Genomic DNA, 57,671 nt, shown 5'->3' with positions numbered 1-57,671 from the left:
ACGCTCTTTAATTTCGTTAGTAATGTGAGGAATAACCTGAACTGTTCCTCCTAGGTATTCACCACGACGCTCTTTTTGAAGAACTGAAGAGTAAATTTTACCTGTTGTTACGTTGCTGTATTTGTTTAAGTTGATGTCGATGAAACGCTCATAGTGACCAAGGTCTAAGTCAGTTTCTGCACCATCATCTGTTACGAATACCTCACCGTGTTGGTATGGGCTCATAGTCCCTGGGTCTACGTTAATGTATGGATCAAACTTTTGAATCGTTACGTTTAAACCACGATTTTTTAAAAGTCTTCCTAGAGATGCTGCTGTAATACCTTTTCCTAAAGACGATACTACACCGCCTGTTACAAAAATATACTTAGTCATGAAAAAGCTCCCTCCTATTTTGCTGTTATATAATCACCGTTGCAAAGCGCAACGTATGTAGATAACACTGTATCCATCTTATTGTTAGACTCTTTTTATTTTCTAAACAAAAAACAAAAAAGAAAATTGCTCCCCTCATCACAAAAAGTAATAAGTAGGGAGCAATTTTCTTTTATATTTACACTTTAAAAGTATTATCGTCCTTTTTTAAAGAGCCCAAAAATGATTCTACATGGACGATAATGAAAAGTCAAGAACTACAGTTCTTCCTCTTCTTCTTCTTCAGTTTCATCGTACTCAAGTTCTTCTTCGGCGAAGTCATCGTCATCATCTTCATCTAAATCATCAAGATCTTCGTCATCTCCGTCTTCTTCTTCAAGAACCTTGTCCAAATCTTCTACCTCTTCTTCTTCATTTCCGTCTGCATCGTCGAAGTCTTCATCTTCTTCAATGTAGTCGTCAAAACCGTCTTCTTCAACTTTACGTTTCTTCTTCGGTTTTGGTTGAGGCAAGATTTCTTCATCAATTTGCTCATATGGGTACCAGCTGCGTAGCCCCCAACGATTTTCTCCTAAATTAATGAAACGTCCATCGATGTTTAAATCTGTATAAAATTGTGCGAGTTTCGCATTAACTTGCTCTTGAGATAGTCCCAGCACTTGAGCGATTTCTTGAACCAACTCGTTGAATGTCGTTGCTTGTCTTTTATCCCCTAAAACGCTATGTACAACTTCAATCATTGAACATTCTTTTAGCTCTTCTGGTGAATATTGCTTAAAATTCACTTATGCGGCACTTCCTTTCTTCAAATATAACCTTATATATAACGGTCTGCTTAAAAAAATCCATACTATTCATTATAAACAAAAGTCGCACAAATATGCTACAAAAAAAACGGGAAACTTTAATATGGTAATAAAATTATAATTTGTCTATTCCTTATTTCGGAAACATATGCGCTCCTTGCAGTACATACCTAATTTGCATTTCTGTATATTCTTCAAGCGTATACAGTTTTTGCAGGGCCCAACGTCTAAACCCCCACATTTGTCCTTGTATGAAAATGTTATGTGCAAGAAGCTGTATCTCTTTTTTATTTAATGTAAATGTCCCATTTTCTGTACACTGCTCTAAAATATTCTCAAACATCCCGACCATTTGAAATTCTTTTTCTAATACGTACGGGAGTGATTCTTTCGGTAAAAAACGTACCTCTTGATACATTATTAATACTTCTTCCTGCAATTCGTCCATCACTTTAAAGTAATTCGTTATTGCTATCTTTAAACTTTCTATACTCCCTTTTTCTGTACACACTACTTCCTCTAATCTTTCTTTTACATGCTCATAAATACTATCACAAACTAAATATAAAACATCATCTTTTGTACGAATGTACTCATAAAGTGTTCCAATACTAAACCCAGCCGCCTTCGCAATCTCTCTCGTTGTTGTACGTGGGAACCCTTTTTGCTTAAACAATTGCACCGCACCTTTAATCATTTGTTCACGTCTTAACGCAACTAATTTTTCATCTTTCACGGACGCATGTACATTATGTTTAACCATTCCCTTCACCTCTCTCTATTATTTTTTGGAAGGAAAAAGCGTAGGAAAATACCTACGCTTTCGTTCCTACTTCGTTAACATACGAGAAATTACAAGCCTTTGAATCTCTTGTGTTCCCTCATATATTTGTGTAATCTTTGCATCGCGCATATAACGCTCTACTGGATAATCTTTCGTATAACCGTAACCACCAAATACTTGTACTGCTTCAGTCGTCACCTTCATCGCTGTATCGCCTGCAAATACTTTTGACATCGCTGACTCTTTCCCGTACGGAAGCCCTTCCGATTCAAGCCAAGCCGCTTGGTATGTTAGAAGACGCGCCGCCTCCACATCCGTTGCCATATCTGCAAGTTTAAAGCCAATTCCTTGCTGCGCCGCAATTGGTTTCCCAAACTGATGACGCTCCCTTGCATATTCTACAGAAGCATCTAAAGCCCCTTGCGCAATACCGACTGCTTGCGCGGCAATACCATTACGGCCGCCATCTAATGTTTGCATCGCAACTTTAAATCCTTGGCCCTCTTCCCCTAGTAGATTCTCTACAGGAATACGGCAATCTTCAAACATAATTTCAGTTGTTGGTGAAGAGCGAATCCCTAACTTACTTTCCTTCTTCCCAACTGAAAATCCTGGTGTATCACTTTCCACAATAAACGCGCTCGTACCACGCTGCTTCGATTCAGGATCAGTTAACGCAAAAACAACATAAATATCAGCAATACCGCCATTTGTAATAAAGATTTTCGATCCATTTAAAATGTAATGGTCTCCATCTCGTTTCGCAGTTGTCTTCATTCCGCCAGCATCCGAACCAGAACTCGGCTCTGTTAAGCCGTATGCACCAATTTTCTTCCCTTCAGCCATCGGTCTTAAAAACTTTTGCTTTTGTTCTTCCGTTCCGAATTTAAAAATTGGCCAACCAGCAAGTGAAGTATGTGCAGACAGCGTTACACCTGTTGAAGCACAAACACGAGATAATTCTTCGATAGCAATTACATACGCTAAGTAATCGCTTCCAATTCCGCCGTATTCTTCAGGCCACGGAATGCCGGTTAAACCAAGCTCTGCCATTTGATCAAATAGCGCGCGATCAAATCTCTCTTCTTCATCACGCTCAGCTGCCGTCGGTGCTACTTCGTTCTTAGCAAAATCCCGAACCATTTTTCTTATCATTTCATGTTCTTCTGATAGTTTAAAATGCATGCCCGTCTCCCCCTAGTTCTTTTATAAAGCTCTGCTAATAACGAGTTTTTGTATTTCACTCGTTCCTTCATATATTTGCGTGATTTTCGCATCACGGAAAAATCGTTCTACTGGATAGTCTTTCGTATAACCGTAACCACCAAATACTTGCACCGCTTCAATCGCAACTTCGACAGCCGTCTTAGAAGCGAATAACTTCGCAATAGAAGCCTCTTTACCGCATGGTAATCCTTGCGCTCTTAGCGATGCTGCTCTGTATACAAGTAATCGCGATGCTTCTACACTAGTTGCCATATCTGCAAGTTTGAATCCGATTCCTTGTTGCGCCGCAATTGGCTTTCCGAATTGCTCACGTTCTTTCGCATAATCAATTGCACATGCAAGCGCTGCTTCCGCAATTCCTAAAGCCTGTGCACCAATTCCAATTCGTCCAACATCTAAATTCGCCATCGCTACCTTAAATCCTTGTCCTTCTTCACCAAGTAAATTCTCAGCCGGCACTTTCATATCTTCGAACGTAAGTTGTACTGTGCGAGAACCAAGAAGTCCCATTTTGTGCTCATCTTTTCCAATAATTAAGCCCGGTGTATCTTTCTCTACTATAAATGCAGAAATCCCACTTTTTCCTGCCTCTGGATTTGTAGAAGCGAATACAATGTATGTACTTGCTTCACCGCCATTTGTAATAAATACTTTCGATCCATTAATAATGTAGTGATCGTCTTTCTTTACAGCTCTTGATTTCAAACTCCCTGCATCTGACCCTGCATTTGGTTCTGTTAATGCAAATGCACCTAAATACTCACCAGTCGCTAGTTTAGAAACATATTTCTGCTTCTGGTCTTCTGTTCCGAAGTATAAAATCGGATTCATTCCAACTGACGTATGTACAGCTAAAATTACACCAACCGTTGCACTTACCTTTGAAATTTCCTCGATTGCTAAAATGTAAGAAATAAAATCCATTTCTGCCCCGCCATATTTTGCAGGCGCTGGAATACCCATTAGTCCAAGCTCACCCATCTTTTGCAAAATCCCTTTCGGGAACACCCCTTGTTCCATACTAGGAACAAAGGGAGCTATTTCCTTCTGCGCAAAATCTCGAACCATTTTCCTCATCATTTGTTGCTCTTCAGTAAAATGAAAATTCATGTACTTCGCCTCCATTTGCTATATATCTTTTTAACAATTTGGTAAGACCACTATTTTAATAAAGGGAGGATTTTATTCGTAAACGTAGAAACCACGACCCGTTTTACGTCCTAACCATCCTGCATTCACATACTTGCGTAATAATGGACATGGGCGATATTTACTATCACCTAAGCCTTCATGCAACACTTCCATAATGTATAAACATGTATCTAAACCGATAAAATCAGCGAGCGTTAAAGGCCCCATCGGATGATTCATACCGAGTTTCATTACTTCATCAATCGCTTCTTTTGTCGCTACACCTTCATATAACGTATAGATCGCTTCGTTAATCATCGGCAATAAAATACGGTTCGATACAAACCCTGGGAAATCATTTACTTCAACTGGTACTTTCCCGATTTTCTTCGTAATATCCTCAATCGTTTCATATACCGCATCATCTGTAGCCAAACCACGAATAATCTCAACAAGCTTCATAACCGGAACCGGATTCATAAAGTGCATACCGATTACTTTCTCCGGACGTTTCGTTACCGCTGCAATTTCTGTAATTGGTAGAGATGACGTATTCGTCGCTAAAATTGCGTGTTCTGGAGCAATTTCATCTAGATTTGCAAAGATTTTCTTTTTAATATCCATTTTCTCAACAGCTGCTTCAATAATAAGATCCGTTTCCTTCACACAATCTAAATCAAGCGTTACTGTAAGGCGATTTAGCGTTGCTTCCTTCTCTTCTTCCTTCATGCGTCCTTTTTCTACTTGGCGCGCTAAGTTTTTCGTAATAATAGCCAATCCTCTGTCTAATTGCTCTTGTTTTAAATCTTGTACCTTCACATCATATCCTGCCATTGCACATACTTGCGCAATTCCCGATCCCATTTGTCCCGCACCAATTACAACTATTTTTTGTACACCCATTCTTTCTTCCCCCTTAATATAAATTGTTAATACATCAAAAATTACCTACACGTAAATTAACGAACTTCAATCATAATTGCATCACCTTGACCGCCACCGCTACAAATCGAAGCAATTCCAATTCCGCCGCCGCGCTGCTTCAGTGCGTGGATAAGTGTAACGATAATACGTGCTCCACTTGCTCCAATTGGATGTCCCATTGCCACTGCGCCGCCATTTACATTCAATTTGTCTGGGTCAATTCCTGCAATCTCTGTACTTGCAATTGCTACCGCTGCAAATGCTTCATTAATCTCGAATAAATCGATATCTTCAATTGTCTTGCCTGTTTTTTTCAACAATTCGTTAATTGCATAGCCTGGCGTTCTTGGGAAATCTTTAGACTCCACTGCAATTGCTGTATGTGCCAAAATTGTTGCTAATGGCTTTCTTCCTTCTTGCTTTGCTCTGTCTTCGCTCATTAGTACAAGTGCAGCACCACCATCATTTAGTCCTGGCGCATTACCCGCTGTCACTGCTGACGTCTTATCAAATACAGGTTTTAATTTCGCTAATTTTTCAATCGTTGTATCCGCGCGTGGCGCCTCATCCTTTGCAACGACAATAGGATCGCCTTTTCTTTGCGGAATCGTTACTGGCACAATTTCCTCTTCAAAACGTCCTTCTTTATGTGCTGACACCGCACGTTGATGACTACGATATGCCCATTCATCTTGCGCTTCGCGAGAGATCCCATCTTCCTTCGCAACTTCTCCACCATAAACACCCATGTGTATACCTGAAAATGCGCATGTTAAACCGTCAGCAACGTTTAAATCGATTACTTCGTTGTTGCCCATTCTGTATCCCCATCTTGCTCCGCGTAAAATGTAAGGACTGTTACTCATCGACTCCATACCACCAGCTACAATAAGTGATTGGTCGCCAGTACGAATAATTTGATCCGCTAACGTAACCGCACGAAGCCCTGATGCACAAACTTTATTCACTGTTTCCGTCTGCACTTCCCAAGGGATTCCAGCAGCCCTCGCAGCTTGGCGTGATGGAATTTGTCCCTGTCCACCTTGAATAACTGTTCCGAATATAACTTCTTCCACATCATTAGCAGAAACGTTTGCTCTTTCAAGCGCTGCTTTAATTGCAATTCCCCCAAGTTCTGTTGCTTTTACGTCTTTTAAAGATCCTCCAAATTTCCCAACCGGTGTTCTTGCAGCACTTAAAATAACTGTTTTACTCATATCTATTTCCCCCATCTCTTTTTTTAGAACCGAGCGCTCGCTCGGTATTGTTACGTTGAGAAGAGGTGCAATGATTGCACCTCTCTCTAAAGTTGTATTCATGCTTGCAGATTACATCGCTTCTTTCTTCTGTCCGATAACAGAGCGTTCTAAAATCTCTGTTACATCAAGAGTTTGAACCTTCTCTTCTACTTCTTTCGCTTTCGTCCCATCACTAATCATCGTTAAGCAATATGGACAACCTGTACCAATAATGGATGGCTCTACAGCTAGTGCTTGTTCTGTACGAGCAACGTTAATACGTGAACCTGCTGTCTCTTCCATCCACATTAGGCCACCACCTGCGCCACAACACATTCCTGTTTCACGGTTTCGTGCCATTTCTACAAGATTCACACCAGGAATTGCTTTCAAAATGTCGCGCGGTGCTTCGTATACTTCGTTGTATCTTCCTAAATAACAGGAATCATGGTACGTAACTGTTTCCTCAATTGCGTGAACAGGTTTTAAGCGTCCTTCTTTCACCCACTGAGCTAACAATTCTGTATGATGATAGACTTCTGCTTGCAAGCCAAAGTCTGGATACTCATTTTTAAATGTGTTATAAGCGTGAGGATCAATCGTAACGATTTTCTTCACTCCTGCTTTTTCAAATTCCTCGATATTCTTTGTCGCCATCTCTTGGAAGACAAATTCATTTCCAAGACGTCGCGGCGTATCTCCAGAATTCTTTTCTTTATTACCAAGTATCGCGAATGAAATGCCTGCTTCGTTCATTAACTTCGCAAATGATATTGCAATCTTCTGACTACGATTATCATATGATCCCATTGAACCAACCCAGAATAAATATTCAAATTCCTCGCCAGCTTTCGATTTTTCTTTTACAGTTGGAACCGTTACTTCATCATCACCTTGGCGCCAAGTTTCACGCTCTTTACGGTTCAGTCCCCACGGATTCCCTTGACGCTCGATATTCGTCATCGCGCGCTGCGCTTCCGCGTCCATCTTTCCTTCTGTTAAAACGAGGTAGCGGCGTAAATCAATAATTTTGTCAACATGCTCATTCATAACCGGACACTGGTCTTCACAGTTACGGCACGTTGTACAAGCCCAAATCTCTTCCTCCGTAATAACATCTCCGATTAAACTCGGATCGTAAGCTAGCGTTGTAGCCGCTGATTCTTGTTGTCCTTTTCCAGCTGCCATCATTGCTAACTGATTTCCTTGCGTATTATTAAAAGCAACTACTGGAACCCACGGTGCTTTTGATGTCACTGCTGCTCCTTTATCAGTTAAATGATCGCGAAGTTTTAAAATTAAATCCATCGGCGATAACATTTTCCCTGTTCCTGTTGCTGGGCACATATTTGTACAGCGACCACACTCTACGCAAGCGTATAAATCAATAAGCTGATTTTGTCTAAAATCTTCAATTTTACCAACACCAAATGTTTCTTGCGTTTCATCTTCAAAGTCAATCTTTTCAAGTTTCCCTGGATTTGAAAGACGACCGAAGAAAACGTTTGCTGGTCCCGCAATTAAATGCGCGTGTTTTGATTGTGGAACATACACTAAAAATGTTAACAAAATTAGTAGATGCACCCACCAAGAGAAATAGAACACAGAAATGGCTACGGTTTCATTTATTCCCGAGAAAACGTAAGCGATCGCAGAAGCGATTGGTTCACTCCATGAAAGTTCCTCGCCGTGCCATATAATTCCCATCCCATTACCGAGTAGCACAGAAACCATTAAGCCACCAATAAAGATAAGAACAAGACCTGATTTGAAATTACGTTTTAAACGAACTAGCTTCTCAACATAACGTCTATGAAAAGCCCAAAAGACTGCAATTAAAATAACAAGTGTGACAATTTCCTGGAAGAATGTAAATGCAGGGTATAGTGGTCCAAGTGGAAGATGTGATCCTGGTGCGAGTCCTTTCCAAACGAAGTCAATTGCTCCAAATTGGACAAGAATAAATCCGTAAAAGAACATAACGTGAATAATGCCGCTCTTCTTATCTTTCAGCAGCTTTTTCTGACCGAAAACATTGACCTTAAGGAGATCCCAACGCTCTTTAAAACGACGGTCAAATTCAATTTTTTTTCCTAACTGTATGTAGGCCATCCTCGTTCGTATAAGATACACAAACAAATATCCCGCATAAGCAATAACAGCAATGGCAGCCAGCCAATTCATGATCAGTAAACTATTCATTTTTATGCTACCCCTCTCTTTGTAAGCTCTCTTTCTTTTTTAGAATCTTCAAAAACATATAATTTTCTGAATCTTTTCCCCTATCTTCATTATATAATGAGTGAGCATTCAGTCAACAGTTTTTTGTTATACAACAACATATTTTTTCATAAAGCTGTTTATTTCGGTGAAACTATAAAGTGAAACTTTAATCAGTAAAGAGCTGTTTATTCCCTACTGATTATTAGCCTCACCAATCAGGCTTTACCGAGCAACCAGCAAAATGAAGGTGAAAAAAATGCAAAGGAGGGAATTCACTTATGTTCTTCTTATCTCTCTTGTTACTATGCGTTACTCTTTGGATCACAATTGACCTTTTATATGGGAGAATTCTTCATTTAAAGCGTGTGCGCTCTCGTACTTTCCCTTTACGTCAAAGTCATTTTCACCTTTATACATACGGGCAAGATTTATATGATGCTTTATTTACTGATATACAACAAGCTAGGCACCATGTGCACGTTTTGTTCTTCATTGTAAAAAACGATAAAATCAGTCGTGAATTTTTAAAGTTACTTATCGATAGGGCACGGGAAGGAATTGAAGTAAGACTTTTACTCGATCGATTGGGAAGCCATCATTTATCAAACGAGGCAATTCATTCCTTACAAAAACACGGCGTCTCTTTTTCATTTTGTCATAAAGTGAAATTTCCGTTCCTTTTCTTTTCTGCAAATCAAAGAAATCATAGAAAAATTACAGTTATTGACGGGGAAATTGGTTATATTGGTGGATTTAATATTGGAGAAGAATATTTAGGGCATAATCAAAAATTAGGATTATGGCGCGATTATCATTTACGTCTTACAGGCGAAGGTGTACAAGATTTACAAAAACAATTTTTACATGACTGGTTTGATGATACAAACCAAAACTTATTGGATACTTCTCTTTATTTTCCGAAACTGCAACCTGGTACCATCCAACATCAATTTATTCCGACCGATGGGGCATATCTACAACATACTTTTTTACACTTAATTGAAAATACGAAAGATGAACTCTTTATCGGTACACCATATTTCATTCCTGGGAAAAAAATTATGAACGCATTATTAAAAGCACGAAAACGTGGGGTTCAAATCACGATTCTCGTTCCAGAAAAAGCTGATCATGCCCTTGTTCGAGAAGCAAAATTTCCATATTGCCGAAAGTTAATACAAGCTGGGTGCAATATTTACGCATTTCAACAAGGTTTTTTTCACGCTAAAGTTATTATAGCGGACGATTATATTTGTGATATCGGAACTGCAAACTTTGATATGAGAAGTTTATATATTAATCATGAAATCAACTGCATTTTATATGATAAACATTTTATACAAATAGTAAAAAATAAATTCCATGAAGATCTAAAAAATGCATCCTTACTTTCCTTTAAAGATGTTAGCCCGCATTCCCTTATTGATAGGGGAAAAGAATGGATAGGAACGATATTTGCTTTCTTCTTATAGGAAAGATAATGAGTAAAAAGAGGTGTATCACATATGATTATGCGGTTTGGATATGTCTCACATGCAATGGCACTGTGGGACTGTTCTCCTGCCAAAACGATGACATTTACAAGCTTTCAAAAGCTCAGCAAACAAGAACGAGAAGATAAATTATACGATGTTACAAGGCAGAATCTTGAGCATACAATACGTATTCTTCATTACAATATAGCGCATGAAATTCCGTTATATCGTTTATCCTCTTCCATCGTCCCACTTGCAACACATCCCGAAGTCGAGTTTGATTATATCGGGGCATTTAAACCGCTTTGGCGTAAAATTGGGGCATTAATTAAAGAACACAATTTACGAGTAAGTTTTCATCCAAATCAATTTACGCTATTCACAAGCGACAAGCCACATATTACAACTAACGCGATTACAGATATGACCTATCATTATAAAGTATTAGATGCAATAGGAATTGCAGATTCTTCCTATATTAATATCCATGTAGGTGGTGCCTATGGAAATAAAGAACAAGCGGTTGGGCGTTTCCATGAAAATATAAAAAAACTTCCTACACATATAAAAAAGCAAATGACGCTTGAAAACGATGATAAAACATATACAACTGCTGAAACTTTATCGATTTGCCAAAAAGAAAAGATCCCATTCGTATTCGATTATCATCATCACATAGCAAACCTTTGCGAGGAACCGCTAGAATTGTTACTTCCTGCAATTTTTGAAACTTGGTCACATACAAATATCCCTCCTAAAGTTCACATTTCCTCCCCTAAATCAAAAAAAGAATTTAGGGCCCATGCTGAATATATTGATTTAGAGTTTATTAAGCCTTTCTTACAAATTGCAAAAAAAATCAATCATAATTTCGATATTATGATTGAAAGTAAACAGAAAGATTTAGCAATGCTGCAATTCATACATGAATTATCCTCTATAAGAGGAATAAAAAGAATAAATGGCTCAACATTACAATGGTAAATTGTAATGTTGAGCTATTTTTTTCAAAAAAAGTAATTTTTTTAGTAAAAAACACCCTATTTTATATGCTATGATTGGAATTAGCATTTTCCACCTGTGATTCAACTTTATTGAAATGGAGTCATAATATGATTAATCAAAAAAAATATGTATACTTTGTCACGATGTATATAACTATATTTTCCCTTTGGATATTTCTTATCCCTAAGGACTTGAATATAAAAGAAATCGGAATTCTCTTCTTATTTTGTTTTGCTGCACTCTTTTCTTGCTATTGCTTATATAAAGCTATTAAGAAAATGAAGCGTAGCGATAAATTATTTTGGGTTTTATTACTATGCACTTGCATATGCGGACTAACTATGGAAATAACTTTATTTCTTCATTCACTTTCTATATATGATCAAGTCATATTCTCATATAAGGCACTACCTTTTTTCATCATACAATATATTTTGCTCTTTTCTGGGTTTGCTATCAAATTTATAAAATATTACTCTATTAGAGGCCTTGCTCAATTTTCATTCGATAGCATCTTTATTGTTATTATGAATATTTATTTTACCTTAACTTTTATTTTGGACCTTTCAAGCTTTCGCATGCTAACGACAGATCACTGGGTTTTAATTGGATACTTTATTGCACAAGCATTAGTAATTTATGCCGTTATTAGCCTATATAGACGAGAACAATATTCTGCTAGCAGAATTTCATTAATTATCGGCTTTACTATCATACTTTTGTACGGATATATACATCTGTTTCAATTAAACACAGGGATGAAAACTTCTTCTGAAGTCTCTTACTTAATACATACTGCTTCAATTTTATTAATTGGTTTATCGTCCATACTATACATATTGGATAAACCAATGCAGCATGAAACGAAAACAAAGTATTATCGCTTTGACTACGTACGTTTTATATTACCTTATTTCAGTATAATCATTACATTTTCCTTCATTCTTATTCAACCTTGGAATGATAAGTTCATGTTAATCGGTCTAGTATTATCACTCATCTTATTATTCCTACGACAACTTTATATGTGGAAGGATAATCGAGCATTAATCGATACATACGAACAGTTGACTACACAACTAGAAGGCAAAGTAGAAGAAGGTGCATCTGCGTTATCAAAGAGTGAACAACGCTATAAATCTTTATTCGAGGATCATCCTGATGCCGTTTTCTCTTTAAATATGAATGGTATTTTCCAGCAATCTAATACAGCTTGTGAAAGCCTATTTACTGCCTACTATTGTGAAGTAGAAAGCTATGCTCTTCTACACTTTATTGACTCAAAAGACCATGATCTACTAAAGAAAGCTTTACAAATAACAACAGAAGGTAGACCACAAACTTTAGAAGTTCGCACGAAAGAAAAAGAAGGCTATTACTATTACCTTCACATTACACTTATCCCTACTTTCATAAACAAAGAAGTTGTTGGGATGTTCGGCATAGCACGTGATATTACAACTTTATATGAAAAGCAAAAACAAGTAGAACATTTAGCCTTTCATGATGCGCTTACTGGGTTACCAAATCGTCGAAAGTTTGAAAAAGATTTAAAAAACATTTTAAATACAGCTCAAACTAGCGCAAATGATGTTGCCGTCATGTTCCTTGATTTAGATCGATTCAAAAAAATTAACGATAGACTTGGACACGATGTCGGAGATCTATTATTAATTGAAGTAGCGAAAAGATTACGCAGTTGCTTACGTTCAAAAGATGTCGTCGCTCGTCAAGGTGGAGATGAGTTTACAATTCTATTGCCAGATATGTACTCAGAAAAAAGTGCGGCTTTTATAGCTGAACAGATTTTAACTATTTTAAACAAACCATTCTTCATTAAAGATGAAGAACTATCTATTACACCGAGTATCGGAATTGCCATGTATCCTGATTATGGAACCGATGTTACTGAATTAATGAAAAATGCTGATATGGCTATGTATCGAGCAAAAGCAAATGGAAAAAATAGATTTGTTTTCTTCTCAAAAGAAATGAGTATCGCCCAAAATGAGATCCAATTCTTAGAAGGCGAGCTTGCAAAAGCATTACAACAAAATGAATTTTTCCTTGAATACCAGCCACAAGTAAATACAACAACAAAACAAATTATCGGTTTTGAAGCATTAATTCGTTGGAAGCACCCAAAACTCGGCATCGTGTCCCCTGCCCAATTCATTCCTCTAGCGGAGGAAACTGGATTTATTATTGAACTTGGAAATTGGATTTTACGTACTGCTTGCTTAGAGGCAAAGAGATGGCATAATCAAGGTTTTTCTCACCTGAAAGTTGGTGTAAATTTATCTGTTGTTCAATTTAATCATGCAGATTTAATCCCTACTATTTCAAAGGTGTTAGAAGAAACCGAACTAAAATCAGAAGCACTAGATATCGAAATTACAGAAAGTATCGCCATTAATCAAAATCAATCTGTAGTTGCAAAACTAGAACAGCTTCAAAATCTCGGTATTCAAATTTCAATCGATGACTTTGGAACTGGTTATAGTTCTTTAGCTTATTTAACAAAATACCCAATTAACACATTAAAAATTGCTCGAGAGTTTATTTGTGGAATTACAAATAGCCCTTTAGAGGAAGCGATTATCTCCTCCATCATTACACTATCTAAAGAACTAAATTTAGAAGTTATTGCGGAAGGTGTAGAGACCGAAGAACAATGGAAGTTTTTATATGAACAAAACTGTGACCACATTCAAGGATTCTTTATTAGCAAACCTGTTTCTAGTAAAGATGTTTGGAGGTTACTCCACAAAAAAACAACCGTCTAAGTGACGGTTGTTTTTTAATGTTCAAATGGTAAATCTGAAGCTAATTGTATCTCTTGATCATTATGAGAAATTACTTGGCTTTTCTCTAAAGCTGTATCTGTTAATGAAATACCCCATGCCATTGCTAACGTTAATAGACTACCAATAAGTAATTTTTTCATATTCCATCACCCACATTGTTTTCTTATAATATATCATGAAAATTTATCCACCATTTATGCAATTACACATACCCACTTTTTGGAAATACCATCTTGTAAATGCAACTTACGAAATATACCACTATACATATTTCAAATTATTTTAGTTTAAGTACTTCTTTTTTTTTAATAAGGTTTCTTTGTACGAGTGTAAATCTAATAGATCAAAGAAGAAAGACGCTTTTTTATACACTTCTTTAATATCATCTGATGAACACTCTAATTTCTCAAGGCACTCGCCTTTTTGATAATACAATTGACCGATTAATTCCATACTTCCCATATAACGAGAAGATTCAATCGCTTCATTTACTTGGTACAATGCCTCTTCAAACTGATCACTCAAATATAAGGCTTTTGCATAATTGTATCGAACTTTAACTGTGAATGCTTCATCATTATGTAGCGATTCTAATTGTTCTAAAATAGCTCGAAATGAAGTTATTGCCCTATCTAATTGATTATTTTCCGCACAAATACTTGCAATAGAATTTTCAATATACAAATTTTGAAATACATCTATCCCTCCGTATGATTGATGTACAATTTTTTTTAACTCTAAAATGCAATATTCAAAATTAATTTTCTGTAAAACGTATGCAGATAAATAATAATACCAAAGAAGAAACTGATTAAATTCTGGATGAAATTTTTCTTTTTTTAGTTCATTTGAAATAATGCTATAAATTTCAGCATATTGTTTCTTCTTACTCAACATTTGAATTTTATCTTTAAATAACTTTTTTCTTTCAATATCAGAATAAATAAGTACTTCATAAAAGTGAATAATAGGAACCTGTAATTTCGCTGCGATCCCCTGCAATATATCCATACTTGGGTATACCGCGCCCGATTCAATTCGACTCACTTCCGATTGATGACATATGTTCTCGGATAACTGTTTTTGTGTTAATCCCCTCATTACCCTAATCTTCTTAATTTCATTTCCTAATTTTTCTGCGTGCATACTTACTCACCATCCCATTATAACAATCTAATTTGTTAAGTTGTCATACCACTACAATAATGTGAATTCGACAATTTTTGATATGAAATAATGCATAATATATATAAAATTCGGCAAATTTTTCATACAATCCATTTTACATACAATAATAGATTAGTAGTTTTATAGATACATTATAGGAACTTTGCCCGTGCTTTCGTTACATTCGATCTTCTTTATCCTTTATCAGCAGAAGCTATTCACACCCAAGAACTAGATAGAAATGAAGTAAAAGTTGAAATTGCTCAGCCTAGTTTAACAATTTAAAAATTAACACAACCTCAAAATGATACGAAAAAATATAGCGAAAAAGTATTTAAAGGAGTGAAATAGACGAGGCTAAATCTCAACAAGAGTAACTGACAACTGAAATGAATGTAGATTCTCGACCTACAAATAAAGAAACAAAAGAAATCAAACCGAAGTGCGCCTTGCACAAACTTACAAAAACTATAAAGTATATAGTCAAGATTTCATTGTAAAAGTAGATAAAAATGGAGTAATTACAACTGTTAGTGGAAAAGTTGTCCAAAATTCAGACCAACAACCTAATCTAACTATAACAAATTTTTTGTCGAAAAATGAAGTAAAATCTGCATTACGTACTACACTTCAAATTCCAAACGATTCAACTGAGACCGAATTGTCTAGTGAAACGCTTGTTTATAAGAAAAAAGAAGTTTACCACTCATAGGTAAACTTCTTTTCATATCCATCCCTTTTCTTCCGCAATTGTAATTGCCTCAATTCTATTTTTCGCATCGAGCTTCGTTAATACTTCAGAAATGTAATTACGTACTGTTCCAGGTGAAAGATAAAGTGCTTTCGCAATTTCATTTGCCGTCTTTCCTTCTTTCGCAAGTAACAATACTTCTTTTTCACGATCTGATAACGGGTTTTGCTCCTGCCATAAGCCGAACATTAAATCTTGAGAAATCTCTCGCTTTCCTTTCATTACATTACGAATCGATGCAGCTAAATCTTCACTTGGGCTATCTTTTAATAAATATCCGTGCACGCCAGCTTTCATAGCTCGTTCAAAATATCCAGGTCGTGCAAATGTTGTTAAAATCATTACCTTACATGCTGATTTTTCTTTCTTTAACATCTCTGCAACATCTAATCCGCTTTGAATTGGCATTTCAATATCCATGATGCTTACATCAGGCTGTAGCGATTCGATTAATTTTAGCGCCTCTTCCCCATTCGCAGCTTGCCCAATTACTTCAATATCATCTTCTAGATCAAGTAAGGCCCCTAATGCACCACGAAGCATCCGCTGATCTTCTGCAATAATAATTCGAATCATGCCCTCACCTCATCTTTTCCTGTTCGAATAACAACTGGAACTTTTACTGTTAATAGTGTCCCTGGATTGATTGTACCGAGTTCAACAAACCCATCAATAAGAGCGATGCGCTCTTTCATACCACGAATGCCATTCCCATCGTGGCCTTGATCTGCTAAACCGATTCCGTTATCTTCTACTTTCAAGATCAGCTCACCTTGGGATTCTAATACAGAGACTGTACACTTTGTCGCCTTACTATGTTTTACAACATTCGTCACAGCTTCCCGTAAACACATTCCTAAAATATTTTGTTCAATAGGTGATAACGAACTCGAACTTGCTTCCTGTTTTACTTCTAATTCGATATTAGCCGCTTGTAAGATCGTCCTTATTTGCTCGATCTCTTCTTCTACTGTAATCATACGCATATCCGAAATTAATTCTCTTAGCTGCTTTAATGCCGTGCGAGATGTTTGTGTAATTTCCTTTGCTTCCACACTTGCGCGCTCCGGATTTTTTACAATTAACTTCTCCACGAGCTGACTTTTTAAAGTAATGAGTGACAACGTATGTCCTAACGTATCATGAAGATCCCTTGCAATTCGCTGCCTTTCTTCACGTTTTACTAAGTCTTTAATTTGTTCGTTTGCCTCGTTTAATTGATTTCTTAACATCTTTTTTTGATTAAAGTTGCGCATACCGAAAGGCGCAACAAGCATCAAAATAAGCATCGGGACAGTATTTATAAAGCTTGTAAATGAAAAACCCGCACCATATACAAATGTTATAAGCGTTACAACTAATAAGCCCAATAATATACGGAATATTTTTTTCGTAGGTGCGAATGCTATGGCATTTGATGTGAAAAAACATAAAAAAATAAGATACGGACTATAAAAAAAGCTAAATACCAAGGCTATAACCAGTTGCAAACAAGCCCACATTGCGAACACTTTTGTAACAAAATACAACTGCCGGTATGCTAATACAAAAAGAATTAGCATGCCAGCCCCAAACATTAACCTTGAGCCCTCCTCTTGTACAATTGCATAAATCGGAAACGCTAAATACACAAGCCACATATACGGGAAGAAACCCATATGTTTCGGAAAAATCTCAATCCTCTTCTTCTCTATCATTTATACCGCTTCCTGTCTTTTTCTTATATATATTGATACTACAACAAATATAAGGAAATAACCTCCTAATACCGCGATATTTTCCCAACCAACTGATTTCCCAGCTACAATATCCCATGCACCACTTCCGAAATGATATGTTGGTGTCCATTCACCAATCGTTCTTAATATTTTCGGGAATACTTCGATCGGCATCCATAGACCACCAAGAATGGCTAAACACATATTTAAAATATTTGCTAATCCTGCTGCCGCATCCGCCTTCTTAATAGAACCTATTACTGTTCCTAACGCTAAAAATGGTGTTACACCTAACAACAACCACAATCCAGCACCAATCCATTGCCCTACTGTTAACTCAACATGATTAATTAATATTCCTGCGATAAAGATAACTAAGATTGAAAAAGCATTCACTACCGTTTGAGCGATGATTTTGGCCGTTATATATGCCCCCTCTGGAAGTGGTGTAATTTTCAACAAATGTGTCCACCCTTGCCCCTTTTCCTGAGAAATCCTTACACCGAAACTAAAAAGTGCCGTCCCTACAATACTGAACGTCGCCATTGAGATTAAATAATGTGCTTTCCACGCATCTCCGTTTTGTGGCACTTGAATAACATTAGTGAAAATGTAGTAAAACATAACTGGCATTAGTAATGAGAAAAAGATAAACAATTTATTACGAAACGTACGTAAAATTTCTATTTTGCATTGCATCCATAAAGCTCTCATGCGATTTCCTCCTCCTGATTTGCGACAAACTGTTCAAATGCTTCATCAAGACTTCCACGTTCAACTGAAACATCTGTTACAGGTAAGTTCTTTTGATAAATCGCTTTTAAAGTTGCATCTGTATCTTCAGTTGTTAAAGTGAAGTGCCCATCGTTTGACTGTACTTCTGTTACGTTTGGTAATTCTTTTAGTAATTTTGCAGGAATACTTTCCTTCGAATAAAACTTGATTGTTTTTCGCGAAATCGTCGCCTTCATCTCATCTGGTGTACCATCTGCGATAATCTTTCCATTCGCAAACAATAAAATACGATTCGCCAATGCATCCGCTTCTTCTAAATAGTGCGTCGTTAAAATAATTGTTTTCCCTTCACTTGCTAACTTTCGAATTGTTTCCCAAAACGTTCTTCGAGACGTAATATCCATTCTAACTGTCGGCTCATCTAAAAATAACAAATCAGGATTTCCTGCAAGTGCGAGTGCAAAGTTTAACCTTCTTTTTTGCCCACCTGATAATTTCTCACATCTTTGCTTTCGCTCCGATTCTAAATTTGATAACTGTAGTAACGTTTCCTTCGCTACCGGATTCGTATAATAACTACGGAATAACTCAATTGCCTCTTCCACTGTAATACTATCAATGACACTTACTTCTTGTAGCATCGCACCGAGGCTATTACGAACATCTCTATGCTTGGGGCTCTTTCCAAATATAGAAACAGTTTCTTCCGTCGGATCCTTTAATCCAAGCATCATCGACATCGTCGTCGTTTTCCCTGCACCGTTTGGTCCAAGTAGTGCTACGATTTCTCCTTTATTCACATGAAATGAAACGTTATTTACTGCCTTTTTATATTTAAATGTTTTAGAAACACCATTTACTTCTATAATCTTTTCCATCTCTCCACCCCCGCTGTTTCTTATATTTACATTGTACGTGTTGGAAAACTTAGGAAACAGTATGATGCGTCATGACATCGATATGACAATTGTCATGTATTCCTTATGAGAGGAATCAGCCCACACACCGCAAGCGAGTAGCAGGACGAAAATAAACATGATACAATCGGGTAAGATATATATTCGAGGAAGGACAGTGGTTTTCATGATTATTCGTAATGAACAAGATTTAGAAGGCTTACGAAAAATCGGCCGCATCGTTGCGCTTGCACGTGAAGAAATGAAAAAAGAAGCGAAGCCAGGTATGACAACGAAAGAGCTTGATTTGATCGGTAAAAAAGTATTAGATGAGCATGGTGCTATTTCTGCACCTGAAAAAGAATATGATTTCCCAGGTGTAACTTGTATTAGTGTAAACGAAGAAGTTGCTCACGGTATTCCAGGGGATCGCGTATTAAAAGAAGGCGACTTAGTAAATGTCGACGTATCTGCTGCACTTGATGGCTATTATGCAGATACAGGTATTTCATTTGTACTTGGAGAAGATGAAGCAAAAGAAAAGCTTTGCCAAGCAGCTGTTGATGCATTTTGGGCAGCAATGAAAAAGGTGAAAGCTGGTTCAAAACAAAACCAAATTGGTCGTGCTGTTTCAAACTTTGCACATAAAAATGGATACAATGTGATTCAAAACTTAACTGGTCACGGTATTGGTCTTAGCTTACATGAAGCACCAAACCACATTTTAAGCTACTTCGATCCAATGGATAATGCGCTTCTAAAAGACGGTCTTGTTATCGCTGTAGAACCATTCATTTCTATGAAAGCTGATCACATTATCGAGCGTGGTGACGATGGTTGGACATTCGTTACACCTGATAAAAGCCTTGTTGCACAATGCGAACATACAGTTGTCGTAACACGCGGCGAACCGATAATCTTAACAGAAATATAAAAAAGAACCGCTTCTTAATAGGAAGCGGTTCTTTTTTATGTACTTTTTTGAAAAGAAGCAATACGGTTGAACTCTTTTTCATTTACGTATATAATTTTTAACGAAGGTTATTGATGATTATCTCTCATAAAAGATGATCAAGGGAGTACCTTCTTTTTTTATTTAATAGCATCGATTAAAGTAATGCGTTCTATTTATTATAAAACGCTGTCTTCGCTTTAATCTACGAATTGTATACTCTGTTAGACAGTACATATTTTCTTCATCCTGACCAAATTCAAGCTACATTTTATTACTACCTCAATACGATTTTTTACAATAGGATACATTATTTTGGTTAGCGTGTATCGTAAAACGTACCTTTATAACGATTCTTTGCACATTGCAAGAATACAAATCATTATAAAATAGTTTAAGCTTTTCACTGCATATTTTTTGTATGTACCTATTTTATAAAGAACCACGTAACAAGTCGCACCCTATAAAGGTCTGATATCATTCCTTATCAGTATTTTATTCGACATTTTTTGTCGAAACTTGTATATTCATTCCCTATATTATTAGAATATACATTTTGTTTTACGTTACAAAGCATCGAATATGAATACTTTCCCTAAAGAGTATACGTAGTAAAGGAGGCATTACGTAAATCACATTGATCCATGATAAACAATCTCTTCACAAAGCATTTTTATGCAATAGAAGGATTCATAAAGGAGGCACAATGAAAAAACTTTTCAATATATGTTTAATTGTATTCGTACTATTTTCACAGCTTGCTAGTTTTCCATACAATCAAGTAAAAGCGGAAACATTAACAGGCAATTCATTATTTGACACTGTTGAAATGAAAGATGCAACGAATCATATTATTGACGAAGCATTAAATCCTAAAAACTTAATACAAGTAGGATCAACCATTCACCTAGAATATGCTTGGTCAATAAAAGATCATCAAACAGACTCAGCAGTGCTCCAAATACCTAACGCATTAAAAGTTCAAAATAATCAACAAGGCAATCTGATGGCAGATCAGCAAATTATTGGTCAATATTTTGTTACAGCAAACGATAACAAAATGAAACTAGTATTTAACGATCAAGTAAAAGATTTCAAAGGTGCTAGCGGAAAAATCAATTTTGATACAGTATTCAATCCTGATTTAAAACCTGGTGCAAAATCTGTTCAGCTCTCGTTCCCTCTAGGTACAACAGCTAAGTCTATTTCAATTCCCGTTCAAGTAGATAGCCCTGCTTCACCTACTACGAATAAGGACACTGCAGAACAACCTACGGATGAGCAAAAGAACGGCGACGCTCAGCAACCTGTGGATGAACAAAAGAACGGTGACGCTCAGCAACCTGTGGATAAGCAAAAGAACGGTGACGCTCAGCAACCTGTGGATGAGCAAAAGAATGGTGATGCTCAGCAACCTGCGGATGAGCAAAAGAATGGCGATGCTCAGCAACCTGTGGATGAACAAAAGAACGGTGATGCTCAGCAACCTGTGGATGAACAAAAAAATGGTGGTGCAGAGCAACCTACGAAAAATCCTGGTGATAACACAACAGAACGACCTGTTGAGAATCCGGATCCATCACCTAAGCAAATTACAGAAAATATTTTAACAGGTGTCACATTAACGGATAAAGACGGTAAGCCATTTAATGATACGGATAATCGTCCAAATCCAAATTCTATTACCCAAATCGATTTTACATGGGAAGTCTTGAAATCGCTGAACGTCAAAGAAGGTGATTACTTTACTTTCCAACTCCCAGAATACTTTATTGTCCACAATACCATTACACAAGATTTAATAGATGGAAAAGGGCATACGATTGGATCATTCGTTGTTACGCCTGATGGCAAAGTAACGATGACTTTTAACGAGTATGTTGAAGATCATCCTGATATAGCTGGACATTTAAACATTCGTACGGAGTTTAATGAAGTAAAAATTACAGGGACTACAGAAAAACAAATCCCATTCCCTATTAAAGAAAAAGAGGTTGTTATTGAACTTGATTTCAAACCTAAAGTAACAAACTCTATAAATAAAAAAGGTGTGCCTGACAGACCGATTAATACGAATCAAATTAATTGGAAAGTAGAAATGAACAAGACGAAAGATAAGCTTACAAATGCCGTCTTTCAAGATGACATTCCAAAAGGAACAAGCCTAAATGAAGATTCTATTAAGGTTTATTATTTAGAAGTAGATATTAACGGGAATACAACTCGTGGTGCAGAAGTTCCTAAAGAAGAATATGAACTTACTTCATCCTCTGATAAATTAAATATCGCTTTTAAAAATGAAACGAGTAAAGCATATGAAATTGAATATGCGACAAAGATTACAGATGAAAGTGTTACAAGTTTCAAAAACAACGCAAAAGTATCCAGCAAGAACCAAAAAGATGTATCTGCAAATGCAACTGTAACTGTTTCACGCGGTACCCATCTAGAAAAAACTAGCAAGTACAACCCAAAAACACAAACAATCGAATGGACGATCACTTATAACGGTGACCAAAAAAAGATCAAAAAAGAGGCTGCTCTTTTAAAAGATATTCTAGATAAGAATCATAAAGTTGATCGAAGTTCTATTGTTGTAAAAAATGCTTCTTATAATGATAGTGGGCAAATTGTCACTGGTGACGATGCTACAAACTTCACAATAAAAGGAACGACTGAGGGATTTGATTTACAGTTTACTACTGATATTGATAGTGCCTATGTGATTACTTACACATCAAAGGCCGCGAGTGATGTCATCACAGATGGAGAAATCGAAAATAAAATTATCGCAGATGGTGGTTCAAGTAAAACAGATAAAGTTACATTACAACAACAAAACATCATCAAGAAACATAATAAAAATGCAGGCGATACAGATTACAATGCGAAAACAACCAAATGGACAATTATTGTAAATGATAACAATTACGTGTTAAACGATGCTGTTATCAAGGATACATTTGACTTTGGTGGTCTAACGTTACAGGAAAATAGTTTCAAGATTACTGACGGATCAAATGAACTTAAATTAGGACATGACTACACACTTCATGTAACTGATAAAGGATTCGAAGTGAAACTAGCTGGTATTTACAAGTCTAATATGGATAAAACTTTAACTATCACATACACAACAGACTTTAATTACGAGAATCTATCCAAAGAGAAGGATAATAAATCATTCAAAAATACAGCAAATCTATCATGGATAGACATAAATGATAAAAAGAAAAATAGTTCATCCGACGATACATTTGATCCTGATTACTACACAAAAGGAAACGGATTTAAATACGGCTCTTACAATGCCCAAACGAAAGAAATTAAATGGGACATAGGGTTTAACTATAATAATATGAAGATTAAGGACCCTTCTATCGTTGACGTATTAAAAAATAATCAAAAACTTATACCAGGCTCCATTGAGGTTTACCATATGGAATTAACCGGTGGTGCGCATGGATTTAAAGTAGGTACACCCGTTTCACCTGACGATTATACGATAGAAAATCCAACAAAAGATAACAACAATACATTAACGATTCATTTTAAAAACGAAATTAATTCTGCTTATTATGTTAGCTTTAAAACTTCACTCGCAGGCGAACAAATTAATAAGCGCTATGATAATTATGCTGATTTAAAAGATGGATCGAAAACTGTTACTACTGTTCATGGTGCATTTGAAATCACAAATGGCGGTAGCGGGGTTATGAAAAAAGCAAAACAAAATGACAAGTACATTGATTGGAGCGTTTCTATTAACCCTAGTCAATCAACTATTGAAAATGCAGTCGTAACAGATGAACCGACAGACAATCAAATGCTTGATGAAAAGTCCTTCCACCTATACCCGACAACAGTAGCCGTGGATGGCACTTTAACGAAAGATACAACAAATGAATTAAAAGAAGGAACAGACTATAAACTCAAAGTAATAACAGACAACAATACAGGGAAACAACAATTTAAAGTTGAATTCCTTCATACGATTGATCGAGCTTATATTTTAGAATATCGCTCACTCATTAATGCAGATCATATGGAAACAGTAAGCAATAAAGCTAATATTACTGGTCACCGTTTAGTACTAGAGGAAACGAAAACTACTGAAGACGTAGTTGTTAAAGTATCTACAGGATCAGGTGGTGGTTCTGCTAGTAAAGGACGCGGAAGCCTTCAAATTATAAAGGTTGATGATAAAGATCAAACAGTGCCATTAGCCGGAGCAGAATTTACTTTATATGATCAAACAGGTACAACCGCTATTCGAACAATTACAACAGGTGATGACGGTATCGCTAAGTTTAACAACTTACGACGTGATAAATATATGATTAAAGAAACGAAAGCACCTAAAGGTTATGTAATTAGTAAAGCATTAAAAGAAGGTATACTTGTTGAGCTAGGTTCTGAAGAAATTACAAAATATACCCTTACAAATAAGAAATTTGTCGGGAAAGTAGTACTTACAAAAACTGATGCTAAGAGCGGGGAAAAACTTGAACATGCGGTTTTCTCTTTACTAGATCAAAACAAACAAGTTATTCCTGAACATAAAAAATTAACAACAAATGCTCAAGGACAAATTACTGTAGATAATTTAAAACCAGGAACGTACTACTTACAAGAAACAACGGCTCCTGAACATTATAAATTAGATGGTCAACTGATTGAGGTCAAAATCGAAGAAGATCAAACAACAGTAATAAACCACCCTGTAACAAACAGTTTGATTCCAGGATCGGCCATTTTAACAAAAGTCGATAAAGACGGAAAAACTTTAGCAGGTGCGGAGTTCAGTGTAAGAGACCGAAATAACAAAATAATCCCTGGCTATAGAAAATTAACGACAAATGCTCAAGGACAAATTGAAGCAAAAAATTTACGTCCTGGAGACTATCAATTTGTTGAAGAAAAAGCTCCAAAAGACTATGACATAGATAAAAAACCAATTGAGTTTACAATTGTAAAAAGTCAAAAGAACGCAGTTACTGTTACAGCGACAAATCACCTCACTAAAGGTGGCGTCATTTTAACAAAAGCTGATGATATCGATGGCACAGCTCTTGCAGGCGCAGTATTTAAAATTGTTGATGTTAATGATGAAAGGAAAGTCATTCGCGAAAATGTAACAACTGGCGCAGATGGCAAAGTAACTGTTAAAGACTTAGAGCCTGGCACGTATAAATTTATTGAAACGAAAGCTCCACAGGATTATACGTTAAACACAGATCCTATTACGTTTACAATCGACAAAAGCCAACAATCTTTAGCTACCGTTACGGCAACAAACAGTTTAAAAACAGGAGAAGTGGAATTATTAAAAGTTGATGAGTTTGGTGAGAAAAAGCCGCTAGAAGGTGCAGTATTCAAGCTTGTCGATGCAAATAATAATGAAGTTCCCCCTCACACTAACTTAACTACCGATAAAAAGGGGAAATTTAAAGTTAGTAATTTACGTCCTGGTACGTACAAATTTATTGAAACAGCTGCTCCTGAACATTACGTTTTACGAGCAGAACCTATTGAATTTACAATCGATAGAAATCAGAAAAAAACTCTACTTGTGAAAGCTGAAAATGCTTTAAAACCAGGAGATGTTGAATTAACGAAAGTTGATAATATCGATGGTACAGCTCTTGCAGGTGCAGTATTTAAAATTGTTGATGCGAATGATGAAAAGAAAGTCATTCGCGAAAATGTAACAACTGGTGCGGATGGTAAAGCTATCGCTACTGGTTTACGCCCAGGCGATTATAAATTTATCGAAGTAACAGCACCAAAGTATTACGATAAAAATACAAATTCGATTAAATTTACAATTACAGAAAGTCAAACAACATCAGCTACTGTTATTGCTAAAAACAGCTTAACAAAAGGCGGTATTGAATTAACAAAAGTGAATGCTGCAGATGAAAAGGAAACACTTGAAGGTGCAGTATTTAAAATCGTTAATAGAGATACGAATGAAGTTGTTCGTACGGAACTTGTTACGAATAGTAAAGGAATGCTAGTTGTAGACGACTTACGTCCTGGTAACTATACACTTATCGAAACAAAGGCTCCAACTTATTACGATGTAAATGTAGAACCTATTGAATTTACAATCGAAAAAGGACAACAAAAACTTCTTCCACTTACATTTAAAAATAGTTTAACGAAAGGAAAAGTTAAACTTATTAAAGAAGATGATGTGGAAAGTAGTATTGCTCTTGCCGGCGCGGTATTCACATTACAAGACGCAACTGGCAAAGAAATTGCAAAAGATTTAAAAACAGATGATTATGGAGTACTAGTTATTCCTGATTTAGCACCAGGAGATTACCAATTTATTGAAACATCAGCTCCTGAGCATTATAAATTAGATCAAACACCTATTAAGTTCACGATTAAAAAAGGCAGCAAGGATGATCTGCCAGTCCCTGTAATTGTAAAAAACAGTTTACTTACAGGTGGCGTTACTTTAACTAAAGTAGATGACGTTGATGGCGTTACACTTAAAGGTGCAGAATTTATCATTGTTGATGCTCATGATACTAAAAAGGTCGTTCGTAAAGGGTTAACTACTGATGAACAGGGTAAAGTTTCTGCTTCTGATTTACGCCCGGGTGACTATCAATTTATTGAAGTAAAAGCTCCAAAAGACTATGATTTAAGCAAAAACCCTATTCCGTTCACTATCGGAAAAAGTCAACAAGAAAACATTACCGTTACCGCTACTAACAGCTTAACGAAAGGCGGCATCATTTTAACAAAAATAGATGACATCGATCGTACAATGCTGAAAGATGCAGTATTTAAAATTGTTGATATGAACGGTAAGGAAGTTCGTACAAACCTTGTTACAGATGACAAAGGCGAAATTTCGGTTTCTGACTTACGTCCGGGAGACTATCAGTTTGTTGAAACAGCTGCTCCTGAACATTATGTGTTAGACGAAACACCGATTCCATTTACAATTGAAAGAAGTCAAACGAAAAAAATTACTGTTACAGGTAAAAACACGTTGAAAAAAGGTAGCGTTGAATTAACAAAAATTGACGATATTGATACTGATACGAAGCTCGCTCATGCTGTATTTAATTTATTAGATGCAGACGGAGAAGTAGTTAAAGAAGGATTAAAAACAAATGATGAAGGAAAAATTGTTGTTGAAAACCTACGTCCTGGTACGTATAAATTTATTGAAACAGCTGCTCCTGAACATTACGATTTAAATAAAACACCGATTGAATTTACAATTAAGAAAAGCCAAACTGAAATTCTTCACGTTACAGCTAAAAACGCTCTAACAAAAGGTGCAGTGGAACTTTCTAAAGTAGATGACATCGATGGCACTAAACTTGAAGGCGCAGTATTTAACATTGTTGATATGAAGGGTACTGTAATTCATAAAGGCCTTGTTACAAATGGTAAGGGGAAAATTGAAATTAACGACCTACGTCCTGGTGATTACCAATTCATCGAAATAGAAGCTCCTAAGCATTACGTTTTAGATGAAACACCAATCAATTTCACTATTGAAAAAGGACAGAAGGAGACTATTTCTTTAACCGCTAAAAATAGTTTAAAACAAGGTAGTATTGAATTAATTAAAGTGGATGATTTAAATGATCAAACAAAGCTTGCCGATGCCGTGTTTAATTTACTAGATCAAAACGGTAAATTACTTAAAACAGATTTAAAAACGAACGGTGAAGGAAAAATCATTGTTGAAAACTTACGTCCTGGTACGTATCAATTTGTCGAAACAACGGCTCCTAAACATTATGATTTAGACAAAAAGCCAATGATAGTTACAGTTGAAAAAAGCCAGAAAAATATTGCTACTGTTACTATGAAAAATAGTTTAACTAAAGGCGGCGTTGAACTTATTAAAGCGGACGACGTCGATGGTACTACTCTTGAAGGCGCAGTATTTAACATTGTTGATGTGAAGGGTACTGTAATTCGCGAGAATCTTACTACAAATTCACAAGGCAAAATTAGCGTTTCTAACTTACGTCCTGGTGATTATCAATTCGTGGAGACGAAAGCTCCGAAACACTACGATTTAAATAAAGAACCGATTCCTTTCACTATTGAAAAAGGACAAGCCGAACCAATTTCTGTTACTGCTAAAAATAGTTTAACTAAAGGTGCGGTAGAGCTTTCTAAAGTGGATGACGTCGATGGCACTGCCCTTAAAGGCGCAGTATTTAACATCATTGATTTAAGTAATGGCAATGATGTTCACATTAATCTGACGACAGATGCATCTGGAAAAATCTCTGTTCCAGATTTACGTCCAGGAGACTATCAGTTTGTTGAAACGAAAGCTCCTGAACACTACAAATTAGACAGCACACCGCTTAAATTTACAATTAAGAAAAGCCAATCAGAGAAACTACAAGTCACTGCTACTAACAGCTTAATTGAAGGTGCTGTTGAATTAATTAAAGTGGATGATATGAATCTAGATACAAAACTTTCTGATGCAGTATTTAACATCATTGATGCGAAAGGTAAAGTTGTTCGCACGAATTTAACTACTGATAAAGACGGGAAAGTTTCTGCTTCTAATTTACGACCAGGAGATTATCAATTTGTTGAAACGAAAGCTCCTAAAGATTATGATTTAAATAAAACACCGATTCCTTTCACTATCAAGAAAAGCCAACCAACTCACGTTTCTGTTACTGCTAAAAATGGCTTAACTAAAGGTGGCGTGGAATTAACGAAAGTTGACTCTCTAGATGCAAAAGAAATGCTAGAAGGTGCGGTATTTAAAATTACTGATATGAACGGTAACGATATTCGTACGAATTTAGTTACCGATAAAGATGGAAAAATCATCGCGAAAGACTTACAACCTGGAGACTATCAATTTATTGAAACGAAAGCTCCTACTCATTATGACTTAAACGAAACACCTATTAAGTTCACAATTGAAAGAAGTCAAACAAAACATGTCTTCGTTACAGCTACGAACAGCTTAACGAAAGGTAGTGTGGAGTTAATTAAAGTGGATGATGTTGAAGAAAACACAACACTTGAGGGTGCTGTATTTAAAATTGTTAATAAGGATGGACACGACGTCCGCACTGATTTAACTACTGATAAAAACGGCCGTTTAGTTGTAGATGAATTACCACCAGGAGACTATGAGTTTATCGAAACAAAAGCTCCTACTCATTATGACTTAAACGAAACACCTATTAAGTTCACAGTTAAAAAAGGGCAAGAAAAAATCGCTTCCGTTACTGCTACCAATAGCTTAACGAAAGGCGCTGTTGAACTTTCTAAAGTAGATGATGTCGACGGTACTGCTCTTAAGAACGCAGTATTTAAAATCGTTGATATGAACGGCAACGACGTTCGTTCTGATTTAACTACTGACAAAGATGGAAAAATCTCTGTTTCTGATTTACGTCCGGGAGACTACCAGTTTATTGAGACGAAAGCTCCTACTCATTACGACTTAAATCAAAATCCTATCAAGTTTACTGTTGAAAAGAGTCAAACGGCTACAGCTTCTGTTACTGCTACCAATAGCTTAACTAAGGGTGCTGTGGAATTAACTAAAGTCGACGACATTGACAACTCTACTCTTGAAGGTGCTATCTTTAAAATCGTTGATCAAAACGGTAACGACGTTCGTTCTGATTTAACTACTGATAAAGATGGAAAAATCTCTGTTTCTGATTTACGTCCGGGAGACTATCAATTCGTTGAAACGAAAGCTCCTACTGGATATGATTTAAGCGCTAAGCCAATTCCTTTCACAATTACGAAAGGACAATCTCAAGTTACTTCTGTTACAGCTTTAAATAGTTTAACGACAGGTTCAATGGAGTTAACTAAAGTTGATATTGATCACCATGGAACACTTGAAGGTGCCATTTTCAATATTTTAGACCAAGACGGAAAAGTAGTACGAGAAGGTTTACAAACAGACGGACATGGTAAATTAATCGTAAATGATTTGAAACCTGGTAATTATCAATTAGTGGAAACAAAGGCTCCTGCTGGCTATCAATTGGATGCATCACCGATAAACTTTACAATTGAAAAAGCTCAAGCTGCACCACTACAAATTACAGTTTCAAATAAAAAAGTTGATTCTTCACCAGGTGGAGATGATAAACCAATTACTCCTCCTAATAAAGAAGAGGAAACAGGTAAAGAAACTTCTGAAGAACTAGAAAAAGGTAATCCTGAAACACATGGTAAAGAAACTTCCGAAGAACTAGAAAAAGGTAATCCTGAAACACATGGTAAGGGAACTTCTGAAGAACTAGAAAAAGAAAACCCTGAAACACAAACAAACAAACAGCAAGATGACCGAAATAAAGGTAAAGAACTTCCAAATACAGGTCACAAAAATGATCCTACTCAAACAGTAGGCATCGTACTTCTACTAGCTGGATTGTTAAGTATTTTAGCTACAAAACGAAAAAAATATTATTAATAGTTTTTCACACCCAATCAAGTGAACATTTGATTGGGTGTTTTTTTATGCAAAAAAGGACGATACATAGAGTATCGTCCTTTTAACGGGGTGAGGCTGCCCAAAAGTACGGAAAACCTTTGAACAGCCTCGTATTTTCATATGGATGCCTTACATATATCACTGATGATAAGTATGAAATGCGGAAACATATTTATCATCACATGATTCAAACACGAGAAAAGAACCCTATAGGATTCTTTTCTCTACATAATCTAAAGTTTGGGTACACTAGATTCATGCAATGTAGGAGCTTTCCAAGCAGAAAGCGAACCTTCATTTAAAATGATAGCATACATATCTCCATCAAAAATATGCAAATATGCATATAGCGTTTTTTTATTTCTCAATGTCAGAATATTGAAAAAACAATGGGGTAACGGTAAAATGAAGTCGTTATCCGTCTTCTTTTGTCAGTCAGAGAGAATAGAAGAATAGGAGAGGAAAAAATGAAAAAATCTTTGAAACAAAAAATAGTAAGCTCTTTGCTTGCTGTATCACTCGCTGTTAGCTTAGCTCCAATCGGACAAGCCAAAGCTGATTCTACGTCAGAAATCACACAGACTTCACCTATCACCAAACAAGTTGATGCAAGCCGCGCCATCGAACACATTCGTTTCTTATCCGAAACAATTGGTCCTCGCCCTGGTGGGACAAAATCAGAAGAATGGGCTTCTCGCTACGTTGGTATGCAACTTAAATCAATGGGCTATGAAGTAGAATATCAACCATTTCAAGTGCCTGATCAATACGTTGGATTTATTGACTCACCATTATCCACAAAGCGTAATTGGCAAGCTGGCGCTGCCCCTAACGCACTAATTTCTACAGAAGCTGTTACAGCCCCTCTTATCTTTGTTCAAGGTGGGACAAAATTAGAAGATATCCCCAATGAAGTAAACGGAAAAATTGTTCTATTTGAAAGAGGAACAACAGTTGCAGACTATAATAAACAAGTTGAAAATGCTGTTAGCAAAGGAGCCAAAGGTGTCCTTTTATACAGTTTAATTGGCGGACGCGGAAATTATGGGCAAACCTTCAATCCCCGCCTAACGAAAAAGCAGTCTATCCCTGTCTTCGGTCTTGCTTATGCGCAAGGAAATGCATTTAAAGAGGAAATCGCTAAAAAAGGGACAACAATTCTTTCTCTAAAGGCGAGACATGAATCTAAATTAACATCACTAAATGTCATCGCTAAAAAGAAACCAAAAAATAGTAAAGGTAATGAAAAAGCTGTCGTTGTAAGTTCGCACTATGATAGCGTAGTTGGAGCACCTGGAGCAAACGATAATGCTTCTGGTACAGGATTAGTATTAGAGTTAGCTCGTGCTTTCCAAAATGTAGAAACTGATAAAGAAATTCGTTTTATTGCTTTTGGTTCTGAAGAGACTGGCTTACTTGGCTCCGATTATTACGTTAATAGTCTGCCCCAAAAAGAACGCGATCGAATTTTAGGTATCTTTAATGCAGACATGGTTGCAACAAATTACGATAAAGCAAAGAATTTATATGCCATGACGCCTAACGGTTCTCCAAATCTTGTAACAGACGCGGCCTTACAAGCAGGTAAACAATTAAATAATGACCTCGTACTGCAAGGGAAATTCGGCTCTAGTGATCACGTCCCATTTGCTGAAGTTGGTATTCCTGCCGCTCTATTTATTTGGATGGGTGTCGATAGTTGGAATCCATTAATCTACCATATTGAGAAGGTATACCATACACCTCAAGATAATGTGTTAGAAAACATTTCACCTGAACGTATGAAGATGGCATTAGAGGTTATCGGGACAGGAGTTTATAATACACTTCAAAAACCAGTTACTCAAACTGAACAGAAAGCTGCTTAACCATTTAAAAGACCACTGATTTTTATCAGTGGTCTTTTATTGAGAAAATACATATATGCATAAAAGCATATTCCCTCCTGCTCATTATCATATACAATATTAACTGTAACAAAAATGATTACAACTAATAAGGAGGCTTTTTCTACTATGAAAAAAATGATTTTAGCCGGTGCGTTAACTTTAGCAGGAATTACTGGTGCTACCGCGTTTATTCCCGAAACCAAGGTCGCTGCTGCCGTTCAAGAACACAGCTTTACAAAATTTTATTCCTTGCAAACTGGAAGTAGTTCTGAACAAGAACCTGTTTTCCTTCAAAAGGGACAAGAGTTAACAATTCAACCTAATAGCAAAACTCCTAGTTACAGTGTTTATGACTCAAATCATAACCTTATCGGGCGTTATTCTGATGGGTACGGCAGAATTTTCACTGCAAAAACAGATGGAAATATGTACGTTCAATTTCATGCACCTTTCGTTTACTATAGTCCTGTTAGCTTTTCTGTTACTTATACTATCCAATAAAATAAAGGGCCTTTCTCAAGGCTCTTTATTTTGCTTCCCAATTCACTTTCACAAATCCATCTTTCACCATTACACCACTTATATTAAACACATATTTTTCATTCGCTTTTAATGTAACTGTAAAAGTACCTTTTTTCGATTCACAAATTTCCTTTAACTCTTTTATCCCTTCCCCTTTTCTTTCATACAAGCTAAAGCATAAATTACCACGTTTTGCATCTGTCTCATAAGAAAATGTCACTTCTGTATCTTTCTCGTACTGAATTTCAATACCTTTCCCAGCAATATCCCATGATGAGAATTTTGCTTCATAACTTGTCTCTCCTTGCTTCTCACTTTCTAAATATATATCACCGGCTTTCCACATATCATCTAACGTTTGAACGAAAGCAAAGCCGCTCAGCAATACAAACATTGCACTTGCAAATATGACAATTAATGTTATCTTTTGTTTTTTCATAGCCTTCATTGTATGTTCTCCTTCTATTTTCTTTTTACTTCTTCGTATCATATATAACAAAACCCCAATAAAAAATGGCAATACAATCGCTATAACACTCCACCACTTACTTATTCCATGCGTTTTTGCATCTGTATATACCCATGATGCTACACATACTAAAAGTGCTATAAGAGTCAAAAGCATTGTAATCCCAGCTATCTCAAATACTACAAATGGATTAGCGAACTCTATCATGTAATTTATACTCCTTCTTTAAAAATGACTGTATGACAACATATATCGGAATGTATAAGTGCATCACTATAACAATTGCTATTATGATAGGTATTTTATTATCTAAATGAACAACAAACTGTTCTACAACAACTGTTAATAATACAATCCAAATAACATGTATAAAAACAAACCATCTTTTCTCTAATTTCCGAGCCTTTCGCACACTATTTTTCGTATTGTTTAGCAGCTCTGAGCTAGGAATCACCTCTCCCGCTAAGCTACTTTTTATCTTTTGATCAAACTTATCTCCCGTCATAATCGACCCCCTCCAAATGTTCCCGCATTTGCTTCTTCGCATAATTAAGGCGGTATTTCACCGTACCAATCGGTATATTTAATATTTCGCTCATTTCTTTATAAGAGTATTGTTCATAATAGTAGAGTACGAGCACGGTTTTATATTTTTCATTCAATAACTGTATAACTTCCCGTATCATTTCCGCTTCCACTTTTTGAATTAATTCTTCTGATATATCCACTTCATCTGCGAAATCGACTTCTCCCCCATACTCTTTATGAAACAAATCTAATACGCGATCTTTCCACCTTTTCTTCTTACGATAAAAGTCATAAAACGTACGAACACAAATTGTAGTAATCCATTTTTTATAATTTTCCACGCAGAAAAGCTGGTGCCTAGAGGAAAAAACTTTTATCCAAGTCTCCTGAAAAATATCTTCTGCATCTTCTTTCGTTTTCGCTAATTTATAGCATAAGGAATATATTTGCTGCTTATATATATCAATTAATTCTTCTACCTTTTCTTCCATCTTAAACCTCCTGTCATTTATATAAGACGACGCAAATTCTCCTTTTGTTTGATAAAATTTTATTTTTTTATTATTTCCATACAAAAAGGCAATCACAACATCGTGTGATTGCCTTTTACTAAAAGCGCAAAGTCGGCTTCGCTTTTCTTTATGTCCAACTCTGCCTCCTAGCCCCTTCTGCCTAAGAACCTTCCCCACAAGAAGATAAAATGCATCTTCTGTGGGAAAGAACCTTAGCCCGCGGGACTAAACAGTCGGCTCCGCTTTTCTTTATTGTCTAGCTCCAGCAGCTAGAATACTCGGTGGCTTCGCGCCTTTCTCCGAGGCAAAGTACGCCTCTCTGTCAGGAGCTCCATCCCCCTCCTATTCTGAACGAGCCGCTTCCGCTTTTCTTTATTACATTTTTTCTGGTGCAGATACTCCTACGATTGCTAATGCATTTTGAAGTGTAGTGCGCACTGCTTTCATTAACTCGTAGCGAGCTTTACTTAATTCTAAGTTGTCTTGGTTTAATACTTTTTCTGCATTGTAGAAGCTGTGTAATGCTGCTGCTAATTCAAATGCATAGCTTGTAATACGGTGTGGCAGACGTTTTTGCGCTGCATCCGCAACTACAGCTGGGAATTCACCAAGTTTTTTCAGTAGCTCTACTTCTTTCTCAGAAGTAACAAGTTTGTAGTTCACGTCTCCGCCTGTAGCTAATCCTAACTCTTCACCTTGACGAAGGATACTGCATACGCGAGCATGAGCATACTGTGCATAGTATACTGGGTTTTCATTAGATTTTGATACAGCTAAGTCCATATCAAAGTCTAAATGAGAATCACCGCTACGCATTGCGAAGAAGTAACGCATTGCGTCCACGCCTACTTCTTCCATAAGCTCACGAAGTGTAACTGCTTTACCTGTACGCTTACTCATCTTCATTTTTTCACCATTTTGGTACAGTTGTACCATTTGGATGATTTCTACTTCAAGTGTTTCCTTATCGTAACCAAGTGCTTGAATAGCAGCTTTCATACGAGGAATGTAACCGTGGTGGTCAGCACCCCAAATGTTGATTAACTTATCGAAACCACGCTCTAATTTATCACGGTGGTAAGCGATATCTGGCGTTAAGTATGTGTAAGAACCGTCGTTTTTAATTAATACACGGTTTTTGTCGTCACCGTAAGTCATAGAACGGAACCAAGTTGCACCGCCTTCTTCAAAGATCTCATCACGCTCTTTTAATACTGCAAGTGCAGCATCGATTTTTCCGTTTTTGTATAATGATGTTTCTGAGAACCATACATCGAATTTAACACGGAAGCTTTCTAAGTCTTTTTGAAGTTTTGCTAACTCATATTTTAAACCGTATGAACGATAGAACTCATAGCTTTCTTCTGCATCAGCTTTTGCATAACGATCACCAAATTCTTCAGCTAAAAGCTTACCGATTCCAATGATGTCCGCACCATGGTATCCGTCTTCTGGCATTTCTTTCTCTAGGCCTAAAGCTTGCATGTAACGAGCTTCAACAGAAAGAGCTAAGTTATGAATTTGGTTACCAGCGTCATTAATGTAGTACTCACGAGATACATCGTATCCTGCTTTTGCTAATACGTTACATAAAGTGTCACCCACTGCCGCACCACGTGCATGTCCTAAGTGAAGGTCACCTGTTGGATTCGCAGATACGAACTCAATTTGTACTTTTTCACCTTTACCAGTATTCGTTTCACCGTAAGCTTCGCCAGCGTTAACAATTGTTGGGATTAAGTCTGTTAAGTAGCTATTATCCATATAGAAGTTAATGAAACCAGGACCTGCGATTTCAATTTTTTCAATAGAAGCTTTTGCTTTATCGAAGTTTGCAACTAATTCTTCTGCAATCATACGAGGTGCTTTTTTCGCAACGCGTGCAAGTTGCATTGCCATATTTGTAGAGAAGTCACCGTTTGTTTTATCTTTTGGAGATTCTAATACAACGTTTGGAATCTGTTCTTCTGTCGCTAATTCTGCCTTTAATACAGCAGCTTGAATTTCTTCTTTAATTAATCCTTTTACTTGTTCTAAAGAATTCATTATTTTGCCTCCTTCAAATTAAGTGTAATTGTATATCTGCCAGCTTCTTGTTCACTTAGAAGCAATGCGTACGTTAAGAAGAGTTGTCCTTTTTTCTTTTCATCCGACCATTTAAAAAGAACGTTATCCGTTTTCGTTTGCAATGCAAACGTACCAAGTTCACTCGTATACGTACCAGTTGTCCATTCACCTTTCACATGCGTTTGACGCATTGAAACAGCACCTGAACGCATAATGAGAACTTGTTCACCTTGAATTTTAATAATTGTTTTCACTTCGCCCTGTTCGTTCGGCTCTTGGAATGTTACATATGTACCTTGACCTTTTACATAGTATTGACCATTTGCTTCAAAAGCAACGGTTTCCTTCCTCGCCCCTTCACGGATTTCTGTTACGAAATGAACGTGTACCGGCAAGCCTGCAAGTTGTTTCTCCACGTCTTGCACACCCTTCACATGTTATAGATATTAAATAATGTATATAATAAATCACTTTTCCTATCATATCAAAAAAAACCTCTGTCTGTCTGCTGAAAAATCAGGAAAACTCCTTTTCGAAAAATAATTCACCTTCACCTTATTTCATATGATAAAATATTTTTTAAATCTAAATATTCTTTCATTTAAAGAGGTGAATTATGTGCTACCAACAACATTGAAAAAAGGTGATGAAATTAGAGTTATTTCACCATCTTGTAGTTTAAGTATTGTCTCAAATACGAACCAAGAGCTTGCTATAAAAAGATTAACTGACATGGGCTTTCAAGTTACATTCTCAACATATGCTGATGAGATCGATCGATTTGCTTCTTCTTCCATTTCTTCACGCATTCAAGACCTCCATGAAGCATTTAGAGACCCGAATGTAAAGGCCATTTTAACGACACTTGGCGGATACAACTCTAATGGTTTATTGAAACATCTCGATTATGATTTAATTCGAGAAAATCCAAAGTTTTTCTGTGGCTATTCTGATATTACCGCTTTAAATAATGCCATCTACGCAAAAACAGGACTCGTTACATATTCAGGACCCCATTTCTCTTCATTTGGAATGGAAAAAGGTCTCGAATATACGACTGATTACTTTTTAAAAAGCTTAACTTCTAATGAGCCTATTGAAGTCCTGCCATCTGAAAAATGGAGCGATGATTCTTGGTACATCGATCAGGAAAATCGAGAGTTCATTAAAAATGAAGGATACGTTTCCATTCACGAAGGCGAAGCAACTGGAGTGATTATCGGTGGTAATATGAGCACATTGAATTTACTACAAGGTACACCGTATATGCCAAATTTACAGGATAAAATTTTATTTCTTGAAGAGGATAGTTTAACTGGAACAGCTACTCTTAAAACTTTTGATCGTTATTTACATTCCCTTATGCAGCAACAAGATTTTGAGTGCGTAAAGGGCATCGTTATAGGAAAGATGCAAAAAGGTGCAGAATGTACGATAGAAGACATTCAAGAAATGATCGCTGCAAAACCTGAACTTTCACATATCCCTATCATTGCAAACGCAAGTTTCGGGCATACAACCCCGATTTTCACTTTCCCAATTGGCGGACGTGCAAAAATCATTTCTAACAAAGAAAAGACATCGATTACCATTTTAACGCACTAAAAAAGGAGCGAATGAGTCGCTCCTTTTATGGTTTTTCTATTTTTTCCAACGCTTTTTGCGGAATTGATTCTTTTGAGATTTCAGCCCATCCTTTTCCTTGCATACCTTTTGCATAAATTTTTATAAATGCTCCCGTATGCAATTCACGGTTCATCATTCTTTTCACAACTTGTAACTTTCCGTCTTCTGTATACCCTTTAAAGGTATATAAGTATTCTCCATCTTTTTTCTCACCTTTATCTATAACCGCATAATAATCTTGTATTTCTTTATTTGAAAAGAAGTTGTCTACAAAAGCATGTACACCTTCTGTTTTTGTGTTTAAATAATATGCTGTTCCCCCTAAAATAATGGCGAACACAGCTAAAACTTTAATTACCAATTTCATAAATGCGCCTCCTGTTTGCACTTCTTTCTCACTAACCTTATGTCTATACATGTATTATACGAAAAACAACATACTATACTCTATCGAAACGCCTTACACTTTCCTTACATTATTGTAAGAGTTTTTCCCTTTATAGCAAATTCCCATCAAAAAATTTTTCCGTTTAACAAACTTTTATATTATTATTGAATGATACGAATTTTTATTACAAAAATCAAAGGAGACAGTTTTCAAATGGCTATCTTGCAAGGTTTAGCACTATTACTTGTTGTACTTTGTCTATTTACACTTTTTAGTTACCGTGCTCCTTACGGCATGAAAGCAATGGGTGCTTTAGCTAATGCAGCAATCGCAAGTTTTCTTATTGAAGCATTTCACCGTTATATCGGTGGAGAAATGTTTCATAATGACTTTTTACAATCAGTAGGAGAAGCTTCTGGTAGTATGAGCGGTGTCGCAGCGGCAATTTTAGTCGCACTAGCAATCGGTGTTTCACCCGTATATGCTGTGTTAATCGGTATCGCTACTAGTGGGTTCGGTATTTTGCCAGGATTTTTCGCTGGATACGTTTGTGCTTTCGTCGTGAAATTTCTCGAAAAGAAATTACCAGCTGGTGTAGAATTTTTAGCAATTTTATTTATTGCCGCACCAATCTCGCGCGGCATGGCTATGCTTATGGATCCGCTCGTGAACGCAACACTCGGTAAAATCGGTTCTATGATTTCAGTTGCAACTACAGAAAGTCCTATCATTATGGGTATTATGCTTGGTGGATTAATAACAGTTATTTCTACCTCTCCATTAAGTTCTATGGCACTAACTGCAATGCTTGGATTAACAGGTTTACCAATGGCAATTGGTAGTCTTGCCGTAGCAGCCTCAGCCCCAATGAACTTTATTTTCTTTAAGCGACTAAAAATTTGCTCAAAGAAAGACACAATCGCTGTAGCAATCGAGCCTTTAACACAAGCCGATGTTGTTTCAGCAAATCCAATTCCAATTTATGCGACAAACTTCGTTGGCGGTGCACTTGCTGGTATTATTACATCTCTGTTCCAGCTCGTTAATAATGCGCCAGGAACAGCATCACCAATCCCAGGACTTCTTGTCTTATTCGGATTTAATGACGTTGTAAAAGTAACAATTGCTGCTATACTATGTGGAATCGTTACCACGATTGTTGGATATATCGGATCAATCATATTCCGCAAATATCCAATTCGTTCTGCTGATGAAATTCGCGGCATTACTTCTGAAGAGAAGGTTGCATAAAAAAAGAGCCCCCCTATTCATATAGGAGGCTCTTTTTTTATGCAGCTATGGCAGCTAGAATGATTGGTGGCTTTGCTTCTTCCTTCGAGGCAAAAAACGCCTCTACGTCTAAAGCTCCATCCCCCTCACATTCTAAACAAGCCGCTTCCGCTTTTACTTTATCCAGTTACGCCTCCTAGACCCTTGCGTCTAAGAACCTTCCCTGCCAAAAGGTAAAAAAGCACCTTTTGCAGGAAAGAACCTTAGTCACCGGGTCTAAACAGTCGGCTTCACTTTTACTTCACCCAACCGAGCAGCATTTCCCGCACGAATTTGCTTGCTGCGACTGGTGTTTGATCACTATGGTCGTAGACAGGGGCTACTTCTACTAAGTCTGCTCCAACTACATTTATATTTGAATTTGCAATTGCTACGATGGAATCTAATAATTCTTTAGATGTGATACCTCCAGCTTCTAACGTTCCTGTTCCTGGAGCGTGAGCTGGGTCTAATACGTCAATGTCGATTGTGACATAAACTGGGCGTCCTGCAAGTTTCGGCAATACTTCTTTTAACGGTTCTAATACTTCAAATTTATATAAGTTCATACCTACTTCTTTTGCCCATTCGAATTCTTCCTTCATTCCAGAACGAATACCGAAAGAATATACGTTTTCCGGACCAATTAAATCGCACACTTTACGAATAGGTGTAGAGTGGGATAAAGGCTCCCCTTCATACGATTCACGTAAATCAGTATGAGCATCCATATGGATGATTGCTAAATCCGGATATTTTTTTGCCATTGCCTTAAAAATTGGCCAAGACACTAAGTGCTCACCGCCGAGACCTAGTGGAAACTTATCGGCATCTAAAAGTTTTGATACATACTCTTCAATCATGTCTAAACTACGTTGTGCGTTTCCGAATGGTAATGGGATATCACCCGCATCAAAATATTTTACCTCTTCTAGTTCACGATCTAAATATGGGCTATATTCTTCAAGACCGATTGATACTTCACGAATACGTGCAGGGCCAAAGCGAGAACCTGGACGGTAACTTACTGTCCAATCCATAGGCATCCCGTAAATAACTACCTTTGACTCTTCAAAACTTGGATGACTTTTAATAAATACTTTACCTGAATAAGCTTCATCAAAACGCATATTCTTTTCCTCCTTATGTGGAACTTAAGGTATCCCAACCTTTCATTATTTCTCAAATTTGGAGCGCATTGCTCCTCTTTCTCGATTTACCGGGTCTTCTGTTTCATAACAAGAAGACGATTTTCTTTACAGGAGTGTAAGTAGCTAGCATGTTCAAGTCTTCTGGACAAACACCTTAAATGAGCTACTTACACTTTATTTGTTCAATACGATTCTCTTACTTAATTAAATCGCCAACAAATTTCGGTAATGCGAATGCTGCATTGTGTAATTCTTTTGTGTAGTATTTCGTTTCGATTTCGTGGAAACGCTCTTCACTTACTTCTAATGGATCATGTTTTTTAGATCCAATTGTGAACGTCCAAAGACCACTTGGGTAAGTTGGAATGTTCGCAGTGTATAAACGAGTAATTGGGAAGATTTCTTTTACGTCTTTAAACACAGTTGTAATTAGTTCTGGTGTGAACCAAGGGTTGTCCGTTTGTGCAACGAAAATACCGTCTTCTTTTAACGCTTTAGAGATTCCAGCGTAGAAGCCTTTTGTAAATAAGTTTACTGCTGGTCCTACTGGCTCAGTAGAATCTACCATAATTACGTCATATTCATTTTCGCTTTCTGCGATGTGTAGGAAACCGTCTCCTACTTTTACTTCTACACGCTCATTGTCTAATGCACCTGCAATTGATGGTAAGTATTGTTTAGAGTACTCAATTACTTTTCCATCGATTTCAACAAGAGTTGCTTTCTTTACGCTTGGGTGTTTTAACACTTCACGAATAACACCACCATCACCGCCGCCAACAACTAATACGTTTTCAGGGTTTGGATGTGTAAATAAAGGTACGTGCGCTACCATTTCATGATAAACGAACTCATCTTTTTCTGTTGTCATAACCATGCCGTCTAAAATAAGCATGTTTCCAAACTCTTCCGTTTCAACCATATCAAGTTTTTGGAATTCTGTTTGCTCCGTATGTAATGTGCGGTTAATACGCGCCGTAATCCCAAAATGTTTTGTTTGTTTTTCAGTGAACCATAGTTCCATCGTACAATCACGCCTCTCAATGCAAATTTATAATAGGGACATCATTAATGTCCCCTAACAAAAATAAAACAAAACATCCAAAAAGTATAGTTAAAAGTAAAAAAATACCGAAAATATATTTTAGTCAGAGGGTTCTAACATATATATGAAAAAGGATTGCCCTGTAACAGGAAAGAAAACCCTTTCTTAAGAAAGGGCGTTTGTCTCTGCTTCTACTGGCTTTCGAACCGGAATTAAAATCATTACACAACCGACTAGCACAACAATTCCACCGACTAAAAACGGACTTTGCGGTGAAACAGTGTGACCGATGATTCCTGATAAGATTGGAGCAATTGCGCCACCTAACCAACGAACGAAGTTATAAACACCTGATGTAACAGATCTTTCATAAGGTGAAATATCCATTACATAACTTGTAAATAGTGCATTATTTAATCCGGATGCTAATCCTGATAGAACAATTAATACAATTTGTAACCACATAATTTTCACAAAGAATAGTGCGATTAAGAAAAGCGCAAATACGAGTAAACTGCCTTTCAACAATGTTTTCGGCTCATATTTACCTTCTAGCTTATGGGCTAAAATTGCAGAACCGTAAGCTAACGCTAATCCCCATCCGCAAAATACAAATCCTAATTGAATAGCAGATAAATGCATAATAAGTGGTGAATATGCTAACACAACGAAAAATCCGTAGTAATATAACATTCCTGAAATCGCACCTTGCATAAACGGTTTATACTTCACCAGGTTAAGTAATTCTCCCACGCCTGCCACTTTACGTTTCACTTTTCGCTCCGGTTCTTTTACAAAAAAGAAAACTAAAATAAATGCTAAGAAAATTAAAATACTCGTCGCAAAAAATGGATAACGCCAAGAATGTCCACCTAATATCCCGCCTAATAGCGGTCCGCCTGCCATCCCTAAACCGATAGCTGCTTCATACAATCCTACCGCTTCATGAACTTCTTTACTTAATGCAATCAATAATGTCATCGCCGTTGCGAAGAACATCGCATTTCCTAATCCCCATCCTGCACGGAAAAGAGATAATTGAGCAATCGTTTGCGATATACCACATATAAACGCAAATACAGTCACAATCGCAAGACCAATCGTCATCATTCGTTTATCACCAAATCTCGATGCGAATACTCCAGCTGGTAACATCATAATTGCCATCGTTAAAATATATGCTGTAAATAACATCTCTACTTGCCAATGCGATGCACCAATCTTTTCAGCAATAATCGGCAAGATTGGATCGACTACCCCTATACCCGAAAAGGCAAGGAAGGTAGCCACCACTGTAATCAATCTCCCTAGTTTTTGTTTGCTCTCCATTTTGATTACTCTCCTTTTGTATTCTCTAAAAATGTCGCTGCGCGATGTAAACTATCTTCGAGTTCCGCCTTTACGCGCTGCATTTGCTCCATTTTCTCGTCTAGCGTTTGCACTTGTTTTTCAAGCATCTCTTTAATTTCTTGAATCACTTCGCGGTCACGAGGATTCTCACTATTTCTTCTTTGCTCCATTCTTTCTTTTAACGATAAGAAATGTTGCATTTCTTGAAGCGTAATCCCTAACACTTCTTTCGCTTCCACAATCCTTTTAATTCTGGCGATATCCTCTTCTGTATACAGGCGAATGTTCCCCTCACTACGTTCAGGGGGATGAATTAAACCAATTTCCTCATAATAACGAAGTGTACGTTTTGTTAAACCAACTTGCTTTGTGACTTCATCAATTTTATACATGTTTATTCCTCCCTTCACTCGATTATTACATTTTACGTTAACGTTAACTTTCGTGCAACTGTTAGACTTTTGTAAATGTTTATCCTATTCAATTGTATTTTTCCAAAAGCAGTTTCATAATGAAAGAAAAGAAACGATAAGGAGATTTCCCTATGAATAAACCACTTATTTTCGCTCATCGCGGGGTAAAAGGAACACATCCAGAAAACACGATGATTGCCTTCCAAGAAGCAGAACGTATTGGTGCCCATGGCATTGAACTTGATGTCCACCTATCAAAAGATGGTGAGCTTGTCGTGATTCACGACGAAACAGTAGATCGTACAACAAATGGCATAGGTCTTGTTTCTGAAAAAACGGTAGCGGAATTACAAGCTTTAGATGCTGGCAGCCATAAAGATCCTTCTTTCCATGAAGCAAAAATCCCAACGTTACGCGAAGTATTCATTTGGCTATCTACAACAAAGTTACAACTCAACATTGAGTTAAAAACAGATGTCATTCACTATCCAAACATTGAAGAAAAAGTTGTCGCTCTCGTTCGCGAATATCATCTATCTAATCAAATTGTATTCTCATCATTTAACCACGGCTCTGTTTCATTACTAGCAGAAATAGCTCCTGAAATCCCAAGAGCAATTTTATATGATACACCACTTGCTGATCCGATTGCTGAAGCAAAAAATAGAAACGCAACTGGTTTACACCCAAACTTTCGATTATTAACAAAAGAATTTGTCCAATTTGCACAAAATCAAGGGTACGCTTTCCGCCCTTATACAATTAACGAATACAACGATTTACAGACTATGATTGACTACGGCGTAGATGTCATTATTACCGATTGGCCAGCACGTGCCTTTGAGCTCCTTTCTTAATTAAAGGAGCTTTTTGTTTTCGAAATTTCATTGTTTAAAATAACCGAAAACCCTCAATACTAATACAATAATGTTTGTATTAGTATTGAGGGGCTGAAAAAGATGGATCAAACTATGAATCCGAAACTTAAAAAATATAAACGTCTTTTCTTCACCGTAATGTTTTCTTCTGTTCTTTTTTTCGTTTTTTCCTTTTTTGTTATTATTATAGTTGCAAAAATTATGGGACCTCCTCCTGTTGCCGTCCCGCAAACGAGTGTCTTTTACGCTAATGATGACACTGTTATCGGACAAAGTAATGAAATGCAAAAACGTTACAATGTATCTCTCAATGAAATCTCTCCTTATGTAAAAGAGGCGACACTATCTATCGAAGATCAACGATTCTACAAACATCATGGTTTTGATATGAAACGTATTGCTGGCGCTATTGTTGCCGATTTAAAAGCGATGGCAAAAGTCCAAGGTGCTAGTACGATTACACAACAGTATGCTCGTAACCTATACTTAGATCATGATAAAACGTGGAAACGTAAACTATTAGAAGCGATGTACACAATTCGCCTTGAAGTGAACTATAATAAAAATCATATTTTAGAAGGATATTTAAATACAATTTATTACGGGCATGGCGCTTACGGAATCGAAGCTGCGTCTCGTCTATATTTCGATAAAACAGCAAAAGAATTAACATTAGCGGAAGCTAGTATGCTCGCAGGTATTCCGAAAGGACCTAGCGTCTACTCTCCCTTTTTAAAAGAGGATCGTGCGAAAGGACGACAATCTCTCATATTAGACGAAATGGTAGAACAAGGTTATATTACGAAGAAACAAGCAACGTCAGCGAAAAAAGAGCCATTAACCTTTGCCTCATTAGATACGAAAAAAGTAGCAGAGATTGCGCCTTATTTCCAAGATGCTGTACAAGCTTCTCTTCTGCGTGATATCGGATTAGATGAACAAGCATTACAAAAAGGTGGTTTGCGTATTTATACAACGCTAGACCCTAAATTACAATCGGTCGCAGAGCAAGCTGTAAAAGATCACATACCTGACACAACAAACATACAAACAGCGCTCGTCTCTATGAATCCAAAAACAGGTGAAGTAGCTGCCCTTGTTGGTGGAACTGATTATAATACGAGTCAATTTAACAGGGCTACACAAGCCGCTCGCCAGCCTGGATCTACATTTAAGCCATTCCTGTATTACGCGGCATTAGAACGAGGATTCACCCCTGCTACGCGCTTAAAAAGCGAATATACTGTGTTCACTTTAGGTGACGGTGTTTCAAAGTATAAACCGAAAAACTATAAAGACTATTATGCAGACGATTTTGTAACAATGGCGCAAGCTCTTGCGGTCTCTGATAACGTATACGCCGTGAAGACCAATTTATTTTTAGGCGAAGACATTCTTACAAAAACAGCGAAGCAATTCGGTATTACTACCGCATTAAAAGATGTTCCGTCTCTTGCTCTCGGTACATCTCCTGTAAAACCAATTGAAATGGTTAACGCTTATAGCATGTTCGCAAACGGTGGAAAAGAAGTAAAACCAATGTTTATTCGCCGCATTATGGACCATGAAGGAAATATGTTATACGATGCTCATTTAGAGAGTAAGCAAGTTCTTGATAGGAGCAAAGCGTTTGTGATGGAAGAAATGATGACGGGTATGTTTAATAAAAAACTAAGCAGTTATGCTGCTGTAACTGGTCAATCGATGTTATCAAAGTTATCAAGAACATATGCTGGAAAGTCTGGTTCTACTGAAACGGATAGCTGGATGATTGGATTTACCCCACAAATCGTAACGGGTGTATGGGTTGGATACGATCAACCCAAATCGATTTCAAATGTAGCAGAACAAGGATATGCAAAAAGAATATGGACCGATACGATGGAAAAAGGCTTAGATGGACAACCTAAAAAAGAGTTTAAACAACCAAATGACGTCGTTGCAGTCGATATTAACCCTGAAAACGGAAAAATCGCTACAAAAAACTGTCCCATTTCAGTTAGAATGTATTTCGCAAAAGGTACAGAACCAACTGAATATTGTATGGATCATGTTGATGATAAAGAAGAATTTGAAAAGACAACTGAGGAAAAGAAAAAAACAAGTTGGTGGAAAAAATATCTTCCTTGGTAAAAAAAAATAGCTGACGGGCATCCGTCAGCTATTTTTTATTCACTTAATAATGCACGGCGCAATTCTTCACTAGATTCGTTCCAAATCGCTTCATTATGTTCTTTCAAGAACGTACCAAGTACTTTTTTAGATGATTCATCCATATGGTCAACCATAATTTGACGCTTCATTGATTTATCCATTTTGTTTACGTGCTCTGGAAGTGATTTATATCCGCGGCGAATTTCACGGTCAACTGTCATTTCACAAGCTGTTACACCTGCATAATAAGCTCCTGTCGCCGTTCTTTCAATCGTTACCCAAACAAGCCAAAATGGTTTTCCGTTTGGAACTTCATCTTTATTTGTTAAAAACTTAATACCCTTCTCGACTGTACTACGTGCATGCATTGCACCGATATCAACAAATGCTGTTTTCTCTAGTACATCGACAAATACAGGTGAAATATTTTCTAGACTTAATGCTCCAACACCAAAACCACCATGTCCATCCGTTGAATCATTTTTCACGATATTAAAACCGATTTTTTTCTTTTTCTCTGTCATATGTAAGCTCCTCCTCGTTTAAAGGCCGAAAATAGGCGCAATGATATTCTGTAAAAATATTAATACATACGGAATAACAACATTAAAAATAGGCTGGATTGTGTAATTGCTAAGCGGTGTAATAACAAGAATTAATAACGCTATCGCTCCATACTTTTCATACTGTGTCATTTTCGCACGAATATTTGCTGGTGCTAAATCCTCCACTACGCGATATCCATCAAGTGGTGGAATTGGTAATAAGTTAAAGACAAGTAAAACGATATTCAACATAATAAAAATCTGGAAAAATTGAGCTAATGTATCTGCTACTGCAGATGGGATTGAGTACAATACGCCAAATTTTAATAAGCTATACCAAATAATTAAACCGATTGCGCTTAAAATTAAGTTACTAATTGGTCCCGCAATAGAAACTAATATTCCTGCAAGACGCGGTCTTTTAAAATTATACGGATTAACTGGTACCGGTCTTGCCCAACCAAAACCAAGAATTAATACAGCAATCATCCCGATAGGATCTAAGTGTGCCATCGGTGATAATGTTAAACGGCCTTGCTTCTTTGCTGTATCGTCTCCAAATTTATATGCAACATATGCATGCGCAAATTCATGCACTGATAATGCAATAATAATGGCCATTGCTACCAACGGAATTTGGTGCAACGGATATCTAAATAACTGATCCATGCTTCATCTCCTCTTCAATATGTCAAAAAAAGAAAATATTTGTTTTTTCGATTGTTCTTCCCTATAATCCGCTATAATAAGAGTGTAACTTACATAAAAGGAGCGATTATATATGCCATACGTAACAGTGAAAATGCTAGAAGGACGCACAGAGGAACAAAAGAAAGCTCTTGCTGAGAAAGTAACAGCAGCAGTAAGCGAAACAACTGGTGCTCCTGAAGAAAACATTGTTGTTTTCATCGAAGAAATGTCTAAAAACCATTATGCAGTTGGCGGAAAACGCTTAAGCGACAAATAATTTCAAGTTCTTTCATAAGAAGCAGCTCTTAGCTGCTTCTTATTTTTTTCCTTCTAGTAACTCGATGATTCTCTCTTTATATTTTCCTTTTCTTCCATCTTCATAGATTAAATCATGCGGATAGAATAATTTTTGATCCCTTCTCTTCTTACCAGTAATCGCCTCAACAATATCCGATTCACGTGAAAGCTCTCTAAGCTCCCCATTTGGCATAAGAAGTAAGATTGGTAAACGCTCTTCTTCTTCACCAGCACGGTAAAAATCGTACGGTAAGTCTGATGTTGAATCAACTACTAAATAGTATTCTGGATCAAGTCCAATTTTTTTGAATAAGCTACTTAATTCCATCCAATTATCTAAACCGTGCTTATCTGTAAACTCTACGTATTTAAATAGGTTTCGATTCATAAAACGGCGGCATAAATCACTTAAAATTGGATCTTCTTCGTCTTGCCATACTTGGAAGTAATAATACATAACGTTCTCGTCTAACTTTAAATAATCCTCTACTGTTACTTCTTCTTCAAATAAAGAATAGAAATGAACCGGATGATTTTTAAATGTATAATACTTCTCGTGCAATGATTTTGCACGGTGTAAAATCTTCGTTAAAATGACTTCGGCACTGCGCGTTACCGGGTGGAAATATACTTGCCAATACATTTGATAACGACTCATAATATAATGCTCAACAGCATGCATACCACTATTTTTAATGACTACTTGATTCCCATACGGACGCATGACACGTAGTATACGTTCCATATCAAAGTTTCCATACTTTACGCCAGTGAAATACGCATCTCTTAATAAATAGTCCATACGATCTGCATCAATTTGACTGGAAATCATACTAATCGCTAATTTATTAGTAGATGTTTTTGCGATTACATCGGCCACCTTTTGCGGAAAGTCTTTATCCACGCGGCTTAATACACGGTTAATTTCCGTATCTCCAACGATAATTTTTTGCGTAAATTTCTCATGATCTAATGAAAATACCTTTTCAAACGAGTGAGAAAATGGGCCGTGACCGACATCATGAAGTAATGACGCACATAAACATAACAATCTATCTTCAGCATTCCAGTTCGGTCTGCCATCAAACACATCATCAATCATACGACGAATAATTTCATATACACCTAACGAATGAGTAAAGCGACTATGCTCTGCACCGTGAAATGTAAAAAATGTCGTTCCAAGCTGCTTAATACGGCGCAAGCGTTGAAATTCTTTCGTTCCGATTAAATCCCAAATAACACGATCGCGTACGTGCACATATTTATGTACCGGGTCTTTAAACACTTTTGTTTCGCTGAGTTTGTCGTTTAAATATACCACCTTCCGACATCCCCCTTTCTTTACTGCATTCTTACTATATATTATAAACGAAATAGGAAACAGAAAGAAATGAAAGACTATATTAATTGCCCTTATATAAAGAAAAAATCACTTTTACCGAAGTAAAAGTGATTTTTTCTTTATACATTATTTACCTAAAACGAATTCAGCAACTTCATCTAAGATCATTTCTTTACCTAGAGGGAAGTAACCTTTGTTTAAGTCTTCGTTTTTAATTGTAAATACGTGGTTATTTTTAACAGCGTTCATGTTTTTCCAAATTGATTCTTCTTGGAATTCTTTTAGACGCTGAGAACCGTCACCAGTTGTAAATACAAATAGGTAATCTGGGTTATAATCGATTAAAGCTTCTTTTTGTACTTGTACTAATGGTTTATCCGTTGGTGTACCTTTAACTGCTGGTAATTTCAAGTCATTAAAGATTACGCTACCGTAACCGTAGTCACCGTATACACGGAAAGCATTTGGATATGCAGCCATTTTCATGAATGTTGCATCTCCAGTTTTCGCAACGATTTTGTCATGTAATTTGCTTGCTTTTTCTTCATACTGTTTGAACCATTCTTTTGTTTCTTTCTCTTTACCGAAGATTTGACCTACTTCTTCGAATTTTGGACGCCATTGGTCTAATGGAGTTTTTAACATAACTGTTGGTGCAATTTTAGATAATTGATCATAGATCTTTTCTTGACGATTGTTTACAAGAATTAAGTCTGGTTTTGCAGCAGCTACTGCTTCGATGTTAATTTTATCGCCCCAAGCAGAGCCAACTGGTTTTACGTCTTTTAATTTCTTTTCAATATGTGCATCAATTTTTTCTTGAGATGTATTAGCAGTAATAATTGGTTTCATACCAAAAATTAATAATTCTTCTGTTGAACCACTAAGGTCAGCAATTTTCTTTGGATTTGCAGGGATTTTAATTTCCCCTTTTGCGTGTTGTACAGTGCGCTCTTCAGTTTTCGCATCCTTCGCATCTGCTTTCTTCTCTTCTTCTTTGTTAGAACAAGCTGCAAATAGTACAGAAGTAACGACTAGTACCATTGCTAATAGTGCCATTTTAAAATTCTTCATGTTCCCACTCCTTCTAGCTGTATTTCTCTTATAAGTTACAATGAACTATAAGAAACAAGATTAACAATTAATAAATATATATCGATTAATTGTTGCTTATGCCCCGTTCTAACGGGTGTTCAACTTCCTATTTACTAATAAGAAGCTCAACGTCCATTAGAAGCCCCCCTCTTTACGAGGGGGATTCTACTTATGCTTTTTTACGCAATTGATTACTAATCATCGCTAAATCATATGTTAAACAAATTGGTTTACAGTTTACTGGACATGGAACGATTTGAGCTTCAATCTCAAATACGTTACGAAGTGTTTCACTCGTCATCACTTCATCTGGCGTTCCTTGTTTCATTAACTTACCCGCTTTTAATGCAATCATATGATCTGAGAAACGAGAAGCATGGTTTAAGTCATGGATAACCATAACAATCGTTCTACCTTCTTCTTCATTTAACTTTTTCAATAAGTTTAATACTTCTAATTGATGCGCCATATCTAAGTACGTCGTCGGTTCATCTAATACTAGTAATTCTGTTCCTTGTGCAAGAGCCATCGCAATCCATACGCGTTGACGTTGTCCACCTGATAACGCCTCTGCTGGACGATTTGCGAATTCTGTCATTCCCGTCACTTCAAGTGCCCAATGAATGTAACGATAATCCTCTTCTTTCAACGTTCCAAATCCTTTTTGATGAGGAAAGCGTCCATATGAAACAAGCTCAAACACAGTAAGGCCAGTTGGCACTTCTGCAGTCTGTGGTAAAATTGCCATTTTCTTTGCGATTTCTTTCGTTGGTTGTTTCTCAATTGCTTTTCCGTCAAGATAAACAGTACCTTTTTTCGCCTTCAAAATACGAGAAGCCGTTTTTAATAATGTGGACTTTCCACAACCATTCGGTCCAATAATTGTTGTAATTTTCCCTTCCGGAATTTCAACTGTTAATCCATCAATAATTAACCCTTCATTATAGCCAACAGATACCGCATCAACTGCTAAAGTTGCCATACAAAAAGCCTCCCTTTATTTTGTCCTCATAAGTAAGTATATAAAATACGGTGCACCAATTACAGAAATAACAAGACCGACCGGTATTTCTGAAGTTGTTAACACACTTCTTGAAATTACGTCTGCGAATAAAAGTAAAAACGTCCCTATTAGTGCAGCGGTAGGCAGCATAATTTGATGTTTACCACCAACAAGGCACCTCGCTAAATGCGGAGCCATTAAGCCGATAAAACCAATTCCTCCGGCAACAGCGACAGATGCACCAGCTAAACAAACTGCAATAAATAATAATTTACGTCTTTCTTTTTCTACATTTAAACCAAGGCCAACAGCTGTAGAGTCGCCTAGGTTCATTACATTTAATATGTGCGCCTTACTAATAGCAAGTGGCAAGAAAATAATCATCCATGAAAGTACACTTAGTACGAACTTCCAATCTGTGCCCCACAAACTTCCTGCTAACCAAATCGTCGCAAAACGGAAATCGTTAGACGTCATCTTCATAGAAAAAATTAAACTAACAGCACCAAATCCAGCTGCAACAGCGATACCGACAAGTATTAATCTCGTTGATGACACGCCGTCTTTCCATGCTAGTAAATAAATGATAACTGCTGCTAATATCGCACCAACTAACGCGAAGAATGGAAGGATAAACACAGATAAAAATGTACCAGTCCCAACTTTACCGAAGAAAAAGTAGACGAAGATAACAACTGTTAATCCCGCTCCAGCGTTAATACCGATAATACCTGGATCAGCAAGTGGATTTCGTGATAACCCTTGCAAAATCGCACCTGACATTGCTAAAGCAGATCCAACTAATATAGCAATAACCATACGTGGCATACGGAATTCAAATAAAATAACAGACTGATCTTCAGCCCCAAGTCCAACCAATGACTTTAATACGTCCATTGGTGGTATTTTAAATGTACCTGTATTTTAAATGTACCTGTATTTAAACTTACTAAAAATACAGTAACGATTAATCCTACTAAAATTGTTAAAACCGAAACGTTCTTTTTTGTTAAGACACTTGTCCTCACATTTTCCCTCTCCCTTCGTTACGTGCTAAGTAGAGGAAGAATGGAACCCCAATTAGCGCTGTAATTGCTCCAATTGGCGTTTCAAACGGCGGATTAATAACGCGAGATAACATATCTGCACATTCAATTAACAGTCCGCCTAAGACCGCAGAACATGGAATAACCCATCTATAGTCTGAGCCTACAAGGAAACGAGTCATATGCGGGATTACAAGACCAACAAATCCAACCGATCCCGCCATAGAAACTGCAGAACCTGTTAACACAAGAACAAGTACTGTTCCGATAAATTTAATTAATGTCGTATTTTGACCAAGCCCAATCGCAATTTCTTCACCGAAGCTTAAAATTGTAATATACCTCGACATTATAATTGCAATAAAAAGACAAACAAGACCAATCGGTACTAACATATTAATACTTTCCCATTTCACACCAGCAACTCCGCCTGCATTCCACATACTCACCTCTTGGGCAAGGTTGAAATATAGCGCAATTCCAGATGAAATGGCCCCTAATAAAGCACTAATTGCTGCACCTGCTAAAGCTAATTTCACAGGCGTTAATCCACCTGGTGAAGAAGATCCAATTCCATATACAATGCTCGCTCCAAACGCAGCACCAATAAACGATGCAATAACGAACATTAAATAAGGTGAATTAGGGAAGAATGCATACATAATTGCAATTCCAAATACAGCCCCATCTGTAATCCCCATTAACGATGGGGATGCAAGTGGATTTCGCGTCATACCTTGCATAATTGCCCCTGATACTGCTAAAAAGGCACCTGCAACTACGCCCCCTATCGCTCTAGGCATGCGAAGTTCTTGAATTACGTTATGATGCGTAATAGAACCGTCAAACTGAAACACAGCTTGCCATACAGTCTTTAAACTAATATCTGCAGCACCAAACGACATAGAAACTGCCATGCTTAAAGCTAACAAAATTGTACCTACTATTAAAATAATAGAAGCAATGAGCGGTCTGCTCTTAATCTCTTTAACATTCACATCTTGCTGTTCTATACTCCTTGCGCTCGCTTCCATCCCTCAACCATCCTAACCAACAACATATATTTAATGAAATGAAATCTATTCTCAAATAGTAATAAAAAAATAAGCGAATCAACCTTTTCTTGATAATGATTCTCAGAATCAGACACCTTCTATTCTACCTATCGCTTCCAAAGACTGTCAACTATTATTTTGAAATACAAATTCATATAGGCCGAGACCTTAATAAATAGATAATACCTATATATCATTACCTATTATCATCACCAATTAAGCTTTCTCAGAATAAATCCTTCCTCTTCTGGGCATAAAAAAAGAAGAGTAATCTGTTCACTCTTCTTTTCCTTACTTATTTAACTTTGCTTCAATTTTTACAATTAATTCGTCTTCTGTTGGAGCCGCAACTGGACGGTTATTTACAAATGCAAATGATTTTTTACGACCAGGACCACAGTAAGACTGACATGCAACTTCAATTTTTGCACATGAATCTACTTTTTTTAACTTCGGAATTAACGTTTTAACGTTCGTTGCCTGACAATCATCACACACACGAAATTCGTTTCCCATTATATAACACTTCCTCTATTTTAAACTTTTCTCAAGTACATTTAAAAATAAACACTAAATGGTATTTTACCGCTCTTTGAAGCTCGTTGCAAGTTTCCCTATAAAGCTCTTTCCTCATATAATGCTTCATATTTATATGTTCTCCTACAGAAGTTCCCCTCATTCTTGGCAAAATTTATCCCGCTTTAACGGGTAGTAAGACTCCCACCTCAAAATTCAGCGAAAGCAAAGAATCTAGGTGGGGGTCGGGCTGCCCATAAAAGTCCGATTGGTGAAGACTAATAATCAGTGGGGGATGAAGAAAACCCCCACTGATTAAAGTTTCACTTTATACCTTTCATCGAAATCTACTATATTTTTAAAAGCTTTGTATAAAAGCTCCTTTTTTTGCCCATTATAAAAATAGGAAGTTCATAAAAAGAAAGGGAGTTGAATCTATGAAAGTAAGACAAGATGCTTGGACAGATGAGGATGATTTATTACTTGCTGAAACTGTACTTCGTCACGTTCGAGAAGGAAGTACTCAATTAAATGCATTTGAAGAAGTAGGAGATCAATTAAATCGTACATCGGCTGCCTGTGGTTTCCGTTGGAACGCTGTTGTTCGCTATAGTTATGAACAAGCTCTTCAACTAGCAAAAAAACATCGTAAGGATAAAATGCGTGCTGCAAGCGGTGAACAAGCGAAAAAACGTTTACTTTATACACCACCAGCTTCAGAGGCGATAACTGATTATGAAGAATTCGTACAAGAGGAAGCAATTGTACAATATAAAGAAGCTATTCCATATCAAGAATCTACTGTTCCTGCTGCAAAAAGCTCTATGACAATGCAAGATGTTATTTATTTTTTACAAACAGTCGGATCTTCAAATATAAAAGTGACAGCTCTTGAAAACGAGAATACGAGATTGAAACAAGAAATCAAATCACAAATCCTTCGAAATGAAGAACTAGAAAAGAAACTAGAAAAATTAGAAAAACAATCTCATACTGTACAAGAAGATTACGAAACACTTATGAATATTATGAACCGCGCTCGTAAGTTGGCAGTTATGGATGACGAGGAACGTTCTCAAACATCTTTCCGAATGGATCGAAACGGTAATTTAGAAAAAATTGCAGAATAAAAAGGATGCATTGCATGCATCCTTTTTTTGTTACTTCACCTCAACCATATGCACTTCTTCTACGTTAGAACCTCTCTTTATATCTGGGAAAATCTTTTCCTTTGGATTTTCTTTAAAGGCTGCTAATCCAATCGTTTTTACCGGTTCATTTATCTTTGTATATTCAGCATCACTAACAACTGCATACATATCTGTATATTTACGCGCATCACCGATTACTACATTACCTTCATATTTCATTTTCTTTCCATCAATTACTACATCTTTTTGTTCCTCTTTAGCGAATACGATTCCCACTTCATCTGAAACAGATGGCAATGCTTTAATTGGTTCCACATCTTCTTTTACTACCTTTTTCAGCATGTTTTCTTTTACCATTTTTTCAGCTGTTGTTTTATTCATAATTAAAACCTTTTTCTCATTGACAGTACCGAGTTTTGCTTCAAATTTACTTTGGGATTCAAATTTATCTTTATATTGATCCATTGTTTTTTGAACGCCTGTTTCATCTCCGTACATAACAACGCCCTTTGCTTGGGGCGCAATCATATCCATAATAGAACAGCCACTAAATACGGCTGCTGACATAATCGCTACAAGTCCTAATTTAACTTTTTTCATTTGTATGCCTCCCAAAATCATAATTGCATCTCTTAGTTTAACCATCGTAGCTCGTTTAACCAATTCACTTTCCTTACAACAACCTTACAATTCAGTAAGGTTCCCTCTCAAAAACTAATTTCGTTATTTTTTGCTATAATAGAGATTGTCATTTTAAAGATAAGGGGTTAGTTATATGAGCAATTCCCGTTCCATTTTATCTCAGCCAGAGTGGCGTATTGTAGATCAATCTAGTTTGGGTCCAACATTCCATGCATTGCAGTCATTCGCAATGGATGACACATTATGCACAAGCATTGGAAACGGTCAATCAGCTGCAACAATGCGTTCTTGGGTTCATCACAATACAATTGTTCTTGGCATTCAAGATTCACGCCTACCACACTTAGAAGAAGGTATTTCCTTTTTAAAGGAAAACAACTTCCATGTTATCGTTCGTAATTCTGGCGGACTTGCAGTCGTACTGGATGAAGGTGTTTTAAATGTATCGCTTTTATTCCAAGAGACGGAAAAAGGTATCGATATTGACCTTGGATACGATACAATGTGGCATTTAATTAAGGAAATGTTACGCGATTACGATGTTACAATCGAAGCAAAAGAAATTGTTGGTTCTTACTGTCCTGGTAGCTACGATTTAAGTATTCGCGATCAAAAATTCGCTGGCATTTCACAGCGCCGTATTCGCGGCGGTGTCGCTGTCCAAATTTATCTATGTGCTACAGGAAGTGGCTCTGAACGTGCCGCACTCGTTCGTGATTTCTACAACCTAGCCATTCAAGGAGAAGAAACACGCTTTACGTACCCTGAAATTGTACCGAGCACGATGGCTTCACTTTCAGAATTACTTGGCGAAACCATTACAGTACAAGATTTAATGATGCGCCTTTTAAAAACATTGCAACAATTCGCTCCAAAGTTAACACCATCTCAATTAACAATAGATGAAATACCTTTATATGAGACGAATTTACAACGTATTATTGATCGTAACAATAAAGCACTTGGCTTAGAAAAATAAAGACCGTCGCTATTATAGCGACGGTCTTTATTTCAATTCATTATAAAATTAAAGTGCTTGAGCTGCTGTAATTAAAGCTAACTTGTACACTTCTTCTTCGTTACATCCACGAGATAGGTCATTTACAGGCATGTTTAAACCTTGTAAGATTGGTCCTACTGCTTCGAAGTTACCTAAACGTTGAGCGATTTTGTAGCCAATATTACCAGCTTCTAAGCTTGGGAATACGAATACGTTAGCATCACCTTTAATTGTAGAACCTGGAGCTTTTTTCTCAGCTACAGATGGTACGAATGCAGCATCGAATTGGAATTCTCCATCTAAAGTTAATTCTGGAGCCATTTCTTTTGCAATG

47 protein-coding genes and 2 pseudogenes (2 of these 49 running past the window's edge) are annotated in these 57,671 nt (G+C 36.8%); 15 read left to right on the top strand and 34 right to left on the bottom strand.

The features are described from left to right. From pyrG to PDL00_RS21390, 8 genes are all read right to left on the bottom strand, one after another. Positions 1 to 375, bottom strand: the 5' end (the start) of a protein-coding gene (gene pyrG / locus PDL00_RS21425; RefSeq protein WP_097817083.1) for a CTP synthase. 1,233 nt of this gene lie to the left of the window's left edge; the window shows 375 of its 1,608 coding nt (coding positions 1-375); it begins with the start codon at positions 373 to 375; its stop codon lies beyond the left edge, outside the window. Between the two features lie 257 nt (positions 376 to 632). Then, positions 633 to 1,160, bottom strand: coding sequence for a DNA-directed RNA polymerase subunit delta (gene rpoE / locus PDL00_RS21420; protein ID WP_097817084.1), 528 nt, complete (start codon positions 1,158 to 1,160; stop codon positions 633 to 635). Between the two features lie 154 nt (positions 1,161 to 1,314). After that, positions 1,315 to 1,944 carry a TetR/AcrR family transcriptional regulator gene (locus tag PDL00_RS21415; protein WP_000238598.1) on the bottom strand — a complete coding sequence of 210 codons (630 nt, stop codon included), beginning with the start codon at positions 1,942 to 1,944 and terminating at the stop codon, positions 1,315 to 1,317. 66 nt (positions 1,945 to 2,010) lie between these two features. Then, entirely contained in the window at positions 2,011 to 3,150 is a 1,140-nt protein-coding gene (gene acdA, locus PDL00_RS21410; protein WP_270731063.1) for an acyl-CoA dehydrogenase AcdA, read from the bottom strand. Positions 3,151 to 3,171: 21 nt separating this feature from the next. Continuing rightward, positions 3,172 to 4,302, bottom strand: a complete 1,131-nt coding sequence (locus tag PDL00_RS21405) for an acyl-CoA dehydrogenase (RefSeq protein ID WP_242256961.1) — start codon at positions 4,300 to 4,302, stop codon at positions 3,172 to 3,174. 72 nt (positions 4,303 to 4,374) lie between these two features. Beyond that, complete coding sequence (locus tag PDL00_RS21400; protein ID WP_242256962.1) at positions 4,375 to 5,226, bottom strand: 3-hydroxybutyryl-CoA dehydrogenase; 852 nt, start codon at positions 5,224 to 5,226, stop codon at positions 4,375 to 4,377. Positions 5,227 to 5,282: 56 nt separating this feature from the next. Next, positions 5,283 to 6,566 carry an acetyl-CoA C-acetyltransferase gene (locus tag PDL00_RS21395; RefSeq protein WP_242256963.1) on the bottom strand — a complete coding sequence of 428 codons (1,284 nt, stop codon included), beginning with the start codon at positions 6,564 to 6,566 and terminating at the stop codon, positions 5,283 to 5,285. A gap of 9 nt (positions 6,567 to 6,575) precedes the next feature. Next, a complete protein-coding gene (locus tag PDL00_RS21390; protein ID WP_242240742.1) occupies positions 6,576 to 8,687 on the bottom strand; it encodes a heterodisulfide reductase-related iron-sulfur binding cluster in 2,112 nt (703 codons plus the stop codon). 299 nt (positions 8,688 to 8,986) lie between these two features. Here PDL00_RS21390 and cls point away from each other — a divergent pair, with 299 nt between their 5' ends. The 3 genes from cls to PDL00_RS21375 all read left to right on the top strand — a co-directional run bounded on the left by cls (position 8,987) and on the right by PDL00_RS21375 (position 13,974). Then, positions 8,987 to 10,180 (top strand): cardiolipin synthase, encoded by a 1,194-nt coding sequence (gene cls / locus PDL00_RS21385; protein WP_270731060.1) that lies wholly within the window; start codon positions 8,987 to 8,989, stop codon positions 10,178 to 10,180. A 33-nt stretch (positions 10,181 to 10,213) separates the two neighbouring features. After that, a complete protein-coding gene (gene uvsE, locus PDL00_RS21380; protein WP_242256965.1) occupies positions 10,214 to 11,167 on the top strand; it encodes a UV DNA damage repair endonuclease UvsE in 954 nt (317 codons plus the stop codon). A gap of 128 nt (positions 11,168 to 11,295) precedes the next feature. Beyond that, complete coding sequence (locus PDL00_RS21375; protein WP_242256966.1) at positions 11,296 to 13,974, top strand: DUF4084 domain-containing protein; 2,679 nt, start codon at positions 11,296 to 11,298, stop codon at positions 13,972 to 13,974. Between the two features lie 14 nt (positions 13,975 to 13,988). On the opposite strand, the gene papR is transcribed toward PDL00_RS21375, so the two are convergent. Both papR and PDL00_RS21365 read right to left on the bottom strand, forming a co-directional pair. After that, a complete protein-coding gene (gene papR / locus PDL00_RS21370; protein ID WP_270731057.1) occupies positions 13,989 to 14,135 on the bottom strand; it encodes a quorum-sensing peptide PapR in 147 nt (48 codons plus the stop codon). Between the two features lie 142 nt (positions 14,136 to 14,277). Then, on the bottom strand, positions 14,278 to 15,141 hold the full coding sequence (locus PDL00_RS21365; RefSeq protein ID WP_242256967.1) for a helix-turn-helix domain-containing protein: 864 nt from the start codon (positions 15,139 to 15,141) through the stop codon (positions 14,278 to 14,280). A gap of 168 nt (positions 15,142 to 15,309) precedes the next feature. Between PDL00_RS21365 and PDL00_RS21360 the strand changes: the two are divergent. Beyond that, positions 15,310 to 15,871 (top strand): annotated as a pseudogene (locus PDL00_RS21360) (M4 family metallopeptidase); the annotation flags it as partial. A 15-nt stretch (positions 15,872 to 15,886) separates the two neighbouring features. Here PDL00_RS21360 and PDL00_RS21355 read toward each other — a convergent pair. The 4 genes from PDL00_RS21355 to PDL00_RS21340 are packed head-to-tail and all read right to left on the bottom strand — an operon-like array spanning position 15,887 to position 19,244. Next, a complete protein-coding gene (locus PDL00_RS21355; RefSeq protein ID WP_242256968.1) occupies positions 15,887 to 16,489 on the bottom strand; it encodes a response regulator transcription factor in 603 nt (200 codons plus the stop codon). Then, on the bottom strand, positions 16,486 to 17,610 hold the full coding sequence (locus PDL00_RS21350) for a sensor histidine kinase (protein ID WP_270731055.1): 1,125 nt from the start codon (positions 17,608 to 17,610) through the stop codon (positions 16,486 to 16,488). The genes PDL00_RS21355 and PDL00_RS21350 overlap by 4 nt, the downstream gene beginning before the upstream one ends. Then, positions 17,611 to 18,345, bottom strand: coding sequence for an ABC transporter permease (locus PDL00_RS21345; RefSeq protein ID WP_270731053.1), 735 nt, complete (start codon positions 18,343 to 18,345; stop codon positions 17,611 to 17,613). Then, positions 18,342 to 19,244 carry an ABC transporter ATP-binding protein gene (locus PDL00_RS21340; protein ID WP_270731051.1) on the bottom strand — a complete coding sequence of 301 codons (903 nt, stop codon included), beginning with the start codon at positions 19,242 to 19,244 and terminating at the stop codon, positions 18,342 to 18,344. The genes PDL00_RS21345 and PDL00_RS21340 overlap by 4 nt, the downstream gene beginning before the upstream one ends. A gap of 157 nt (positions 19,245 to 19,401) precedes the next feature. Between PDL00_RS21340 and map the strand changes: the two genes are divergently transcribed. The 4 genes from map (at position 19,402) to PDL00_RS21320 (ending at position 33,081) form a co-directional block, all read left to right on the top strand. After that, positions 19,402 to 20,196 carry a type I methionyl aminopeptidase gene (gene map, locus PDL00_RS21335; RefSeq protein WP_002096176.1) on the top strand — a complete coding sequence of 265 codons (795 nt, stop codon included), beginning with the start codon at positions 19,402 to 19,404 and terminating at the stop codon, positions 20,194 to 20,196. Between the two features lie 724 nt (positions 20,197 to 20,920). After that, positions 20,921 to 30,670, top strand: coding sequence for a SpaA isopeptide-forming pilin-related protein (locus PDL00_RS21330; RefSeq protein ID WP_270731049.1), 9,750 nt, complete (start codon positions 20,921 to 20,923; stop codon positions 30,668 to 30,670). Between the two features lie 488 nt (positions 30,671 to 31,158). Further along, complete coding sequence (locus PDL00_RS21325) at positions 31,159 to 32,559, top strand: M28 family metallopeptidase (RefSeq protein WP_270731047.1); 1,401 nt, start codon at positions 31,159 to 31,161, stop codon at positions 32,557 to 32,559. A gap of 147 nt (positions 32,560 to 32,706) precedes the next feature. After that, complete coding sequence (locus PDL00_RS21320; protein ID WP_242254447.1) at positions 32,707 to 33,081, top strand: hypothetical protein; 375 nt, start codon at positions 32,707 to 32,709, stop codon at positions 33,079 to 33,081. Positions 33,082 to 33,106: 25 nt separating this feature from the next. Here PDL00_RS21320 and PDL00_RS21315 read toward each other — a convergent pair whose 3' ends face one another. The 5 genes from PDL00_RS21315 to PDL00_RS21295 all read right to left on the bottom strand — a co-directional run bounded on the left by PDL00_RS21315 (position 33,107) and on the right by PDL00_RS21295 (position 37,094). Continuing rightward, positions 33,107 to 33,778 (bottom strand): anti-sigma factor, encoded by a 672-nt coding sequence (locus tag PDL00_RS21315; protein WP_270731045.1) that lies wholly within the window; start codon positions 33,776 to 33,778, stop codon positions 33,107 to 33,109. Then, positions 33,762 to 34,076: an anti-sigma factor gene (locus PDL00_RS21310; RefSeq protein WP_242254444.1), complete on the bottom strand. Its 315-nt coding sequence runs from the start codon at positions 34,074 to 34,076 to the stop codon at positions 33,762 to 33,764. The genes PDL00_RS21315 and PDL00_RS21310 overlap by 17 nt, the downstream gene beginning before the upstream one ends. Beyond that, entirely contained in the window at positions 34,063 to 34,590 is a 528-nt protein-coding gene (locus tag PDL00_RS21305) for an RNA polymerase sigma factor (protein ID WP_242254441.1), read from the bottom strand. Before PDL00_RS21305 ends, PDL00_RS21310 begins: the two co-directional genes overlap by 14 nt. 396 nt (positions 34,591 to 34,986) lie before the next feature. Beyond that, positions 34,987 to 36,657 carry an arginine--tRNA ligase gene (gene argS, locus PDL00_RS21300; protein ID WP_001086441.1) on the bottom strand — a complete coding sequence of 557 codons (1,671 nt, stop codon included), beginning with the start codon at positions 36,655 to 36,657 and terminating at the stop codon, positions 34,987 to 34,989. Next, positions 36,657 to 37,094, bottom strand: coding sequence for a DUF1934 domain-containing protein (locus PDL00_RS21295; RefSeq protein WP_000414871.1), 438 nt, complete (start codon positions 37,092 to 37,094; stop codon positions 36,657 to 36,659). The genes argS and PDL00_RS21295 overlap by 1 nt, the downstream gene beginning before the upstream one ends. Before the next feature lie 202 nt (positions 37,095 to 37,296). On the opposite strand from PDL00_RS21295, the gene PDL00_RS21290 reads away from it, so the two are divergent. Beyond that, on the top strand, positions 37,297 to 38,283 hold the full coding sequence (locus tag PDL00_RS21290) for a S66 family peptidase (protein ID WP_270731042.1): 987 nt from the start codon (positions 37,297 to 37,299) through the stop codon (positions 38,281 to 38,283). Between the two features lie 25 nt (positions 38,284 to 38,308). Here the strand turns inward: PDL00_RS21290 and PDL00_RS21285 are convergent, their stop codons facing one another. Further along, the gene (locus PDL00_RS21285) at positions 38,309 to 38,671 is read right to left on the bottom strand and encodes a YxeA family protein (protein ID WP_061680051.1); all 363 of its coding nucleotides are present in this window, start codon (positions 38,669 to 38,671) and stop codon (positions 38,309 to 38,311) included. Positions 38,672 to 38,905: 234 nt separating this feature from the next. On the opposite strand from PDL00_RS21285, the gene PDL00_RS21280 reads away from it, so the two are divergent. Beyond that, a complete protein-coding gene (locus PDL00_RS21280) occupies positions 38,906 to 39,943 on the top strand; it encodes a PTS sugar transporter subunit IIC (protein WP_242254437.1) in 1,038 nt (345 codons plus the stop codon). Positions 39,944 to 40,218: 275 nt separating this feature from the next. Here PDL00_RS21280 and speB read toward each other — a convergent pair whose 3' ends face one another. The 4 genes from speB to PDL00_RS21260 all read right to left on the bottom strand — a co-directional run bounded on the left by speB (position 40,219) and on the right by PDL00_RS21260 (position 43,899). After that, positions 40,219 to 41,091, bottom strand: a complete 873-nt coding sequence (speB, locus tag PDL00_RS21275; RefSeq protein ID WP_270731039.1) for an agmatinase — start codon at positions 41,089 to 41,091, stop codon at positions 40,219 to 40,221. A 217-nt stretch (positions 41,092 to 41,308) separates the two neighbouring features. Next, positions 41,309 to 42,136 carry a polyamine aminopropyltransferase gene (gene speE, locus PDL00_RS21270; protein WP_000424696.1) on the bottom strand — a complete coding sequence of 276 codons (828 nt, stop codon included), beginning with the start codon at positions 42,134 to 42,136 and terminating at the stop codon, positions 41,309 to 41,311. A gap of 186 nt (positions 42,137 to 42,322) precedes the next feature. Beyond that, positions 42,323 to 43,486 carry an MFS transporter gene (locus PDL00_RS21265; RefSeq protein ID WP_270731036.1) on the bottom strand — a complete coding sequence of 388 codons (1,164 nt, stop codon included), beginning with the start codon at positions 43,484 to 43,486 and terminating at the stop codon, positions 42,323 to 42,325. A 5-nt stretch (positions 43,487 to 43,491) separates the two neighbouring features. Then, positions 43,492 to 43,899, bottom strand: a complete 408-nt coding sequence (locus PDL00_RS21260) for a MerR family transcriptional regulator (RefSeq protein WP_222661311.1) — start codon at positions 43,897 to 43,899, stop codon at positions 43,492 to 43,494. A gap of 152 nt (positions 43,900 to 44,051) precedes the next feature. On the opposite strand from PDL00_RS21260, the gene PDL00_RS21255 reads away from it, so the two are divergent. Further along, positions 44,052 to 44,777: a glycerophosphodiester phosphodiesterase gene (locus PDL00_RS21255; protein WP_088023417.1), complete on the top strand. Its 726-nt coding sequence runs from the start codon at positions 44,052 to 44,054 to the stop codon at positions 44,775 to 44,777. A 102-nt stretch (positions 44,778 to 44,879) separates the two neighbouring features. Continuing rightward, complete coding sequence (locus tag PDL00_RS21250) at positions 44,880 to 46,931, top strand: transglycosylase domain-containing protein (RefSeq protein ID WP_242254432.1); 2,052 nt, start codon at positions 44,880 to 44,882, stop codon at positions 46,929 to 46,931. A 35-nt stretch (positions 46,932 to 46,966) separates the two neighbouring features. Here the strand turns inward: PDL00_RS21250 and PDL00_RS21245 are convergent, their stop codons facing one another. Together PDL00_RS21245 and PDL00_RS21240 are read right to left on the bottom strand one after the other, a co-directional pair. Next, a complete protein-coding gene (locus PDL00_RS21245) occupies positions 46,967 to 47,476 on the bottom strand; it encodes a YwhD family protein (RefSeq protein ID WP_270731033.1) in 510 nt (169 codons plus the stop codon). Between the two features lie 18 nt (positions 47,477 to 47,494). Further along, complete coding sequence (locus tag PDL00_RS21240) at positions 47,495 to 48,166, bottom strand: site-2 protease family protein (protein WP_097817113.1); 672 nt, start codon at positions 48,164 to 48,166, stop codon at positions 47,495 to 47,497. A 112-nt stretch (positions 48,167 to 48,278) separates the two neighbouring features. On the opposite strand from PDL00_RS21240, the gene PDL00_RS21235 reads away from it, so the two are divergent. Then, a complete protein-coding gene (locus PDL00_RS21235) occupies positions 48,279 to 48,464 on the top strand; it encodes a 2-hydroxymuconate tautomerase (RefSeq protein ID WP_001147171.1) in 186 nt (61 codons plus the stop codon). Positions 48,465 to 48,503: 39 nt separating this feature from the next. On the opposite strand, the gene PDL00_RS21230 is transcribed toward PDL00_RS21235, so the two are convergent. The 6 genes and pseudogenes from PDL00_RS21230 to PDL00_RS21205 form a co-directional block, all read right to left on the bottom strand. Further along, positions 48,504 to 49,808, bottom strand: coding sequence for an HD domain-containing protein (locus PDL00_RS21230; protein ID WP_000262748.1), 1,305 nt, complete (start codon positions 49,806 to 49,808; stop codon positions 48,504 to 48,506). A gap of 147 nt (positions 49,809 to 49,955) precedes the next feature. Next, positions 49,956 to 50,903, bottom strand: coding sequence for an ABC transporter substrate-binding protein (locus PDL00_RS21225; protein WP_000787719.1), 948 nt, complete (start codon positions 50,901 to 50,903; stop codon positions 49,956 to 49,958). 190 nt (positions 50,904 to 51,093) lie between these two features. Then, the gene (locus tag PDL00_RS21220; RefSeq protein WP_000212060.1) at positions 51,094 to 51,906 is read right to left on the bottom strand and encodes an ABC transporter ATP-binding protein; all 813 of its coding nucleotides are present in this window, start codon (positions 51,904 to 51,906) and stop codon (positions 51,094 to 51,096) included. 15 nt (positions 51,907 to 51,921) lie between these two features. Beyond that, positions 51,922 to 52,955 (bottom strand): annotated as a pseudogene (locus PDL00_RS21215) (FecCD family ABC transporter permease). Then, positions 52,952 to 54,007 carry a FecCD family ABC transporter permease gene (locus PDL00_RS21210; RefSeq protein WP_270731030.1) on the bottom strand — a complete coding sequence of 352 codons (1,056 nt, stop codon included), beginning with the start codon at positions 54,005 to 54,007 and terminating at the stop codon, positions 52,952 to 52,954. The pseudogene PDL00_RS21215 and the gene PDL00_RS21210 overlap by 4 nt, the downstream one beginning before the upstream one ends. A 312-nt stretch (positions 54,008 to 54,319) precedes the next feature. Further along, positions 54,320 to 54,544, bottom strand: a complete 225-nt coding sequence (locus PDL00_RS21205; RefSeq protein ID WP_073517724.1) for a DUF1450 domain-containing protein — start codon at positions 54,542 to 54,544, stop codon at positions 54,320 to 54,322. 437 nt (positions 54,545 to 54,981) lie between these two features. Here PDL00_RS21205 and PDL00_RS21200 point away from each other — a divergent pair, with 437 nt between their 5' ends. Next, complete coding sequence (locus PDL00_RS21200; RefSeq protein ID WP_242254428.1) at positions 54,982 to 55,674, top strand: RsfA family transcriptional regulator; 693 nt, start codon at positions 54,982 to 54,984, stop codon at positions 55,672 to 55,674. Positions 55,675 to 55,704: 30 nt separating this feature from the next. On the opposite strand, the gene PDL00_RS21195 is transcribed toward PDL00_RS21200, so the two are convergent. Further along, entirely contained in the window at positions 55,705 to 56,295 is a 591-nt protein-coding gene (locus PDL00_RS21195) for a lipoprotein BA_5634 family protein (protein WP_270731026.1), read from the bottom strand. 175 nt (positions 56,296 to 56,470) lie between these two features. On the opposite strand from PDL00_RS21195, the gene PDL00_RS21190 reads away from it, so the two are divergent. After that, positions 56,471 to 57,316 (top strand): lipoate--protein ligase family protein, encoded by an 846-nt coding sequence (locus PDL00_RS21190; RefSeq protein ID WP_242254427.1) that lies wholly within the window; start codon positions 56,471 to 56,473, stop codon positions 57,314 to 57,316. 48 nt (positions 57,317 to 57,364) lie between these two features. On the opposite strand, the gene pta is transcribed toward PDL00_RS21190, so the two are convergent. Continuing rightward, positions 57,365 to 57,671 carry the 3' portion of a phosphate acetyltransferase gene (gene pta / locus PDL00_RS21185; protein ID WP_000067226.1) on the bottom strand. Its footprint extends 665 nt past the window's final position, so only the last 307 of its 972 coding nucleotides appear in the window; the start codon falls outside the window, past its right edge; it ends in the stop codon at positions 57,365 to 57,367.

The organism is Bacillus cereus group sp. TH152-1LC (assembly GCF_027710505.1).
GTDB classification, from domain to species: domain Bacteria; phylum Bacillota; class Bacilli; order Bacillales; family Bacillaceae_G; genus Bacillus_A; species Bacillus_A mobilis.
This window is presented reverse-complemented; position numbering and strand designations above follow the sequence as displayed.

Coding starts and splice junctions, on each gene's coding strand:
- PDL00_RS21330 (WP_270731049.1), top strand. CDS start 20,921: ATGAAAAAACTTTTCAATATATGTTTAATTGTATTCGTACTATTTTCA.
- PDL00_RS21345 (WP_270731053.1), bottom strand. CDS start 18,345: ATGAGAGCTTTATGGATGCAATGCAAAATAGAAATTTTACGTACGTTT.
- speE (WP_000424696.1), bottom strand. CDS start 42,136: ATGGAACTATGGTTCACTGAAAAACAAACAAAACATTTTGGGATTACG.
- PDL00_RS21225 (WP_000787719.1), bottom strand. CDS start 50,903: ATGAAGAATTTTAAAATGGCACTATTAGCAATGGTACTAGTCGTTACT.
- PDL00_RS21220 (WP_000212060.1), bottom strand. CDS start 51,906: ATGGCAACTTTAGCAGTTGATGCGGTATCTGTTGGCTATAATGAAGGG.
- PDL00_RS21195 (WP_270731026.1), bottom strand. CDS start 56,295: ATGAAAAAAGTTAAATTAGGACTTGTAGCGATTATGTCAGCAGCCGTA.
- PDL00_RS21325 (WP_270731047.1), top strand. CDS start 31,159: ATGAAAAAATCTTTGAAACAAAAAATAGTAAGCTCTTTGCTTGCTGTA.
- PDL00_RS21205 (WP_073517724.1), bottom strand. CDS start 54,544: ATGGGAAACGAATTTCGTGTGTGTGATGATTGTCAGGCAACGAACGTT.
- PDL00_RS21245 (WP_270731033.1), bottom strand. CDS start 47,476: ATGACAGAGAAAAAGAAAAAAATCGGTTTTAATATCGTGAAAAATGAT.
- PDL00_RS21415 (WP_000238598.1), bottom strand. CDS start 1,944: ATGGTTAAACATAATGTACATGCGTCCGTGAAAGATGAAAAATTAGTT.
- PDL00_RS21405 (WP_242256961.1), bottom strand. CDS start 4,302: ATGAATTTTCATTTTACTGAAGAGCAACAAATGATGAGGAAAATGGTT.
- map (WP_002096176.1), top strand. CDS start 19,402: ATGATACAATCGGGTAAGATATATATTCGAGGAAGGACAGTGGTTTTC.
- cls (WP_270731060.1), top strand. CDS start 8,987: ATGTTCTTCTTATCTCTCTTGTTACTATGCGTTACTCTTTGGATCACA.
- PDL00_RS21190 (WP_242254427.1), top strand. CDS start 56,471: ATGAGCAATTCCCGTTCCATTTTATCTCAGCCAGAGTGGCGTATTGTA.
- PDL00_RS21315 (WP_270731045.1), bottom strand. CDS start 33,778: ATGATAGAGTTCGCTAATCCATTTGTAGTATTTGAGATAGCTGGGATT.
- PDL00_RS21280 (WP_242254437.1), top strand. CDS start 38,906: ATGGCTATCTTGCAAGGTTTAGCACTATTACTTGTTGTACTTTGTCTA.
- papR (WP_270731057.1), bottom strand. CDS start 14,135: ATGAAAAAATTACTTATTGGTAGTCTATTAACGTTAGCAATGGCATGG.
- PDL00_RS21250 (WP_242254432.1), top strand. CDS start 44,880: ATGGATCAAACTATGAATCCGAAACTTAAAAAATATAAACGTCTTTTC.
- PDL00_RS21285 (WP_061680051.1), bottom strand. CDS start 38,671: ATGAAATTGGTAATTAAAGTTTTAGCTGTGTTCGCCATTATTTTAGGG.
- PDL00_RS21240 (WP_097817113.1), bottom strand. CDS start 48,166: ATGGATCAGTTATTTAGATATCCGTTGCACCAAATTCCGTTGGTAGCA.
- PDL00_RS21365 (WP_242256967.1), bottom strand. CDS start 15,141: ATGCACGCAGAAAAATTAGGAAATGAAATTAAGAAGATTAGGGTAATG.
- speB (WP_270731039.1), bottom strand. CDS start 41,091: ATGCGTTTTGATGAAGCTTATTCAGGTAAAGTATTTATTAAAAGTCAT.
- uvsE (WP_242256965.1), top strand. CDS start 10,214: ATGATTATGCGGTTTGGATATGTCTCACATGCAATGGCACTGTGGGAC.
- PDL00_RS21305 (WP_242254441.1), bottom strand. CDS start 34,590: ATGGAAGAAAAGGTAGAAGAATTAATTGATATATATAAGCAGCAAATA.
- argS (WP_001086441.1), bottom strand. CDS start 36,657: ATGAATTCTTTAGAACAAGTAAAAGGATTAATTAAAGAAGAAATTCAA.
- acdA (WP_270731063.1), bottom strand. CDS start 3,150: ATGCATTTTAAACTATCAGAAGAACATGAAATGATAAGAAAAATGGTT.
- PDL00_RS21235 (WP_001147171.1), top strand. CDS start 48,279: ATGCCATACGTAACAGTGAAAATGCTAGAAGGACGCACAGAGGAACAA.
- PDL00_RS21260 (WP_222661311.1), bottom strand. CDS start 43,899: ATGTATAAAATTGATGAAGTCACAAAGCAAGTTGGTTTAACAAAACGT.
- PDL00_RS21395 (WP_242256963.1), bottom strand. CDS start 6,566: ATGAATACAACTTTAGAGAGAGGTGCAATCATTGCACCTCTTCTCAAC.
- PDL00_RS21400 (WP_242256962.1), bottom strand. CDS start 5,226: ATGGGTGTACAAAAAATAGTTGTAATTGGTGCGGGACAAATGGGATCG.
- PDL00_RS21255 (WP_088023417.1), top strand. CDS start 44,052: ATGAATAAACCACTTATTTTCGCTCATCGCGGGGTAAAAGGAACACAT.
- PDL00_RS21320 (WP_242254447.1), top strand. CDS start 32,707: ATGAAAAAAATGATTTTAGCCGGTGCGTTAACTTTAGCAGGAATTACT.
- PDL00_RS21310 (WP_242254444.1), bottom strand. CDS start 34,076: ATGACGGGAGATAAGTTTGATCAAAAGATAAAAAGTAGCTTAGCGGGA.
- PDL00_RS21390 (WP_242240742.1), bottom strand. CDS start 8,687: ATGAATAGTTTACTGATCATGAATTGGCTGGCTGCCATTGCTGTTATT.
- PDL00_RS21210 (WP_270731030.1), bottom strand. CDS start 54,007: ATGGAAGCGAGCGCAAGGAGTATAGAACAGCAAGATGTGAATGTTAAA.
- PDL00_RS21265 (WP_270731036.1), bottom strand. CDS start 43,486: ATGGAGAGCAAACAAAAACTAGGGAGATTGATTACAGTGGTGGCTACC.
- PDL00_RS21340 (WP_270731051.1), bottom strand. CDS start 19,244: ATGGAAAAGATTATAGAAGTAAATGGTGTTTCTAAAACATTTAAATAT.
- PDL00_RS21355 (WP_242256968.1), bottom strand. CDS start 16,489: ATGATTCGAATTATTATTGCAGAAGATCAGCGGATGCTTCGTGGTGCA.
- PDL00_RS21200 (WP_242254428.1), top strand. CDS start 54,982: ATGAAAGTAAGACAAGATGCTTGGACAGATGAGGATGATTTATTACTT.
- PDL00_RS21375 (WP_242256966.1), top strand. CDS start 11,296: ATGATTAATCAAAAAAAATATGTATACTTTGTCACGATGTATATAACT.
- PDL00_RS21350 (WP_270731055.1), bottom strand. CDS start 17,610: ATGATAGAGAAGAAGAGGATTGAGATTTTTCCGAAACATATGGGTTTC.